This window comes from Thiomonas sp. FB-6 (genome assembly GCF_000377645.1).
Lineage (GTDB): Bacteria > Pseudomonadota > Gammaproteobacteria > Burkholderiales > Burkholderiaceae_C > Thiomonas_A.
Map to the genome: position 1 here is coordinate 552,811 of NZ_KB898471.1, position 52,023 is coordinate 604,833.

General features: G+C 70.5%; 64 protein-coding genes (2 of these 64 cut by a window edge). 24 read left to right on the forward strand and 40 right to left on the reverse strand.

From position 1 onward, the window contains the following. Positions 1-135: the start of an ATP-dependent zinc metalloprotease FtsH gene (gene ftsH, locus D466_RS0102530; RefSeq protein WP_018912126.1), read on the reverse strand. The gene continues 1,767 nt to the left of window position 1, outside the view; the window shows 135 of its 1,902 coding nt (coding positions 1-135); it begins with the start codon at positions 133-135; the stop codon falls past the left edge of the window. Between the two features lie 219 nt (positions 136-354). Then, the gene (locus D466_RS0102535; protein ID WP_018912127.1) at positions 355-1,002 is read right to left on the reverse strand and encodes an RlmE family RNA methyltransferase; all 648 of its coding nucleotides are present in this window, start codon (positions 1,000-1,002) and stop codon (positions 355-357) included. 66 nt (positions 1,003-1,068) lie between these two features. On the opposite strand from D466_RS0102535, the gene yhbY reads away from it, so the two are divergent. Beyond that, complete coding sequence (gene yhbY / locus D466_RS0102540) at positions 1,069-1,548, forward strand: ribosome assembly RNA-binding protein YhbY (protein ID WP_018912128.1); 480 nt, start codon at positions 1,069-1,071, stop codon at positions 1,546-1,548. Between the two features lie 2 nt (positions 1,549-1,550). On the opposite strand, the gene D466_RS0102545 is transcribed toward yhbY, so the two are convergent. The 5 genes from D466_RS0102545 to carA form a co-directional block, all read right to left on the reverse strand. Then, a complete protein-coding gene (locus D466_RS0102545) occupies positions 1,551-2,000 on the reverse strand; it encodes a DUF4149 domain-containing protein (protein WP_018912129.1) in 450 nt (149 codons plus the stop codon). A gap of 34 nt (positions 2,001-2,034) precedes the next feature. Then, positions 2,035-2,508, reverse strand: coding sequence for a transcription elongation factor GreA (gene greA, locus D466_RS0102550; RefSeq protein WP_026284808.1), 474 nt, complete (start codon positions 2,506-2,508; stop codon positions 2,035-2,037). Positions 2,509-2,581: 73 nt separating this feature from the next. After that, positions 2,582-5,815, reverse strand: coding sequence for a carbamoyl-phosphate synthase large subunit (carB, locus tag D466_RS0102555; protein WP_018912131.1), 3,234 nt, complete (start codon positions 5,813-5,815; stop codon positions 2,582-2,584). 57 nt (positions 5,816-5,872) lie between these two features. Next, positions 5,873-6,523, reverse strand: coding sequence for a leucine efflux protein LeuE (gene leuE / locus D466_RS0102560; protein ID WP_018912132.1), 651 nt, complete (start codon positions 6,521-6,523; stop codon positions 5,873-5,875). 11 nt (positions 6,524-6,534) lie between these two features. Further along, entirely contained in the window at positions 6,535-7,695 is a 1,161-nt protein-coding gene (gene carA, locus D466_RS0102565; protein WP_018912133.1) for a glutamine-hydrolyzing carbamoyl-phosphate synthase small subunit, read from the reverse strand. A 373-nt stretch (positions 7,696-8,068) separates the two neighbouring features. Between carA and D466_RS0102570 the strand changes: the two genes are divergently transcribed. Together D466_RS0102570 and D466_RS0102575 are read left to right on the forward strand one after the other, a co-directional pair. Beyond that, positions 8,069-8,779, forward strand: coding sequence for a Bax inhibitor-1/YccA family protein (locus D466_RS0102570; RefSeq protein WP_018912134.1), 711 nt, complete (start codon positions 8,069-8,071; stop codon positions 8,777-8,779). Positions 8,780-8,859: 80 nt separating this feature from the next. Then, positions 8,860-9,081, forward strand: a complete 222-nt coding sequence (locus D466_RS0102575; RefSeq protein WP_026284809.1) for a type II toxin-antitoxin system RelE/ParE family toxin — start codon at positions 8,860-8,862, stop codon at positions 9,079-9,081. Here the strand turns inward: D466_RS0102575 and rlmD are convergent. From rlmD to D466_RS0102610, 7 genes are read right to left on the reverse strand one after another with little or no spacing between them, the layout of a single operon-like run. Further along, a complete protein-coding gene (rlmD, locus tag D466_RS0102580) occupies positions 9,054-10,610 on the reverse strand; it encodes a 23S rRNA (uracil(1939)-C(5))-methyltransferase RlmD (protein WP_018912135.1) in 1,557 nt (518 codons plus the stop codon). The two genes, D466_RS0102575 and rlmD, sit on opposite strands and share 28 nt — an antisense overlap. Further along, positions 10,607-11,392 (reverse strand): 3'-5' exonuclease, encoded by a 786-nt coding sequence (locus D466_RS0102585; RefSeq protein WP_018912136.1) that lies wholly within the window; start codon positions 11,390-11,392, stop codon positions 10,607-10,609. The genes rlmD and D466_RS0102585 overlap by 4 nt, the downstream gene beginning before the upstream one ends. An 11-nt stretch (positions 11,393-11,403) precedes the next feature. Further along, on the reverse strand, positions 11,404-12,447 hold the full coding sequence (rpoS, locus tag D466_RS0102590) for an RNA polymerase sigma factor RpoS (RefSeq protein ID WP_018912137.1): 1,044 nt from the start codon (positions 12,445-12,447) through the stop codon (positions 11,404-11,406). A gap of 39 nt (positions 12,448-12,486) precedes the next feature. Beyond that, positions 12,487-13,416 (reverse strand): peptidoglycan DD-metalloendopeptidase family protein, encoded by a 930-nt coding sequence (locus tag D466_RS0102595; protein ID WP_018912138.1) that lies wholly within the window; start codon positions 13,414-13,416, stop codon positions 12,487-12,489. A 41-nt stretch (positions 13,417-13,457) separates the two neighbouring features. Continuing rightward, positions 13,458-14,249, reverse strand: coding sequence for a protein-L-isoaspartate(D-aspartate) O-methyltransferase (locus tag D466_RS0102600; RefSeq protein ID WP_018912139.1), 792 nt, complete (start codon positions 14,247-14,249; stop codon positions 13,458-13,460). Positions 14,250-14,259: 10 nt separating this feature from the next. After that, positions 14,260-15,006: a 5'/3'-nucleotidase SurE gene (surE, locus tag D466_RS0102605; protein WP_018912140.1), complete on the reverse strand. Its 747-nt coding sequence runs from the start codon at positions 15,004-15,006 to the stop codon at positions 14,260-14,262. Between the two features lie 34 nt (positions 15,007-15,040). Then, positions 15,041-15,982 (reverse strand): patatin-like phospholipase family protein, encoded by a 942-nt coding sequence (locus D466_RS0102610; RefSeq protein ID WP_018912141.1) that lies wholly within the window; start codon positions 15,980-15,982, stop codon positions 15,041-15,043. A gap of 115 nt (positions 15,983-16,097) precedes the next feature. Here D466_RS0102610 and D466_RS0102615 point away from each other — a divergent pair, with 115 nt between their 5' ends. Then, entirely contained in the window at positions 16,098-16,556 is a 459-nt protein-coding gene (locus tag D466_RS0102615; protein WP_018912142.1) for a PH domain-containing protein, read from the forward strand. Positions 16,557-16,576: 20 nt separating this feature from the next. Continuing rightward, positions 16,577-16,879 carry a hypothetical protein gene (locus tag D466_RS0102620; protein WP_018912143.1) on the forward strand — a complete coding sequence of 101 codons (303 nt, stop codon included), beginning with the start codon at positions 16,577-16,579 and terminating at the stop codon, positions 16,877-16,879. An 11-nt stretch (positions 16,880-16,890) separates the two neighbouring features. On the opposite strand, the gene D466_RS0102625 is transcribed toward D466_RS0102620, so the two are convergent. Genes D466_RS0102625 through mdcA form a run of 8 tightly spaced genes read right to left on the reverse strand, consistent with a single transcriptional unit; the run spans position 16,891 to position 24,366 of the window. Then, entirely contained in the window at positions 16,891-18,186 is a 1,296-nt protein-coding gene (locus tag D466_RS0102625; protein ID WP_018912144.1) for an MFS transporter, read from the reverse strand. A 51-nt stretch (positions 18,187-18,237) separates the two neighbouring features. After that, positions 18,238-19,182: an ACP S-malonyltransferase gene (locus D466_RS0102630; RefSeq protein ID WP_018912145.1), complete on the reverse strand. Its 945-nt coding sequence runs from the start codon at positions 19,180-19,182 to the stop codon at positions 18,238-18,240. Then, the gene (locus D466_RS0102635) at positions 19,182-19,826 is read right to left on the reverse strand and encodes a malonate decarboxylase holo-ACP synthase (protein ID WP_018912146.1); all 645 of its coding nucleotides are present in this window, start codon (positions 19,824-19,826) and stop codon (positions 19,182-19,184) included. The genes D466_RS0102630 and D466_RS0102635 overlap by 1 nt, the downstream gene beginning before the upstream one ends. Next, positions 19,814-20,632, reverse strand: coding sequence for a biotin-independent malonate decarboxylase subunit gamma (gene mdcE, locus D466_RS0102640; protein ID WP_038164770.1), 819 nt, complete (start codon positions 20,630-20,632; stop codon positions 19,814-19,816). Before mdcE ends, D466_RS0102635 begins: the two co-directional genes overlap by 13 nt. Positions 20,633-20,634: 2 nt before the next feature. Continuing rightward, positions 20,635-21,516 (reverse strand): biotin-independent malonate decarboxylase subunit beta, encoded by an 882-nt coding sequence (locus D466_RS0102645; RefSeq protein WP_018912148.1) that lies wholly within the window; start codon positions 21,514-21,516, stop codon positions 20,635-20,637. Then, positions 21,513-21,803, reverse strand: a complete 291-nt coding sequence (locus D466_RS0102650; protein ID WP_018912149.1) for a malonate decarboxylase subunit delta — start codon at positions 21,801-21,803, stop codon at positions 21,513-21,515. Before D466_RS0102650 ends, D466_RS0102645 begins: the two co-directional genes overlap by 4 nt. Positions 21,804-21,805: 2 nt before the next feature. Continuing rightward, positions 21,806-22,699: a triphosphoribosyl-dephospho-CoA synthase gene (locus D466_RS0102655; RefSeq protein ID WP_018912150.1), complete on the reverse strand. Its 894-nt coding sequence runs from the start codon at positions 22,697-22,699 to the stop codon at positions 21,806-21,808. Further along, positions 22,699-24,366, reverse strand: coding sequence for a malonate decarboxylase subunit alpha (mdcA, locus tag D466_RS0102660; RefSeq protein WP_026284812.1), 1,668 nt, complete (start codon positions 24,364-24,366; stop codon positions 22,699-22,701). The genes D466_RS0102655 and mdcA overlap by 1 nt, the downstream gene beginning before the upstream one ends. Before the next feature lie 139 nt (positions 24,367-24,505). On the opposite strand from mdcA, the gene D466_RS0102665 reads away from it, so the two are divergent. Further along, entirely contained in the window at positions 24,506-25,201 is a 696-nt protein-coding gene (locus tag D466_RS0102665) for a GntR family transcriptional regulator (protein WP_018912152.1), read from the forward strand. Beyond that, on the forward strand, positions 25,198-25,611 hold the full coding sequence (locus tag D466_RS23785) for a hypothetical protein (protein WP_018912153.1): 414 nt from the start codon (positions 25,198-25,200) through the stop codon (positions 25,609-25,611). Before D466_RS0102665 ends, D466_RS23785 begins: the two co-directional genes overlap by 4 nt. Here the strand turns inward: D466_RS23785 and D466_RS0102675 are convergent. Further along, on the reverse strand, positions 25,603-26,529 hold the full coding sequence (locus D466_RS0102675; protein ID WP_018912154.1) for a LysR family transcriptional regulator: 927 nt from the start codon (positions 26,527-26,529) through the stop codon (positions 25,603-25,605). The genes D466_RS23785 and D466_RS0102675 overlap by 9 nt on opposite strands. Before the next feature lie 128 nt (positions 26,530-26,657). On the opposite strand from D466_RS0102675, the gene D466_RS0102680 reads away from it, so the two are divergent. The 7 genes from D466_RS0102680 to D466_RS20330 are packed head-to-tail and all read left to right on the forward strand — an operon-like array spanning position 26,658 to position 32,213. Further along, positions 26,658-27,392, forward strand: a complete 735-nt coding sequence (locus D466_RS0102680) for a succinate dehydrogenase/fumarate reductase iron-sulfur subunit (RefSeq protein WP_051083654.1) — start codon at positions 26,658-26,660, stop codon at positions 27,390-27,392. After that, positions 27,389-27,769: a hypothetical protein gene (locus D466_RS0102685; RefSeq protein WP_018912156.1), complete on the forward strand. Its 381-nt coding sequence runs from the start codon at positions 27,389-27,391 to the stop codon at positions 27,767-27,769. The genes D466_RS0102680 and D466_RS0102685 overlap by 4 nt, the downstream gene beginning before the upstream one ends. Continuing rightward, on the forward strand, positions 27,760-28,143 hold the full coding sequence (sdhC, locus tag D466_RS0102690) for a succinate dehydrogenase, cytochrome b556 subunit (protein WP_018912157.1): 384 nt from the start codon (positions 27,760-27,762) through the stop codon (positions 28,141-28,143). Before D466_RS0102685 ends, sdhC begins: the two co-directional genes overlap by 10 nt. Before the next feature lie 24 nt (positions 28,144-28,167). After that, positions 28,168-29,043 (forward strand): fumarate hydratase, encoded by an 876-nt coding sequence (locus D466_RS0102695; protein ID WP_026284814.1) that lies wholly within the window; start codon positions 28,168-28,170, stop codon positions 29,041-29,043. Positions 29,044-29,048: 5 nt separating this feature from the next. Beyond that, positions 29,049-29,675, forward strand: coding sequence for a fumarate hydratase C-terminal domain-containing protein (locus tag D466_RS0102700; RefSeq protein WP_018912159.1), 627 nt, complete (start codon positions 29,049-29,051; stop codon positions 29,673-29,675). Next, complete coding sequence (locus D466_RS0102705) at positions 29,665-31,407, forward strand: L-aspartate oxidase (RefSeq protein WP_018912160.1); 1,743 nt, start codon at positions 29,665-29,667, stop codon at positions 31,405-31,407. The genes D466_RS0102700 and D466_RS0102705 overlap by 11 nt, the downstream gene beginning before the upstream one ends. Then, on the forward strand, positions 31,404-32,213 hold the full coding sequence (locus tag D466_RS20330) for an inositol monophosphatase family protein (protein WP_018912161.1): 810 nt from the start codon (positions 31,404-31,406) through the stop codon (positions 32,211-32,213). The genes D466_RS0102705 and D466_RS20330 overlap by 4 nt, the downstream gene beginning before the upstream one ends. On the opposite strand, the gene D466_RS0102715 is transcribed toward D466_RS20330, so the two are convergent. The 9 genes from D466_RS0102715 to D466_RS0102755 all read right to left on the reverse strand — a co-directional run bounded on the left by D466_RS0102715 (position 32,210) and on the right by D466_RS0102755 (position 39,990). Further along, the gene (locus D466_RS0102715) at positions 32,210-32,767 is read right to left on the reverse strand and encodes a hypothetical protein (protein ID WP_018912162.1); all 558 of its coding nucleotides are present in this window, start codon (positions 32,765-32,767) and stop codon (positions 32,210-32,212) included. The two genes, D466_RS20330 and D466_RS0102715, sit on opposite strands and share 4 nt — an antisense overlap. Positions 32,768-32,826: 59 nt before the next feature. Beyond that, positions 32,827-33,576: a sulfite exporter TauE/SafE family protein gene (locus D466_RS0102720; protein ID WP_038165077.1), complete on the reverse strand. Its 750-nt coding sequence runs from the start codon at positions 33,574-33,576 to the stop codon at positions 32,827-32,829. 16 nt (positions 33,577-33,592) lie between these two features. Then, positions 33,593-34,603 (reverse strand): Ldh family oxidoreductase, encoded by a 1,011-nt coding sequence (locus tag D466_RS0102725; RefSeq protein ID WP_018912164.1) that lies wholly within the window; start codon positions 34,601-34,603, stop codon positions 33,593-33,595. 60 nt (positions 34,604-34,663) lie between these two features. Further along, a complete protein-coding gene (locus D466_RS0102730; RefSeq protein ID WP_018912165.1) occupies positions 34,664-35,593 on the reverse strand; it encodes a hydroxyacid dehydrogenase in 930 nt (309 codons plus the stop codon). Next, a complete protein-coding gene (locus tag D466_RS0102735; protein ID WP_026284816.1) occupies positions 35,590-36,468 on the reverse strand; it encodes an ABC transporter permease in 879 nt (292 codons plus the stop codon). Before D466_RS0102735 ends, D466_RS0102730 begins: the two co-directional genes overlap by 4 nt. Beyond that, positions 36,461-37,276 carry an ATP-binding cassette domain-containing protein gene (locus D466_RS0102740; RefSeq protein WP_018912167.1) on the reverse strand — a complete coding sequence of 272 codons (816 nt, stop codon included), beginning with the start codon at positions 37,274-37,276 and terminating at the stop codon, positions 36,461-36,463. The genes D466_RS0102735 and D466_RS0102740 overlap by 8 nt, the downstream gene beginning before the upstream one ends. A gap of 86 nt (positions 37,277-37,362) precedes the next feature. Next, entirely contained in the window at positions 37,363-38,367 is a 1,005-nt protein-coding gene (locus D466_RS0102745) for an ABC transporter substrate-binding protein (protein WP_018912168.1), read from the reverse strand. A 131-nt stretch (positions 38,368-38,498) separates the two neighbouring features. Beyond that, the gene (locus D466_RS0102750; RefSeq protein WP_018912169.1) at positions 38,499-39,674 is read right to left on the reverse strand and encodes a UxaA family hydrolase; all 1,176 of its coding nucleotides are present in this window, start codon (positions 39,672-39,674) and stop codon (positions 38,499-38,501) included. A 34-nt stretch (positions 39,675-39,708) separates the two neighbouring features. Further along, on the reverse strand, positions 39,709-39,990 hold the full coding sequence (locus tag D466_RS0102755; RefSeq protein WP_018912170.1) for a UxaA family hydrolase: 282 nt from the start codon (positions 39,988-39,990) through the stop codon (positions 39,709-39,711). A 207-nt stretch (positions 39,991-40,197) separates the two neighbouring features. On the opposite strand from D466_RS0102755, the gene D466_RS0102760 reads away from it, so the two are divergent. Further along, on the forward strand, positions 40,198-40,950 hold the full coding sequence (locus D466_RS0102760; protein WP_018912171.1) for a GntR family transcriptional regulator: 753 nt from the start codon (positions 40,198-40,200) through the stop codon (positions 40,948-40,950). A gap of 20 nt (positions 40,951-40,970) precedes the next feature. Here the strand turns inward: D466_RS0102760 and D466_RS0102765 are convergent, their stop codons facing one another. Continuing rightward, positions 40,971-41,918, reverse strand: a complete 948-nt coding sequence (locus D466_RS0102765) for a TauD/TfdA family dioxygenase (RefSeq protein WP_156003917.1) — start codon at positions 41,916-41,918, stop codon at positions 40,971-40,973. Positions 41,919-42,231: 313 nt separating this feature from the next. On the opposite strand from D466_RS0102765, the gene D466_RS0102770 reads away from it, so the two are divergent. Then, entirely contained in the window at positions 42,232-42,627 is a 396-nt protein-coding gene (locus D466_RS0102770) for a DUF1493 family protein (RefSeq protein WP_018912173.1), read from the forward strand. A 54-nt stretch (positions 42,628-42,681) separates the two neighbouring features. On the opposite strand, the gene D466_RS0102775 is transcribed toward D466_RS0102770, so the two are convergent. Further along, complete coding sequence (locus D466_RS0102775) at positions 42,682-43,356, reverse strand: hypothetical protein (protein ID WP_156003919.1); 675 nt, start codon at positions 43,354-43,356, stop codon at positions 42,682-42,684. A 446-nt stretch (positions 43,357-43,802) separates the two neighbouring features. Here D466_RS0102775 and D466_RS0102780 point away from each other — a divergent pair, with 446 nt between their 5' ends. Beyond that, complete coding sequence (locus tag D466_RS0102780; RefSeq protein WP_018912175.1) at positions 43,803-44,084, forward strand: hypothetical protein; 282 nt, start codon at positions 43,803-43,805, stop codon at positions 44,082-44,084. 159 nt (positions 44,085-44,243) lie between these two features. On the opposite strand, the gene D466_RS0102785 is transcribed toward D466_RS0102780, so the two are convergent. The 5 genes from D466_RS0102785 to D466_RS0102805 form a co-directional block, all read right to left on the reverse strand. Next, positions 44,244-45,023, reverse strand: coding sequence for an SDR family oxidoreductase (locus D466_RS0102785; protein ID WP_018912176.1), 780 nt, complete (start codon positions 45,021-45,023; stop codon positions 44,244-44,246). Between the two features lie 132 nt (positions 45,024-45,155). Next, positions 45,156-45,872: a pseudouridine synthase gene (locus tag D466_RS0102790; RefSeq protein ID WP_018912177.1), complete on the reverse strand. Its 717-nt coding sequence runs from the start codon at positions 45,870-45,872 to the stop codon at positions 45,156-45,158. 31 nt (positions 45,873-45,903) lie between these two features. Next, positions 45,904-46,038: a hypothetical protein gene (locus D466_RS24935; protein WP_018912178.1), complete on the reverse strand. Its 135-nt coding sequence runs from the start codon at positions 46,036-46,038 to the stop codon at positions 45,904-45,906. 113 nt (positions 46,039-46,151) lie between these two features. Continuing rightward, complete coding sequence (locus tag D466_RS24655; RefSeq protein WP_018912179.1) at positions 46,152-46,538, reverse strand: hypothetical protein; 387 nt, start codon at positions 46,536-46,538, stop codon at positions 46,152-46,154. Between the two features lie 94 nt (positions 46,539-46,632). Continuing rightward, the gene (locus D466_RS0102805) at positions 46,633-46,845 is read right to left on the reverse strand and encodes a cold-shock protein (protein WP_018912180.1); all 213 of its coding nucleotides are present in this window, start codon (positions 46,843-46,845) and stop codon (positions 46,633-46,635) included. 303 nt (positions 46,846-47,148) lie between these two features. Here D466_RS0102805 and D466_RS0102810 point away from each other — a divergent pair, with 303 nt between their 5' ends. Next, entirely contained in the window at positions 47,149-47,589 is a 441-nt protein-coding gene (locus D466_RS0102810) for a TraR/DksA C4-type zinc finger protein (protein WP_018912181.1), read from the forward strand. A gap of 66 nt (positions 47,590-47,655) precedes the next feature. Then, a complete protein-coding gene (locus D466_RS0102815; protein WP_038165083.1) occupies positions 47,656-48,003 on the forward strand; it encodes a hypothetical protein in 348 nt (115 codons plus the stop codon). A 79-nt stretch (positions 48,004-48,082) separates the two neighbouring features. Here D466_RS0102815 and D466_RS0102820 read toward each other — a convergent pair whose 3' ends face one another. Next, positions 48,083-49,258 carry an FAD-dependent oxidoreductase gene (locus D466_RS0102820; protein ID WP_018912183.1) on the reverse strand — a complete coding sequence of 392 codons (1,176 nt, stop codon included), beginning with the start codon at positions 49,256-49,258 and terminating at the stop codon, positions 48,083-48,085. Positions 49,259-49,789: 531 nt separating this feature from the next. Between D466_RS0102820 and D466_RS0102825 the strand changes: the two genes are divergently transcribed. The 5 genes from D466_RS0102825 to D466_RS0102845 form a co-directional block, all read left to right on the forward strand. Continuing rightward, positions 49,790-50,002: a cold-shock protein gene (locus D466_RS0102825; protein WP_018912184.1), complete on the forward strand. Its 213-nt coding sequence runs from the start codon at positions 49,790-49,792 to the stop codon at positions 50,000-50,002. Between the two features lie 301 nt (positions 50,003-50,303). After that, positions 50,304-50,642, forward strand: coding sequence for a hypothetical protein (locus tag D466_RS0102830; RefSeq protein WP_018912185.1), 339 nt, complete (start codon positions 50,304-50,306; stop codon positions 50,640-50,642). Between the two features lie 504 nt (positions 50,643-51,146). Next, positions 51,147-51,395, forward strand: a complete 249-nt coding sequence (locus D466_RS0102835; protein ID WP_018912186.1) for a DUF6364 family protein — start codon at positions 51,147-51,149, stop codon at positions 51,393-51,395. Then, positions 51,385-51,819, forward strand: a complete 435-nt coding sequence (locus D466_RS0102840) for a TA system VapC family ribonuclease toxin (protein ID WP_018912187.1) — start codon at positions 51,385-51,387, stop codon at positions 51,817-51,819. Before D466_RS0102835 ends, D466_RS0102840 begins: the two co-directional genes overlap by 11 nt. A gap of 126 nt (positions 51,820-51,945) precedes the next feature. Continuing rightward, on the forward strand, positions 51,946-52,023 hold the 5' end (the start) of the coding sequence (locus D466_RS0102845) for an Arc family DNA-binding protein (protein WP_018912188.1). It continues 180 nt past the right edge of the window; only the first 78 of its 258 coding nucleotides appear in the window; it begins with the start codon at positions 51,946-51,948; the stop codon falls past the right edge of the window.

Here is a 52,023-nt window from a genome sequence, read left to right on the forward strand (position 1 = left end):
CTTGGCCTCGTGCATGAACTGGGTGTAGCTCACCGTGTCGGCCGGCGCGCTGCGGTCGAACTGCTTGAACACGGTGAACAGCACCAGGCCGATGACCAGCCAGATTGCGACCTTGGAAAACCATTGGTTGTTCAAGACAGACTCCTCAAGCCCCGCAGGGACGGACGCTGCGCGCCATTCCCTTCAATGTGTTGCCGATTCTAGGCGAATCAAGCCCCCGCGCCCTGATTCTGCTCAGTCGACGCGCGGGTCCTTCGCAAATCCGGTAATTCCCTTGAAAGCCGCAAGGTCAAATACCGGTCCTTGGTTTATGCCTGTTTTCTATCAATTCATATCTCATGATAGCTTCGATTTTCAGTTCGCGCCGGGCTTGGGGTGCATGGCCAGCACGAACACCTCGGCCGAGCGCTCGCGCGAGGCCTTGGGCTTGAGGGTCTTGACGCTTTGAAAGCGCTGCTTGTAGCGCGCGACGATCTGGCTGAAGTAGCCGCTGTGGAAGGTCTTGATCAGCAGCGAGCCGTCCTCGGCCAGCCAGTTGCCGGCGAACTCCAGCGCCAGGTCGGCCAGGTGCTCCACGCGCGCGGCGTCCGCCGAGGCGATGCCCGAGAGGTTCGGCGCCATGTCCGACAGCACCAGGTCGACGCGCCGGCCGGCCAGCATCTCCTCGATGCGCCGCAGCATCTCGGCTTCGCGGAAGTCCCCCTGGACGAACTCCACCCCCTCCACCGGCTCCATGGGCAGCAGGTCCAGCGCAACCACGCGCCCCTTCAGCGCGCCCGCGGCGTCGCTGCCCAGGCGGCGCGCCAGGTACTGCGACCAGGCCCCGGGAGCGCTGCCGAGTTCGACGATCAGCTGCCCCGGGCGCACCAGCCGGTGGTCCTCGTCGATCTCCTGCAGCTTGTAGACGGCGCGCGAGCGGTAGTTGTCCTTCTGCGCCCGTTTCACGAAGGGATCGTGCAGGTGCTCGTTGAGCCATTTCTTGCTGAATCGGTTCTTCTTCATGCGCTTGCCGCGGAATTTTGCAGGCCGCGCGCGGAGTGCCGCGGCGGGAAGACGGATAATGCACCCATGAGCGCCCTACTACTGACCCCGGCCGAGCGCAGCGCGATGCGCGCACTGGCCCATCCCCTCAAGCCCAGCGTGCTGATCGGCGACGCCGGACTGAGCGAGGCCGTGCTGGCCGAGATCGACCGTGCGCTGAATGCCCACGACCTGATCAAGGTCCGCGTGGCCGGCGACGACCGCGACGAACGCGCGCGCATGCTCGAGGCCATCTGCGAGCGCCTGGGCGCCGCGCCGGTGCAGAGCATCGGGCGCATGCTGGTGCTGTTCAGGCCCCTGCCGCCGAAGGAGCCCGAGGCCGCCGAGCGTGTCGGCCGCGGAGCCGCTCCGCGCAGGGTCAAGGTGGTCGTGCCCTCGAGCAGCCCCACCCACCGGCCGAAGGTCAAGCGCCTGACCGTGCTGGGCAACCAGCGCGTCACGCCGACGGGAAAGGTCAAGCGCGCCAAGCCGCGACGCTCCAGTGTGAAAAAGGTGCGCCTGGGCTGAGTTCAGGCACTCGGGCGCGGCAGGTCGCGCCCGAGCTGCGAGGGCAGCAGCCAGGCATAGGCCAGCACGCACAGCGCCTGCGCGAGGTACACGGTGCTTGCCGCCACGTGCCAGCCGGCGGCCGCCGGCGCCCCGGCCGCGGCCGCCGTCAGCAGGTTGGGCACGACCACGAATTCGCCCAGCACGTCGAAGAACAGCCCGCCCATGACCAGCAGCAGCGGCGTGCCCATGCCCGAGCTGCGCTGGCGCTCGACCACCAGCAGCACGGCGCCGAGGATCACGCCGGCCAGCGCCATCAGGTAGAACATGCGGCTGGCCACCGCGGCCGCGCTCATCCTGGGCTCCACCAGCGCGAAGGCGGTGGGCGCGCCGATCAGGCCCACGGCGGCGAGGCCGCCCAGCCACAGCCCCACGAGCAGGATCTGCAGGCGGAGTCTGCGTAGAGGGGCCATGGCGGATGCGCTCCGGGCTGGGTGCGTGGGAGATTCAGGCGTAGAAGACCTTGACGATGCTGTAGCTGCGCGTCCCGGCCGGCGCCAGCACCTTCACCAGGTCGCCTTCCTCCTTGCCGATCAGCGCGCGCGCGATGGGCGAACTCACCGAGATCATGCCCTGCTTCAGGTCGGCCTCGTCGTCGCCGACGATCTGGTAGGAGACCTCGTCGCCGCTGTCCTCGTCGCACAGTTCCACGGTGGCGCCGAACACCACGCGCCCGTCGGCGTCGAGCGCGGACGGGTCGATGACCTGCGCCGAAGACAACTTGCCCTCGATTTCGGCGATGCGTCCCTCGATGAAGCCCTGGCGGTCCTTGGCCGCCTCGTATTCAGCGTTCTCCGACAGGTCGCCCTGCGCGCGGGCCTCGGCGATGGCCTGGATCACCGCGTGGCGCTCGACCGTCTTCAGACGCTGCAACTCGGCGCGCAGTTTTTCCGCGCCGCGGCGGGTCATGGGGGTAGGCATGGGAACGAAGAATCCTCTGGACAAACGAAACAAAAAAGAAAAGTGCCGGAAGCTTTCGCGTCCGGCCAAACTTTCAGTGTGCCAAAGCCAGGCTCTGGTGTAAAGCCTGCAGGGGGTAGACCTCCAGGCTGCGCAGGCACTTCATGCCTTCGACGGCCGCCTCGGCGCCGGCGATGGTGGTGAAGGTGGCCACGCGCGCGGCCAGCGCGCTGGTGCGGATGGCGCGCGAATCGACGATCGCGTTGCGGCGCTCCTCGACCGTGTTGACCACCAGCGCGATCTCGCCGTTCTTCATCATGTCGACCACGTTGGGGCGGCCCTCGGTGACCTTGTTCACCACCTCCACCTGCAGCCCGGCCTGGCTCAGCGCCTGCGCGGTGCCGCGCGTGGCGCTGAGCGCGAAGCCCATGGCCGCGAGTTCGCGCGCCACCTCGACCATGCGCGGCTTGTCGCTGTTCTTCACCGACAGAAACACCTTGCCCGAGCCCGGCTCCGGCAGGCGGGTGCCGGCGCCGATCTGGCTTTTCACGTAGGCCTCGCCGAAGCTGCGGCCCACGCCCATGACCTCGCCGGTGGACTTCATCTCCGGGCCGAGGATCGGGTCCACCCCGGGGAACTTGACGAAGGGGAACACGGCCTCCTTCACGCTGAAGTAGCCGGGCACCACCTGCTCGGGCACGCGCTGGTCGCGCAGGCTGCGCCCGACCATGCAGCGCGCCGCGATCTTCGCCAGCTGCAGCCCGGTGGCCTTGGACACGAAGGGCACGGTGCGCGAGGCGCGCGGGTTGACCTCCAGCACGAAGATGCGGTCCTCCTCGCCGTCCTGCTGGATGGCGAACTGCACGTTCATCAGGCCCACCACCTTCAGCCCGTGGGCCATGGCCACGGTCTGGCGCTTGAGCTCGGCCACGGTCTGCGCCTTCAGCGAGTACGGCGGCAGCGAGCAGGCCGAGTCGCCCGAGTGCACGCCCGCCTGCTCGATGTGCTCCATGACCCCGGCCACGAACACCTGTTCGCCGTCGCACACGGCATCCACGTCGCATTCGATGGCGTCGTTCAGGAAGCGGTCGAGCAGCACCGGCGAGTCGTTGGACACCTTCACGGCCTCGCGCATGTAGCGCTCCAGGTCGCGCTGCTCGTGCACGATCTCCATCGCACGCCCGCCCAGCACGTAGCTGGGCCGCACCACCAGCGGGTAGCCGATCTCCTCGGCGCGCGCGATCGCCTCGCCCTCGGAACGGGCCGTGCGGTTGGGCGGCTGCAGCAGGCCCAGCTTCTGGATCAGCTGCTGGAAACGCTCGCGGTCCTCGGCGGCGTCGATCATGTCGGGGCTGGTGCCGATGATCGGCACCCCGGCATCGCCCAGGGCCAGCGCCAGCTTCAGCGGCGTCTGGCCGCCGTATTGCACGATCACGCCGGCGGGCTGTTCCTTGGCGACGATCTCCAGCACGTCCTCGAGGGTCAGGGGCTCGAAGTACAGGCGGTCGGAGGTATCGTAGTCGGTCGACACGGTCTCCGGGTTGCAGTTGACCATGATGGTCTCGTAGCCGTCCTCGCGCATGGCCAGCGCGGCGTGCACGCAGCAGTAGTCGAACTCGATACCCTGGCCGATGCGGTTGGGCCCGCCGCCCAGCACCATGATCTTCTTGCGCGTGGTCGGCTCGGCCTCGCACTCGTCCTCGTAGGTGGAGTACAGGTAGGCGGTCTGCGTGCCGAACTCGGCGGCACAGGTGTCCACGCGCTTGTACACCGGGCGCACCTTCAGCTCGTGGCGGCGCTTGCGCACGGCCGACTCGGTGCTGTGCATGAGGTAGGCCATGCGCCGGTCGGAAAAGCCCTTGCGCTTGAGCCAGCGCAGCGTGGCGGCGTCCAGGTCCTCCAGGCGCTTGTGCTCGAGCTGCAGCTCCACGTCGACGATGTCCTTGATCTGCGCCAGGAACCACGGGTCGATGCGCGTGAGCTGGTGCACGTCCTCCAGCGAGAAGCCCTGCGCGAAGGCGTCGCCCAGGTACCAGATGCGTTCGGGACCGGGTTCGCCCAGCTCGCGCTCGAGGGTCTCGCGGTCGGTGGTCTTCTGGTCCAGGCCGTCCACGCCGACTTCCAGGCCGCGCAGCGCCTTCTGGAAGCTTTCCTGGAAACTGCGCCCGATGGCCATGACCTCGCCCACGGACTTCATCTGCGTGGTCAGGCGCGAGTCGGCCTGCGGGAACTTCTCGAAGGCGAAACGCGGCACCTTGGTGACCACGTAGTCGATGGTGGGCTCGAAGGAGGCCGGCGTGGCGCCGCCGGTGATCTCGTTGCGCAGCTCGTCCAGCGTGTAGCCCACGGCCAGCTTGGCCGCCACCTTGGCGATGGGAAAGCCCGTGGCCTTGGAGGCCAGCGCCGACGAACGCGACACCCGCGGGTTCATCTCGATCACGATCATGCGCCCGTCGCGCGGGTTGATCGCGAACTGCACGTTGGAGCCGCCCGTGTCGACGCCGATCTCGCGCAGCACCGCGATGCTGGCGTCGCGCATGATCTGGTATTCCTTGTCCGTCAGGGTCTGCGCCGGCGCGACGGTGATGGAGTCCCCGGTGTGCACCCCCATCGGATCCAGGTTCTCGATGGAGCACACGATGATGCAGTTGTCGGCGCGGTCCCGCACCACCTCCATCTCGAATTCCTTCCAGCCGATCAGGGACTCCTCGATCAGCAGCTCGCTGGTCGGCGAGGCCTCCAGGCCGCGCTTGCAGATCGTCTCGAACTCCTCGGGGTTGTAGGCGATGCCGCCGCCGGTGCCGCCGAGCGTGAAGCTGGGGCGGATGATGGTCGGGAAACCGATGGTCTTCTGCACCGCCCAGGCTTCCTCCATCGAGTGCGCCACGCCGGAGCGGGCCGACTCCAGGCCGATGGAGGTCATCGCCTGCTTGAACAATTTGCGGTCCTCGGCCTTCTCGATGGCCTGCGGGCGCGCGCCGATGAGTTCGCAGCCGTATTTGGCCAGCACGCCGTTGCGGTGCAGGTCCAGCGCGCAGTTCAGCGCCGTCTGCCCGCCCATGGTCGGCAGCACCGCGTCCGGGCGCTCGCGCTCGATGATGCGCTCGAGCACCTGCCAGGTGATCGGCTCGATGTAGGTGACGTCGGCCGTCTCCGGGTCGGTCATGATGGTCGCCGGATTGCTGTTGACCAGCACCACGCGGTAGCCCTCTTCGCGCAGGGCCTTGCAGGCCTGCGCCCCGGAATAGTCGAATTCGCAGGCCTGGCCGATGACGATCGGGCCGGCGCCGATGATCAGGATGGTTTGGATGTCTGTGCGCTTGGGCATGGGACTTCGGAGTTCAGGTGTTGGCGGGGTTCGTGCGGGCTCGGGCGGTCGCGGCGCTCAATGCGGCGAGGCGGTGGCCAGGCGCACGCTGAAGGCCATGAAGGCGCCGCCCAGCGCGCCGGTCAGCCCGGCCGCGACGCGGCGCCTGCGGCGGAACGCGTCGGCCAGGCGCGAGCCGGCGAAGATCAGCGTGGACAGGTACAGCAGGCTGAAGAACTGCACGATCGCGCCCAGGATCAGGAAGGACAGCGCCGGGTGGGCGTAGCCCGGCTGCACGAACTGGATGAAAAAGGAGATGAAAAACAGGATGGCCTTCGGGTTGAGCAGGCTGATCAGCAGCGCCTTGCCCAGCGGATGCGAGGCATCCACCTTCGCTGGGTGCACCGCCGCGGCCTCGGCGCGGCGCCAGTTGCGCAGTCCGGCCCGCAGCATGCCCAGGCCGATCCACGCCAGGTACGCGGCGCCGGCGAACTTCACCAGCATGAACAGCCAGGCCACCGTCGCCAGCAGGCTGGCCAGCCCGGCCGCCGCCAGCACCATCAGCACGCTGTCGCCGAGGAAGATGCCGAGAGCGCCGAGGTAGCCGGCGCGCACGCCGCGCTGCGCCGCCAGCCCCAGCACGTACAGCGAGTTCGGACCCGGCAGCAGCACGATGAACACCACGCCGAGCACGTACAGCGGGAGGTCGGTGATGCCGAAAGGATGCATGCCGGGGCCTCTCAGGCGGCGCTGGCGCGCTGCATCATGGCCGCGAAGCGGTCGAAGAGCTCGCCGATGTCGTGCGGCCCGGGGCTGGCCTCGGGGTGGCCCTGGAAGCCCATGGCCGGGCGGTCGGTGTAGGCGAAGCCCTGCAGCGTGCCGTCGAACAGCGACACGTGGGTGGCGCGCAGGTTCGCCGGCAGGCTGTCCGGGTCCACCGCGAAGCCGTGGTTCTGGCTGGTGATGCTGACCCGGCCGGTGTCCAGGTCGCGCACCGGATGGTTGGCGCCGTGGTGGCCGAATTTCATCTTGAAGGTCCGCGCACCCGCGGCCAGCGCCAGGATCTGGTGCCCCAGGCAGATGCCGAACACGGGCACGCCGCACTGCATCAGTTCGCGCGCCGCGGCGATGGCGTAGTCGCAAGGTTCCGGATCGCCCGGCCCGTTGGACAGCAGCACGCCGTCGGGACGCAGGGCCAGCACTTCGGCCGCGGCGGTCTGCGCCGGCACCACGCTGACGCGGCAGCCGCGCTCGGCGAGCAGGCGCAGGATGTTGTGCTTCACGCCGAAGTCGTAGACCACCACGTGCGGCCCGTCGGCCTGGCGCTGCACGTAGCCGCGGCCCAGCGCCCAGGCCGAGCCGGTCCAGGCGTAGGCCTCGGCGGTGCTGACCACCTTGGCCAGATCCATGCCGGCCAGGCTCGGCGTGGCCCGTGCCCGAGCCACCGCGCGCTCGCGCAGTTCCGCGCTCACCGCCTCGCCGGCCGGCAGCGCGACGATGCAGCCATTCTGGGCGCCATGGGTGCGCAGCAGCCGGGTCAGGCGGCGCGTGTCGATGTCGGCGATGGCCACGGTGCCGTGGCGCTGCAGGTACTGCGCCAGGCCCTCGGCGCGGCGGAAGTTGGAGTCCAGCAGGGGAAGGTCGCGGATCACCAGCCCGGCGGCGTGGATTCGCGTGGATTCGGCATCCTCCGGGTTGGCTCCGACGTTTCCGATGTGCGGATAGGTCAGCGTGACGATCTGGTGGCTGTAGCTGGGGTCGGTCAGGATTTCCTGGTAGCCGGTGATGGCGGTGTTGAACACCACCTCCCCGGCGCTCTCCCCGGCGGCACCGATCGACACCCCCTCGAAGACCGACCCGTCGGCCAGGGCCAGGATCGCCTTCGCTTGCAACGGCAGCATGGATGTTCTCTCCGCTCGAGCACCGCGCCGTGGGGCTGCTCGCTGACCGTGCGGCGCGTGCCGGCTCGGGCGTGCTGGGACGCCAGGCTGGCAGGGCGGGAGCGGTTCGGCGAAGGGCGCCTCGGCTGCGGCGTTATGGGTTGGGCGCCGGCCGCGCAGGCCGCACGCAAACCTTGGTATTGTACATTTTTTCGGCCCCTTCGCCTCGCATGCGGCAGCGCAACACGCACGGATTCCGCCCGGATTCCCATGCTGCGGGGGGTTTGATTCCGGCACTTCAGCCCCATTTCAGGCATAGGCCCTACACTGGGTCCGAATTGGCGCCGTGGGCGGTCTTGCGTCCGCCGCCACATCTCGTATCGGGAGAACCTAGATGAACGATCGCTTCCAACCGCAAATCCCGTCGTATGCCTCGGGGGGCTACGCCGTCGAGCGCAACCGCGTGCTGCGCAACACCTATACGCTGCTGGCGATCTCCCTGGTGCCCACGGTGGCGGGCGCCTGGGCCGGCCTGGCCACGGGCCTGGGCCAGTGGATGCTCCTGAACCCCGGAATGGGCATGATCCTGTTCCTGGCCGGAGCCTTCGGGCTGATGTTCGCGGTGCAGCGCAACCGCGAGTCCGGCCTGGGCGTGGCCTTCCTGTTGGGCTTCACCTTCTTCATGGGGCTGATGCTGTCGCAGATGCTCAGCGTGGTGCTGGGCCTGGCCAACGGCGTGCAGCTGATCAGCATGGCCTTCGGCGGCACCGCGATCATCTTCGCGGCGATGGCCTCGCTGGCCACGGTGGTCAAGCGCGATCTCAGCGGCCTGGCCAAGTTCCTGTTCGTCGGCGTGATCATGCTGATGATCGCCGGCATCGCCAACATCTGGCTGCAGATGCCCGCGCTGATGATCGCCTTCTCGGTGGCCGCGGTGGGCATCTTCTCGGCCTTCATGCTGATCGACGTGCGGCGTGTGCTCGACGGCGGCGAGACCAACTACATCTCGGCCACGCTGGCGATCTACCTCGACCTGTACAACGTGTTCGTGAACCTGCTGGCGCTGCTGAGCATCTTCGGCGGCGGCGGCGGCAGCCGGCGCTGATTCCGGCACGATCCGCGGGGACAGTCCCCGCCCCCGTCAAGCCCGGCCTCGGCCGGGCTTTTTGTTGGGCTGGCGCCGTTATGGTCGCAGCAGGCGCGCGCCGGCTGCGTGACTGCATCGTGAGCGCGGTGGCCACAACGGGCGATCATCCCTACCTGTACAGGCCCGGCCGGATCGCGGGAACGCGCGAGCTCATAGCCCATCCGAACTACATCGTTGTCGACAAGGTCGGCGAACGCGTCGACGTGCTGGGCGTGTTGCACTCCCGCCAGCGCTACCCGCTGGATGATCGAGTCCGGTAGATGGCGGCTTGGGCTGGTCGTTCGAACACCGCGATCGACTCCACGTGGGAGGTGTGGGGGAACATGTTGACCACCCCCGCCGCCTTGAGCACGTAGCCACCCTGGTGCACCAGCACGCCGGCGTCGCGCGCCAGCGTGGCCGGGTTGCAGGACACGTAGACGATGCGGCGCGGCGGCACGAAGCCGGTCAAGGCCGCCTCCCCTCCCGACGGCTCGATGGCCGACGCTTCGACTCCCGGCGCTTCGACTTCCGGCGGCTCGACTCCCGGTGCATGCTCGGCGCCTGCGAGCGCCTCGTCCGCGGCGCCGCGTCCCATCGCCCGCACCAGCGCCTTGCACAGGGCCAGCGCCCCCTCGCGCGGCGGGTCCACCAGCCATTTGTCGAAGTCCCCGCAATCCCGCAGGAAAGCGACATCGGCCTCGAACAGGTTCGCGGCGCGGAAGGCCAGGCGCTCGGCCAGACCGCTGGCGCGCGCGTTGTCCATCGCGCGGGCCAGCAGGGATTCGCTGCCCTCGACCCCGAGCACGAAGGCGGCGCGCGTGGCCAGTGGCAGCGTGAAATTGCCCAGGCCGCAGAACCAGTCGGCCACGCGCTCGCCCGGCGCCAGCCGCAGCAGGCGCAGCGCACGCGAGACCAGCGCGCGGTTGACGCTGTGGTTGACCTGGGTGAAATCGGTGGGCCGGAAGGGCATGCGAAGGCCGAACTCGGGCAGCGTGTAGGACGGCAGCGCCTGCCCGGGCTCCAGCGGCTCGGCGGTCTGCGGACCACCCGGCTGCAGCCACCATTGCACCCCGTGCTCGGCGCCGAAAGCGCGCAGGCGGTGCAGGTCCTGCTCGTCCAGGGGCACCAGGTTGCGCAGCACGAGCACGATGCTGTCGTCGCCCATGGCCAGTTCGATCTGGGGCAGCCGGTCCGGGCAGGACAGTGAGCCGACCAGCGCGCGCAGCGGCAGCAGCAGCGCCGAGACCTGCGGCGGCAGCACCTGGCAGGAGCGCATGTCGGCCACGTAGCTGGAGCCGCGCTCGTGGAAACCCACCAGCACCCCGCCCTTCTTGGGCACCAGGCGCACCGTCAGGCGCGCGCGCCGGCGGTAGCCCCAGTCGGGCCCGGCCAGCGGGCGCAGCATCAGCTCGGGGCGAAGCTGCGCCAGATGCTGCAGGTCGTCCTCCAGCGTGCGCTGCTTGAAGGCCAGTTGCGCGCGCAGTTCGATGTGCTGCATGCTGCAGCCGCCGCAGGTGCCGAAATGCTCGCAGCGCGGCTTCACGCGCGTGGACGCGTCGCCGCGGCGCTGCAGCACCTCGGCCTGTTCCCACTTGGGCTTGCCGCGCAGCACCCGCACCCGCACGTGTTCGCCGGGCAGCGCGTCGTGGATGAACACCACCTTGCCGTCCGCGCGATGGGCGACGCCGCGAGCCTCCAGATCCAGGGATTCGACCTTCAGCCACTCCTGTTCGGCTTCGGCGGCCGCCGGGCTGGCGGCGCGCTTCGCGGCGGGGTCGGCCCCCCGGCGGCTGCTGCGCCGGTTCATGCCCAGGCCTGCATGTACTCGGCCCAGTGCGGCTCGGCCGCGGCCCATTCACCCACGGTGCGCCGCACCAGATCGATTTCGTCCGCGTGCTCCTGCGGGGCGAGCCCGCCGCGCATGAGCAGGAAGCGGCAATACAGCAGGTAGGTGTTGAGCACGTCGGTCTCGCAGTAGCGGCGGATCGCCTCGAGCTCGCCGCGCTGCCAGGCCGCGTAGACCTGCGAACCGTCCATGCCGAGCTTGCCCGGCAGGCCGCACAGCTGCGCCAGGGTGTCCATGCCGGCATTCGCGCGCGCCTGGTACAGCGCCAGCAGATCCATCAGGTCCAGGTGCCGGCTGTGGTAGCGCGAGATGTAGTTGTTCCACTTGTACTCGCGGTCGTCCTCGCCCATGTCCCAGTACTTGGGCGCCTGCACGCCGTGCACCAGGCCGCGGTAGTGCAGCACCGGCAGGTCGAAGCCGCCGCCGTTCCACGACACCAGCTGCGGCTCGTGACGGTCGATGAGCCGGAAGAAGCCCTGCACCACGGCCGCCTCCTGGCCGCCGCGGTCGACGAAGGAATGCACCTTCAGGCCCTTGCTGGCCTCGCGGAAGATGCAGGAGATGACCACCACGCGCTGGCAGACGATGGGCAGGAAGTCGCTGCCCGTGGCCTCCAGCCGGCGCTGGCGGGCCTGTTCGATGGCGGCGGCGTCGTCCAGCCCGGCCTCGGCCAGGCCGGCCGCGCGCACGGCCTGCGCGTCGGGAATGGTCTCGATGTCGAACACGACGATCGGTGCGGCCATCGGCTTGCCCTTCAAAGTACGGAGGATTTGTCGACGCCACCGCCGGACAGGCGGCGCTTGAGCTTGGCCAGCGCTTCCTGCTGGATCTGGCGCACCCGCTCGCGCGTGAGCTCGAGGCGGCGCGCCAGGCTTTCCAGGGTCTCGAGTTCGCGCCCGTGCAGGCCGAAGCGCGCCTCGATGACCTCGCGCTCTCGATCGCCCAGCGTGCCTAGCCAGCCCTCGAGCAGGCGCTCGAGCTCGTGCGCCTGCGCGGTGTCGTCCGGCGCCGGCGCCTGCTGGTCCGGGAATTGCTCGACGAAGCTTTCGCCGCCGGCGTTCTCGCGGATCAGGTCCAGCGAGACCGGCAGTTCGCCCAGGGTCAGCAGGTCCGACACCTCGTCGGCGCTGCGCCCGGTCAGGCTGGCGATGTCCTCCACGTTGGCGTTGCCGTCGGGGCTGGAGTCCTCCAGGTGGCGGCGCGCGCGCAGCACCTGGTTGAGCTCGCGGATCACGTGCACGGGCAGCCGGATGGTGCGTGCCTGCTGCATGATCGCGCGCTCCACGTTCTGCCGGATCCACCAGCTGGCGTAGGTGGAGAAGCGGAAACCGCGCTCGGGCTCGAATTTCTCGATCGCGTGCATCAGGCCGAGGTTGCCTTCCTCGATCAGGTCGGCCAGCGCGACCCCGCGCCCGCCGTAGCCCTTGGCGATCGACACCACCAGGCGCAGGTTGTGCTCGACCATCGCCTGGCGCGCCTCGAAGTCGCCCTGGCGCGCGCGCACCGCGGTGTCGAATTCCTGCTGGGCGCTCAGCAAGGGCTTGCCGCGGATGCGGTTCAGGTAGGCCTGCAGCACGCTCTGGCTGGCGCTGTCGGTGTCGGCCTCGAACTCCTGGCCCGTCGCCGTGGCCGGGGCATGGTCCACGCCGTCGCGCGCGTCCTGAGCGTCCGGTGCGTCCTGCGCTTCGCGCGCGTCCTCTTGCGGCGCGGATCCGTCGCGCGCGGGCCGGGCGCGAGCGGCGGAGCGCGCGGGCCGCGTGGCGTCGGAGCCGGAAGCCTTGCGCGGACGTGTGGGCATGGAGGGGCGCGGGGAGCGGGGCCGAGGGGACGGGGCCGCTCAGCGCGGCGGCAGCACCTGCGTCGGGTCGATCGGCTTGCCGCGCAGGCGGACCTCGAAATGCAGTTCCACGCGCGGCGCGTCGGTCGAGCCCATCAGCGCGACGGTCTGGCCGCGCCGCACCTCCTCGCCTTCGTGCACCAGCAGCTTCTGGTTGTGCGCGTACACGGAGATGTAGTCGGCGTTGTGCTTGACGATCACCAGGTTGCCGAAACCGCGCAGTTCATTGCCGGCGTAGACCACCTTGCCGGCGGCCGCTGCGCGTACCGGCTCGCCCGCCTTGCCGGCGATGTCCAGGCCCTTGCTGGTGCCGCCGTTGTAGCCTTGCGCGATACGCCCCTGCGCGGGCCAGGACCAGCTCAGGCCTGCGGCCACCGCATGCGCGCCCGCCGACGGCGTGGCCGGCCCGCTGGGCGCGGGCGCCGGCCGGGCGGCCGCGGGCGCGGCGGCACTAGCCGCCTCGCGGCGCGCGCCGCTGGCCGCGGCGGCGGCCCGGGCAGGCGGCTGCGCCGCGCTGCCGGCGGGCGCCAGCGCCACCACCTGCGGTGCCGACGGCGCCGCCGCGGGCGCCGCCACCGCAGCGCCGCTGGCCGCGGCCAGCGGCGGCGCGGATGGCGACACGCGCAGCACCTGGCCGACCTCGATGACGTTGGGGTTGCTCAGCTGGTTCATGGCCGCGAGCTGCTGCCAGCTCTGGCCGTTGCTGCGCGCGATCGAGCGCAGCGTGTCGCCGCGCTGCACGCGGTAGTAACCGGGCGGCAGGGGCACGCTCGCGAGGGCCGAGGCGGCGGACGCGCCGGGCACGGGCTGCGCCGCCGAAGCCACGGGCGTGGCGGTGCGGCTGACCACCGGCGCCGGATTGAGCGCCACGGTGGAACAGCCGGCCAGGGTTGCGCAGAACAGCAGGATGGCAGCGGGCAGCAGACGCATGGTGGAGTGCGGGCAGGAGCCTGTTACAGGGTCTCGCGAGTTCACAGGACGCCTGATTTTAGGGGGACGAAGCGCGCATCCTCGACACTCCAGCTCTCCACCCTGCCGCCGCCGAGCTTGCGCATGGCGGTCAGGCGCTGGGGCTGGCCCAGCGGGGCCAGCAGCACGCCGCCCGGGCGCAGTTGTTCCAGCCAGGCGGGCGGGGCCTGCTCGCCGGCGGCGGCGCTGATCACCGCGTCGAAGGGGGCGCCACCGGGCGCGCCGAGCATGCCGTCGCCCAGCAGCAGGCGCAGGTTGGGAAGGCGCAGCGCGCGCAGGTTGCGTCGCGCCAGTTCGTGCAGCGCGCGGATGCGCTCGATGCTGTAGACCTCACCGGCCACGCCGGCCAGCACGGCCGCCTGATAGCCGCAGCCGGTGCCGATCTCCAGCAGCCTGGCCGGGCGCGCGCCCAGCGCCTGCAGCAGCACAGAGGCCGCGCGCGCCACCACAGAGGGCTTGGAGATGGTCTGGCCGTGGCCGATGGGCAGTGCGTTGTCCAGGTAGGCCTGCGCCGCCAGCCCCGGTTCCAGGAACAGGTGCCGGGGCACGCGCAGCATGGACTCCAGGACCGCCGGCTCCATGCCGCCGAGCGCGCGCAGGCGCTCGACCATCGCGTCGCGCACCGCCTGGGAGTCCATGCCCGCACCGCTGGGCAGCGGCGGCACGGCTGCGCGAAGCACGGCGGCCCCGCCCGGGCGCACGGCCGCGCGAGGCCCCGCGGCGGGCGGCGTGAAGCCCGCGCCAGGCAGGCGCGCCGGGAAATTCGCGCGTTTCGGAGGCGTGCCGGTCGCCATGCGCTGGGCCTCAGAGATCCGCGAATCGCTCGCGGCTGGACTCCAGCAGGCGATGGTGGGTGAGATCGAGCTGCAGGGGCGTCAACGCGGCGAAGCCCTGCGCAATGGCATGGAAATCGGTGCCGGGCTGATCGTCCAGCGCGTCGCCGGCCGAGCCGATCCAGTACACCGGCTCGTTGCGCGGATTGCGTTGCATCACCACGGGCTGGCTGGGGTGCCGCTTGCCCAGGCGCGCGACCTGCACGCCGCGCAATTGCGCATGTGGCAGGTTCGGCACGTTCAGGTTGTACAGCACCGCCGGCGAGCCGGCCTCGCGCATCATGCGCTCGACCACGCGCACCGCCACCTCGACGGCGGTGTCCACATGCTCCCAGCCCTTGTGCACCAGCGAAACCGCCAGCGCCGGCAATCCGAACAGGAAGCCCTCGGTCGCCGCGGCCACGGTTCCGGAGTAGATGGTGTCGTCGCCCAGGTTGGCGCCGTTGTTGACCCCGCTGACCACCAGGTCCGGGCGGAAGTCCAGCAGGCCGGTGAGCGCGATGTGCACGCAATCCGAGGGCGTGCCGTTGACGTAGAGAAAGCCGTTGTCGGCCCGGAACACCGAAAGGGGGCGGCTCAGCGTCAGGGCGTTGGAGGCGGCGCTGGCGTTCTGTTCCGGCGCCACCACCGTGACCTCGCCCAGGCGCCGCAGCCCAGCGTACAAGGCATGCAGGCCGGGGGCCAGGTAGCCGTCGTCGTTGGCGAGCAGGATGCGCATGCCCGCAGTGTATCGGGCCGGCGCGGGGCGGGCCTCAGGCGAGCAGTTCGCGCAGCAGGGGCAAGGCGTGCTCGGCGGCGCGCAGGCCCTCGGCCATGGCCAGCTCGCCGCGGTGGAAATCCAGCGGCCCGATGCCCGAGACGCGGGGGCGGATCACCACGTCGGCCGGCTCGCCGGCCATGCGGCTGTTGGTGATGCGCACCTGCATGATGTTCAGGCTGGCGGTGAGCACGCCCAGCATCGAGGGCATGGGCAGCGCCGGCGGTCCGTCGCTGGCGGGCCACAGGCGGCGCCACAGCGCATCCAGGCCGCGGCGGCGCCCCGGCTCCTGCGCCGCGGCTTCGGCCTCGGCCTCGGCTTCGGGCGACTCTGTCGGCTCGGCGTACAGCGAAGGGGACGGGCGCGAGCGCCGGCCCACCAGGTCCCAGTTGAGGTCGACCGCGATCACCACGTCGGCCCCCATGGCGCGGCACAGCGACACCGGCACCGGGTTGACCAGGCCGCCGTCGACCAGCAGGCGGCCGTCGCGCTGCGCCGGCGTGAACAACCCCGGCATCGCGATGGACGCGCGCACGGCATCGATCACCGGGCCGTCGCGCAGCCAGACCTCGCGCCCCGTGTCCAGCTCGGTGGCCACGCAGGCATAGGGCCGCGCCAGGGCCTCGATGCCGGCGTCCTCGAAATGGGCGCGGAAATAGTCCACCAGCTTGCGCCCCTCGATCATGCCGGCCGAGAGTTTCAGGTCGATCAGGCTCATCACGCCCTGGCGGGTCAGGGAAGCGACCCAGCGTTCCATGCGGTCGATCTGCCCGGCGGCGTAGGCGGCCCCGACCAGCGCGCCGATGGAACTTCCGCATACCAGGTCCGGCTCGATGCCGGCGCGCAGCAGCGCGCGGATCACCCCCACGTGCGACCAGCCGCGCGCGGAGCCGCTGCCCAGCGCCAGCCCGATGCGAATCCTGCGATGTGGGTCCAAAGCCTGTCCTCCGCCCTGGCCCGGACCATAACAGTTCGCGCCGCTGCGCTCGGACCCTGGAGGCGACTACAGTTGACCCTTTTCCCCTGGGTGTCTCCCCGCGCCGGCTCCGCCGATGAGTTATGTCGATCGCCACCTGCTGAGCAGCGAGCGCGTGCTGTACCGCGCACGCCTGAGCCGCACCGTATTCGCGCTGCCGCTGGCCATGCTGGCGGCGGCGGCTGCGCTGCCCCTGGTGGGCGGCGCCGCCGTCGGCCTGGGCGCCCTGCTGGCGCTGTTCGCGCTGGGCTACGGCCTGCGCGCGTGGATGCGGTACGCCGGGGCCGAGTTCGCGGTCACCGACCGTCGGGTGATCATGAAACTGGGCCTGCTGAGCCGCGTGTCGCTGGAAATCATGCTCGACCGGGTGGAAAGCCTGATCGTCGAACAGGGTCTGCTCGGACGCTTGTTCGACTTCGGCTCGGTATCCATCGTCGGCACCGGAGGCACCAAGGACCCTTTCCCGCTGATCGCCGACCCGCTGGGCTTCCGGCGCGCCGTGCAGGAACAGCTGGCGCGGCCGGCGCGCGGCTGAACCCCGCCATCCGAGGCACCATGGACGAGGAATCGCAGATCCAGGTCCCCCCCTCCTTCATCGCCCTGTTCGTCGAGCCGGGGCGCATCAAGCCGAGGGCCTCGCGTGCGTACATCACCGAACGCTACGAGTACTGCGAGGACCTGGCCCAGCTGCTGGCCCAGCGCGCCACCGAGATCCGCGCCGACCTGGGAATCACCGGGGCCGACGTGCTCGAGCGCATGGGCCGCGGCCTGTCCGAGGCCGCGGCCGGTGTGGACCCGGCCGAGGCGCGCTGGGTGGCCACGCGCCTGGCCGAGATCCTGGGCTGGGCTCCCGACTGAAATCCCCTTTTTCAGGAGGGCAGGACTTCGCCGCGGGTCTCCAGCGCGAAGGGGATCACCAGCAGGCCGGCCACGAAGACCACGGCGGTCCAGGCCACGGGCGTGCCCAGCGTGCCCATGTGGCTGACCGCGGCGGCCAGGATGAAGTTCACCACCGCGCCGAGAAAGCGGCCGATCGAGGTGTTGAAGGCGAAGGCCGTGGCACGCACCCGGGTCTCGTACTGCTCGGGCAGCCACAGGCTGAACATGGCGAAATTGCCCCCGAAGAAGCCCAGGAAGAACAAGGTGGCGATGAACACGCTCAGGCCGTCGGGCACGTAGAAGGCCCAGCCGAAGCTCAGCACGATGCACACGGCCATGCCCAGGAAGTACAGCGACAGGGTGCTCTTGCGCCCGAAGCGCTCGGCCAGCGGCGGCAGCGCCAGGCAGCCCAGGATGGTGCCGATGGACAGGATGCCGGTGCCGATCGAGGCCATGTGCACGGCCTGCAGGTGGCTCATGCCCTGCTTGAGCGCGAGCTGGATGATGGCCGCCGGCTCGTACACCGCGCCGGCCCACAGGCCGATGATGGCCACCGTCAGCAGGGTCGCGTTGACCAGGGTACGGCGTCGGTACCGGGCATTGAAGATCTCCGACAGCGGGCTGCGGCGGGTGGGCTTGCCGGCATGCTGCCACTTGTCGGGCTCGCCGACCTTGAGCATGGTGTAGATGGACACCACCACCGGGAACAGGCCGCACAGGAACATGGCGCGCCAGCCGAAACGCGCGCCCACCGTGAAGTTCAGCGCGGCGGCGATGAAAAAGCCCGCGTAGTAGCCGGTCTGCAAATAGCCGGCGCCCATCTTGCGCCGGTCCTCGGGCCAGGACTCGGCCACGAAGGTTCCGGCCAGCGCCCACTCCCCTCCGATGCCGATGCCGGCCAGCAGGCGGAACAGCGCGAGTTCCCACACGTTCTGCGACAAGGCGGCCAGGCCGGTGAACAGGGCATAGCCGAAGATGGTCGCGGCCAGCACGCGGGTGCGTCCGAAGCGGTCGGCGATCGGGCCCCAGATGAAGGACAGACCCCAGCCGACCAGGAACAGGGCGAACAGGATCGAGCCGGCCAGCCCGACGTGCGCGGGCGTGGGCGTGATGCCCGACCTGGGCAGCAGTTCGGTCAGCGCCGGCACCAGCACCAGTGCGTAGATGATGGAGTCCATGCCGTCCAGGGTCCAGCCGAACCATGCGGCCCAGAAGCCGCGGATCTGCTGGGCGTTCAACGGCGTTCGAACGGGCGGCACGGCAGCGCCCAGGGTGTTCTGATTCATCGTTGTCTCCTCCATGCGGGTGCATCCCGCTTATGCCAAGGGTCTTGCCTGCTATTGCCGGGATCGCGCCCGCTGCGCCCGCACGACCAGCGAGCGCAGGCTCGACTCCTCGCTGACCAGCACTTCCACGCGGCAGCTGAGCTGCCGCACCATGCGCCCCAGCGTCTGCCCGGGCGGCATCTCGATCACGCACTGCACGCCCAGCTCGAGCAGCAGCCGGTTGGCGTCGTTCCAGCGCACCGGTCGCATCACGCCTTCGGCCAGGTCCCGCGCGATGTCGCCGGCCGCGCGCAGCGCGCGCGCCGTGGTGTTGGCCACGTACGGCAGCCGCGCGTCGCGCAGCCGCAGGCCGCGCAGCGAATCGGCCAGCTCCCCGGCGCAGTGCGCCAGCAGCGGGCAATGCGAGGGCACGGCCACGGCCAGCCGCTCCACCTGGCGCGCCCCGGCGGCGCGCGCCGCGCCGAGGAGCTCCTCGAGCTGCGGCTCCGCGCCGGCCACGACGAATTGCGCGTCGCCGTTGAGGTTGGCCAGGTACGCCCGCTCGCGTGGATCCTCGCGCCCCGCGTTGACCTGCTCCAGCAAGGCTTCCAGCGGGCTCTGGCGCAGGCCCGAGACGGCCAGCATGCCGTAGCCCCGCGGAAAATCGTCCTCCATGCAGCGGGCGCGCAGGCGCACCAGGCGCAGCGCGTCGGCGAACTCCAGGGCACCGCAGGCCACGGCCGCGCCGAAAGCTCCCACGGAAAGCCCGGCCGCGGCATCGGGCAGCACGCCCTCGGCCTCCAGCGCGCGCGCCTGCGCCACGCCGGCCACCAGCAGGCCCAGTTGCACGCCCACGGTGGACTGCAGGGCCGGCCCGCGGTCGTAGCTCTCCACCGCTTCGCCGAGCAGATCGGACGCTTCCTGCAAGGTCTCGCGCACACGCGCATGCTCGGGCAGGCGCCGCAGATAGCCCTCGCTTTGCGCGCCCTGCCCCGGGAACAGGAAGGCCAGTTGCATCAGGCTCTCCGCGCTGCCGGGCGCAGCAGCGCACCGCTGGGCCCGCGCAGCAGGTAGGCCCCTCCGGCGGCGAATTCGGCCAGCGCCGCGCCGCCGGCCGGCCATTCCAGCAGCACGTCGATGCGCGCCGCGCTACTTCGCGGCAAGGCCTCGAGCCAGGCGCGCGCCCGCGCGCGGGCCGGAGCGCGCGCGCAACGCACCACGATGTCCAGATCGCTGCCCGGGCGGGTGCAGGCCCAGCCGCTGGCGAGTTCGAAGCCGACGCTTCCCGCGGGCCCCCAGTCGCGCGGGCCCGCCTGTGCCCAGGCCAGCTCCAGCTGCGCCAGCGCGCGAAAGGCATCCAGCGCCGAGCGCGCCGGATCGAGGCCGGCTGCCCGAGCGCGCAGCTCGGCCGGGCGCAGCTGCTCGCCCACGTCCACCGCATCCAGCCAGGCGGCCGCGCGCTGCGTGCGCTGCGCGCCGCGCACGCCGACGGCGATGCGCCCGGCGCGCGCGGCCGCGCGCCGCGTGACCACCCAGGGGGCCGCCGCCAGCGCGGCCTGGGCCCAGGCCTGCGGAGCCTGCTCCCAGTGCAGCGCGCGCGGCGAGCGCAGGCGCAGCAGATCGTGCACCTGCACCCGCCGGTCCGGGCTCAGCGCGTCCATTGCTCGGCCATGCGCCGGCGCACCTCGGCGGAAGCGGCGCGCCCGCTGCGTGCGCGCTCCGAGTTCCAGCGCACCGACAGGTCGCGCTCCGCGGGCCCGATGTCGCGCAGCGCCTCGACCAGGGCCGCGCGCACCGCATCCACCTGCGCGGGGCTCGGCGCCTGCGCGTCCACCCCGCCGATCAGCCGGTGCAGCAAGCCCAGCCCGGCGTAGTCGGCGATGCGGTAGGACATCGGCGGCTGCGCGGCGGCGATCTCGTCGAGTTCGGCCAGGCTGCGCCGGGTGACCCGCGCCGCCGCCTCCCGTCCCATCGCATGCACGCTCACGCCGGCGTCGTCCAGCGCGAGCAGGCGATGCGCCTGGTAGCCGTGCGCCAGGAAGGCGCCCGACATCGCGGCACCCACCAGCAGTGCGAGCACCTTGTGCCCGGCCTGGCGCGCGCTGGCATAGGCGTCCACCGCGGCCGCGCAGGCCAGGTGGATGCCCAGCATCTCCTCGCGGCGCCCGTAGGCCTGGCCCCGCACGTCGACCACCGCGACCAGCGCGCGGCGCGCGCCGTCGCGCTCCTGGTCCTGCCGGCAGGCCTCGCGCACCGCCGCGGCCAGGCCCCAGGCCTCGCGCAGCCCGACCTCGCCGTGGCGGGCCCTGGCGAAGGGGCTGGCCGGGTCGGGCACCACCGCCAGGAAACGCGCCGGTGCACCGTCCAGCGTGCCGTCGGCGGCCAGCACCGAGGGCGGCAGGCCGTCCACGCGGGTGGCGTCCGCGGCCAGCTGCTCGAACCAGATCCTGCCGCGCGTGAGGGGCATGTTCAAGGTTGGTCTCCCTGCGCCGAAAGCGGCGCCTTCCAGGCCGCGCGCAGTTCCCGCGGCCCCAGATCCTCGCAGGCCGCCAGGGCTTCGATACGCGCGCGCCAGGCGGCCACCTGGCTGCTGCGCGCCGGGCCCGGCGCCTGCGACACGAAGGACAGCCATTGCCCGCGCAGTTGCGCAGCATCGTCCTCCACCAGCGCGTCGGCCAGGCCGGTGGCCACGCGCTGCTCGCCGCCGATCAGGCTCCACACCAGGCGGCGGTCGCCGGCGTCGAGTTCCTCCGCGCCGGCTTCCTGCTCGATCACCTCGGGCCCGTTCATGCCCAGCCGGGCCTGGCGCGTGACGATGATGTGCGAGCACAGACCGGCCACCAGCGACATGCCGCCGAAGCAGCCGACCAGGCCGGCGACGATCGCCACCACCGGCACGTGCCGGCGCAAGGCGACCACCGCCGACTGGATCTCGGCGATCACCGCCAGCCCCAGGTTGGCCTCCTGCAGGCGCACCCCTCCGGTCTCCAGCAACAGCACCGGCAGCACGAGGCGTCCAGCCTCGCAGTCGCGCAGCGCCAGCTCCAGCGCCGCGGCGATCTTCGCGCCGCAGACCTCGCCGATGCTGCCTCCCTGGAAACGCCCTTCGAGCGCGGCGACCACCGCCTCGCGCCCGCCCAGGCTTCCCCGCAACACGACGACGCCGTCGTCGGACTGCGGCACGATGCCCTGGCGCGGCAGCCAGGGAGACTGCAGGCCGTCGAAGGGGCCGAGCAGCTCGCGCTGGCCCTGCGGGTCGAGCAGCGCGCGCGCGCGTTCGCGCGCTCCCATCTCGATGAAACTCTGGCGCGCCAGCACCTCGGGCTGGGGCGCGTGGGCTTGGGCGTTCATGGACGCGAGGCCTCCAGGGCTTGTTCCAGACGCAGCGCGACGACTCCCGGCGTGGCGCCGAAGTCGTTGATCCGCAGCGAGGCCGCGACCGGATGACGTTCGAAAAAGCGCTGCAGCACGCGGCGCCAGATCTCGCCGTAGCCGTCGACGCTGGTGCATACGCGTACCCGCGCGCGGTCCGCGGCGGGTTCGAGGAGGATTTCCAGGTCTCCCGAGCCGACCACCCCCACGTGCGCCCTTTGCGCCACGGGGCGCTCGGCCCGGAATTCGAATTCGAGGTTTTCCATGTTCAACCCTGGGTCGATGAAGAGGTGCCCGCGCTCACCGTCTGCAGGAACAGCGCGGCCGCCAGCAGGTCCGCGCTGCCGCCCGGCGAGGCATTGCGCGCCAGCAGTTCGGCGTCCAGGCGCAGCAGTCGCGCATGCCCGGCCTCGCTGGCGGCGCCGCCCAGCTGCAGCGCGTGCCGGGCACCGTGCTGCGCCAGCGCCAGCGCCTCGCGGCCTCCGCGGTGCAGCAGGCAGGTATCGTCGAGTTCGGCCATGATCGCCAGCAGCGCGTCCAGGCGTGCATGCTCGGGGCGCGCGCCCTCGGCCAGGCGCCGGCGCAACATCGGCAAGCCGGCGCCCAGCACCTGCGGGAAACCGGCGCAGGCCTGCCCGCGCGCGCCCGCCACGCCGAAACGCTGCATCGCCCGCGCGCCGTGGCTTGGGGTGCGCGGGGCCTGGGCGGCGTCGTCGTGCGCGGCGATGCGCGCGGCGGTGCGGCACAGATGCGCCGCGGCGGCGCCCGCCCCCAGCAGCGCGCGCGCGCCCAGCAGCAGGCCCAGCGCCCAGATGGCGCCGCGGTGCGCATTGCTGCCCTGCGTGGCCAGCAGCATGCGCTGTTCGGCCACGCGCCCGATGGCGGCCAGGCGCGTGCGCAGCGCGGCGTCGGGTCGCGCCTCGAAGGCCGCCAGCGCCATGTCGGCGAAGGGCCCGCGCAGGGAAGCCGCCGAGCGCAGCATGCGCGCCAGGTCCAGGTCTCGATGCGCCCCGCTGCCGCGCGTGTCGACCAGCGCCGGCTTCGGACTGAGCAGCGCCTCGTCGCGCAAGGCCTGCACCGCGCATTCCGCCAGGAAGGCGGCCTGCGCGCGCGAGCCGGTGCGCGCATCGGTCCGGATCTGCCGCGCCGCGAGCATCGCCATCACCAGCTGCGGAACCGCGCCGGGGGCTCGTACAGCCCACCCGACCAGGCCACCAGGTCCTCGATGCTGCGCGCGGCCAGCATCGAGCGGTTGGCCTGCAGCGGACTCACCCCCAGGTCGGAGGCGAAGGCGACCAGGCCGCGCTGCCGCAGCTGCTCGACCCGCTGCGCGTCGACGCGCTGGCCGATGGGCGTCACGCCGGCCACCGCGGCCAGCGCGTCGCGCCGCTCCTGCTGGCCCTGCGCCTTGTACAGGTAGGCGATGCCCTCCTCGGTGACCACGTGCGTGACGTCGTCGCCGTAGATCATCACGGGCGCGATCGGCATGCCGCTGCGGCGCCCCACTTCCACCGCGTCCAGCGATTCCACCAGCGCCGGCACGCCCCCGCTCTGGAAGGTCTCGAGAAGCTGCACCACCAGCTTGCGCCCGCGCACCACCGGGCTGTCGGCCGTGATCAGCTGCAGCCAGGCCGGCGTGGCGTGGCGCCGGCCCCGCGGGTCGTGCCCCATGTTGGGCGCGCCGCCGAAACCCGTCAGGCGACCCAGCGTGACGGTGGAGGAATTGGCGTCGCCGTCCATCTGCAGCGTGGAGCCGATGAACATGTCCACGCCGTACTGCCCGGCCAGCTGGCACAGCACCCGGTTGGAGCGCAGGCTGCCGTCGCGGCCGACGAAAAAGATGTCCGGGCGCGCCTCGATGTAGCGCTCCATGCCGACCTCGCTGCCGAAGCAGTGCACGCTTTCCACCCAGCCGCTTTCGATGGCCGGAATCAGCGTGGGATGCGGGTTGAGCGCCCAGTTGCGGCAGATCTTGCCCTTCAGGCCCAGGGATTCGCCGTAGGTGGGCAGCAGCAGCTCGATGGCCGCGGTGTCGAAGCCGATGCCATGGTTCAGCGAGCTGACGCCGTAGCGCTCGTAGATGCCCCGGATGGCCATCATGCCCATCAGCACCTGCAGGTCGGTGATGTGCCGCGGGTCGCGCGTGAACAGGGGCTCGATGGCGAAGGGCCGGTCGGCGACCACCACGAAGTCCACCCACGAACCCGGGATGTCCACGCGAGGCAGCTCGTCGCAGAGCTCGTTGACCTGCGCGATGACCACGCCCTGGCGGAAGGCGGTGGCCTCGACGATGGTGGGCGTGTCCTCGGTGTTCGGTCCCGTGTACAGGTTGCCCTGCGCGTCGGCCTTGTCGGCGCACACCAGCGCCACGTCGGGCTGCAGGTCGATGAGCATGCGCGCGTACAGCTCGACGTAGGTGTGGATGGCGCCGACCTCCAGGCGTCCGTCCTCGATGAGCTGGGCCACGCGCAGGCTCTGCGGCCCGGCGAAGGAAAAGTCCAGGCGCCGCGCGATGCCGCGCTCGAACAGGTCCAGGTGCTCGGGGCGGCTGATGCTGGAGATCAGCAGATGCAGGTCGTGCACCCGCGCCGGATCGAGGCGGGCCAGGCTGCGCGACAGGAAGTCGGCCTGCTTCTGGTTGTTGCCCTCCAGGGCCACGCGGTCGCCGGGACGCAGCAGCGCGCCCAGCGCCTGCTCCAGGCTGCGAGTCGGCAGCACGCAGCCCTGCGCCAGCGGCGCCACGGCGGCCAGGCGCTCGGCCTTCGCCGCAGCACGTCGTGCCCACCGCGGGGCCTGGCCGGCAGCTGGGGCAAGGGATTCGCTGGGCATGGTCGGTCCGGCTCCAAAAATACAAAACGTCGATTTCTGTATTTTTCCAGGAAGCTTGTGTATGGGTACTACAGGGTTTTCCTGTACATAACGGCGTAAACAGATGCAAAGCACGGCTCGAACCCCTAGCATCTGGGCCATGGACAAGAATGCTTCCCTGGCCGACCAGCTGCGCGAAAGCATCGAGGAATCGATCGCCACCGGGACCCTGGCTCCCGGTGCGCCGCTGGACGAAGTCGAACTGGCCCGCCAGTACAAGGTCTCGCGCACCCCCGTGCGCGAAGCCCTGCTGCAGCTCGCGGCTACCGGCATGGTCGACATGCGCCACCGGCGCGGCGCCGCGGTGGCCGAGCTCGGCGCGCGGCGTCTGATCGAGATGTTCGAGGTGATGGCCGAACTGGAGGCCATGTGCGGCCGCCACGCCTCGCGGCGCATGAGCGACGAGGAGCGTGTGGCCCTGCTGGCCGCGCATCGCGCCTGCGAGGCCGCGCGCGGCGATGGCGACGCCGACCGCTACTACCACCTCAACGAACATTTCCACCACCTGATCTACGCCGGCAGCCACAGCGAATTCCTGCGCGAGCAGGCGCTGGCGCTGAGCCGCCGGCTGCGGCCCTACCGGCGCCTGCAACTGCGCGTGAAGGGCCGCCTCGGCGCCTCCTATTCCGAGCACCAGGCCGTGGTGGACGCGATCATCGCCGGCGAGGGCGACGTGGCCGCGCAGGCGCTGCGCGCCCACGTGGTCGTGCAGGGCGAACGCTTCGCCGACCTCATGGCCGCGCTGGCCCACTGGCAGGCCAGCCAGCCGGCGCTGACGGAGCCGGCCGGCGCATGAGCGCCGCGCCCGGCGGCCTGGGCCGCGGGCACGCGCTGGGCGCCGCCTTGCTAGGGGCGGCGCTGTGCGCCTGGCCGCCCGCGGTGCCGGCGGCCCCCGGCAGGCCTTCCCCCGCCGCCGTAGGCCCGGCGCCTGCCGCGGCCTCCGCGGAACCCGGCGCGCAACCCCCGCAGAGTTGCGCCAGCGGCCCGCAGCGCGACACCTACGTGAGCCTGCGCGCGGTCAAGCCCTCCGAGCTGGCCGCGCTGGTGGCCGCATGCGAGCGCCTGGGCTACCGGCGCATCGGCGGCGTGGCGCACGCGGTGGTGGCCAACCCCGGCGCGCCCTCGGACCAGTTGTACTTCCAGGTCATGATCGTGCCGGCGGGCGCCGCCAGCGCGCCCTCGCCCGGCGCCTCCAGCTCAGGCTGAACGGGTGCGCCGCGGCGGCACGCTTCGGGCCGCCGCGTCCACGGGCATGAAGGGGTGGCGCTTGATGGCGTCGGTGAACCCCATGCGCGCGTGACTGGCCCGCTCGATCAGGCCGACCCGGCGCTGCACGCTCGCGCCGGGCAGCTCCAGCACGCGCAGCGCACGGTCCGTGCTCCAGCTCACGTTGGCCAGCCGAGGCACGATGGACACGCCGAATCCCTGGCGCACGATCTCGATGATCGCCTCCACCGAGTTGAGTTCCATCTCGTCGCGCGTGCGCGCGCCGCCGCTGCGCAACACCTCGTCCACCAGCAATCCGGTCCAGGTGTGGCGGTCGAAGCGGATGAACGGCGCCTGCTGCAGCGCCGGCAAGGCCTGCGCGGGCAGTTCGAACTGCGGCCGGCGCGGCACGATCAGCACCATCGGCTCGGTGTACAGCTCGGTCCAGCGCAGTCCCGGACGCAGGCCCTGCGGCGGCCGCGTGACCACCGCGGCGTCGAGCTCGCCGCGCTCCACGCGGGCCACGAAATCGCTGGACAGCCCGGCGAAAATCTTCACCTGCAGGCGCGGGTGGTCGCGCTTGACGGCGCGCAGCGCGTCGGCGAAGGCCCCCATCAGCGCCGACACCAGCGCGCCCACCACCACGGTGCCCGAAAGCCGGCCGTCGTCCTCCTGCCCGGCCAGCGCCTCGTAGTCCCGCACGATCTGCTCGACACGTCCGGCCATGGCGCGCCCGGCGGGATTGAGCAGCACCGAGCGGGCGCCGCGCTCGAACAGCACCTGGCCCAGCTCCTGCTCCAGCGCGCGCATGCGCAGGCCCACGGCGGCCGCGGTCAGGCCCACCTCGGCGCCCGCGGCGGCGAAGGAACCCAGGCGTGCGACGGCCAGGAAGGTGCGCAGGCTGCGGATCGAGGACATGGAGAGGCCGGCGGGGGATCTGCACCCATGCTAAAGATTTTCTTGGCCTCGTACAAACAAACATTCGCTTTTGTTTTTCCTCACGTCCCCCCACAATCCTCAGGCACTCCCTTCCGACGCCTTCGCCGATGCCCGCCGCCCCCGTTCCCGAATCTCCCCCGGCCGTCTTGCGCGTGTCTGTCTGGCGCGGCAAGGACCGCGGCGATTTCGTGCGCTACGAAGTACCCCGCCTGCCCAGCCAGACGGTGCTCGACGTGGTCACCCACATCCAGCGCCGCATCGACCCCGACCTGAGCTACCGCTACGCCTGCCGCGTGGGCATGTGCGGCTCCTGCGCCATGCAGGTCAACGGCGTGGCGCGCTGGACCTGCCGCACCCACGTGGCGCGCGTGGCCACGGCCGACGGGGAACTCGAGATCGCGCCCCTGCCCAACCTGCCGGTGATCAAGGACCTGGCCGTGGACATGCGCGAGTTCTTCGACAAATGGGCCGGCGCCATGGGGCGATTCCACGGCAGCCGGACCCGCCACGAGGAATTCGCCCGCGTCGACCCGGCCGGCGCACCGCGCCGCGCAGCCGACGCCGGCATCGAATGCATCGGCTGCGGCGTGTGCTACGGCTCCTGCGACGTGGTCTCGTGGCGCCCCGAATTCCTCGGCCCGGCCGCGCTGAACCGCGCCTGGACCCTGGTCAACGACGAACGCGACGTGCAGCGCCAGGCGCGGCTGGAGGCCGTGTCGGGCAACCGCGGCTGCCACGCCTGCCACACCCAGGGCTCCTGCACCGAGCGCTGCCCCAAGGGCATCGCGCCCACCGCGGCCATCGCCGGGCTCAAACGCCTGAACGCGGGGTTCGGACGATGAGCACGCCCGCCGCCGCCTCCCCCGCGTCCGCCGCGTCCGCCGCGCGCCTGCAACTGCGCCTGTGGCTGCTGCAGCGCGCCAGCGCCGCCTTGCTGGCACCGCTGGTGCTGGCGCACCTGGTGATCATCGTCTACGCCGTGCGCCAGGGGCTGAGCGCCCAGGCGATCCTGGCTCGCCTGCACCACAGCCTGGCTTTCGGCGTCTTCTACGCCCTGTTCGTGCTGGCCTGCGCGGCGCACGTTCCGGTGGGCATGGCCCGCGTCGCCGAGGAATGGCTGGGGTGGAGCGAACGCGCCTCGCTCGTGCTGGGGGCCTTGTTCTCGCTGCTGCTGCTGGCCGGCGGCCTGCGTGCCGTCTGGGGGCTGACATGGGCCTGAGCACGAACGCCCCCGGCCTGCGTCGGCGCAACGACCTGCGCGCCCACCGCCACCCCGCCTGGTGGGCCTTCTGGCTGCACCGGGTATCGGGGCTGCTGCTCGCCGTGTTCCTGCCGCTGCACTTCTGGGCCCTCGGCCAGGCGCTGCGGGGTGCCGCCGGACTGCAGGGCTTCCTGCGCTGGGCCGACCAGCCGCTGGTGCACGTGGCCGAGTGGGGGCTGGTCAGCCTGCTGGCCCTGCACATGACCGGGGGCATCCGGCTGCTGCTGATCGAGTTCGGCGACTGGTCGGGACTGCGCAAGGACTGGATCGCCGTTTCGCTGGGGGTCGCGCTGGCCGCCGGCATGGCCTACGCGCTGGCGCTGCTGGCCTGAGCGCACCGCATGGAACCCAAGGACATGGACCTGCAACCCGAGATCATCGAGGACGTCGCGCGCGAGCTGTACATACGCGCGCTGAAGCTGCTTCCGCCCGACATCAAGCAGGGCTTCGCGCGCCTGGAGTCCACCGAGACCTCGGCGCGCGCGCAGTCGGTGCTGCGCACCATGGTGACCAACATCGAGGTGGCCGAGCGCACCGACAACCTGCTGTGCCAGGACACCGGCGTGCCCATCTACAACCTGCGCATCGGCAGCGGACTGCGCTTCGACGGGCACGCGCTGAAGGCCGCGGTGCGCCGCGGCTGCGAGCGCGCCACGCGCGAGTATCCGCTGCGCTCCTCGGTCGTGCATCCGCTGACCCGGCGCAACGAACACACATCCTGCGGCATCGAGGTGCCGGTGATCCACATCGACTTCATCGACACCCCGGGGGTGCTGGAACTGCAGATGATCCCCAAGGGCAGCGGCTCGGAGAACAACTCCTTCCTGAAAATGGCGATCCCCGCCGAGGGCATCGACGCCATCAAGACCTTCGTCGTCGACTGTGTGATCGCGGCCGGCGGCAAGACCTGCCCGCCCACCATCGTGGGCGTGGGCATCGGCGGCACTTCCGACCTGTGCGTGGCGCTGGCCAAGCGGGCGGCCACGCGCGCGCTGGGCACGCGCTGCGCCGACCCCGACGGCGCGGCGCTGGAGCAGCAGCTGTCGCAGGCCGTCAATGCCCTGGGCGTGGGCCCGCAGGGCCTGGGCGGCGATTCCACCTCCTTCGCCGTGCACATCGAGCTGGCCGCCACCCACATCACGATGAATCCGGTGGCCGTGAACATGCAATGCCACTCGGCCCGCCGCGCCAGCGCGCGCCTGAGCGCGGCCGGCGTGCAATGGGGATACTGAACGCCATGGCCCACCACGACATCGCCACTCCCGCCACCGAAGCCCAGGTGCGCGCGCTGCGCGTGGGCGACACGGTCACGCTGCAGCACACCCTGTTCGGCATCCGCGACGCCACCCAGATCCACATGTTCGACCGCGGGCGCAGCACGCGCTTCGACCTGCGCGGGCACGCGGTGATCCACACCGCCCCCAACGTGCGCAAGGTTGCGGTGGACTCCGAGCACCCGGCGGGCTACGCGCCGGTATGCATCGGCACCACCACCTCGGACCGCATGGAGCGCTTCACGCGGCCGTTGATGCAGCAGTACGGCGTGCGCATGATCGTGGGCAAGGGAGGCCTGCGGGAGGACTCGCTGCGCGCCTTCGGCGAACTCGGCGGTGTCTACCTGGCGATCGTCGGCGGCACGGCGGCGCTGGAGAGCACCTGGATCGAACAGATCGAGGACGTCGACCTCGACGACCTCAACCCCGAGTCGCTGTGGAAATTCCGGATCCGCGATTTCGGCCCGCTGCTGGTGGGCATGGACAGCCACGGCGCCAGCCTGTACGACGACGTGCGCGCCCAGGTGCGCGACCGCCGTGCCGGCGTGCTGGCGGCCCTCGGCGTGGCGGAGGCCGGCCATGCGCGCTGAAGCTCCCGGCTTGCGCCGGCTGGACACCGACATCCTGATCCTCGGCTCGGGCGGCGCCGGCCTGTTCGCGGCGCTGCACGCGCACCAGGCGGCGCCCGGGCTGTCGATCACCGTGGCCGTCAAGGGCCTGCTGGGCAAATGCGGCTGCACCCGCATGGTGCAGGGCGGCTACAACGTGGCGCTGGCCCCCGGCGACTCGGTGGAGCGCCACTTCATGGACACCATCGAGGGCAGCAAGTGGCTGGCGCGCCAGGACCTGGCGTGGACCCTGGTGACCAAGGCGGTCGAGCGCATCCACGAGCTGGAGAACGAGCTCGGCTGCTTTTTCGACCGCAACCCCGACGGCAGCGTGCACCAGAAGGCCTTCGCCGGCCAGACCTTCGACCGCACCGTGCACAAGGGAGACCTGACCGGCATCGAGATCATCAACCGCCTGGCCGAGCAGGTCTGGGCGCGCGGCATCGGCCGCCTGGAGGAGCACCGCGCGGTGGAGCTGATCCCCGCCGCCGACGGCAGCGGCCTCGCCGGGGTGCTGATGATCGACATGCGCAGCGGGGAATTCGTGCTGGTGCGCGCCGGCGCCGTGCTGCTGGCCACCGGCGGCGGCCCCACCATGTACCGCTTCCACACTCCCTCGGGCGACAAGAGCTGCGACGGCCTGGCCATGGCGCTGCGCGCCGGCCTGCACCTGCGCGACATGGAGATGGTGCAGTTCCACCCCACCGGGCTGCTGGCCGGCGAACACACGCGCATGACCGGCACCGTGCTCGAGGAAGGGCTGCGAGGCGCGGGAGGCTGGCTGCTCAACGGCGCGGGTGAGCGCTTCATGCAGGGCTACGACCCGCGCGGCGAACGCGCCACGCGCGACGTGGTGTCGCGCTCGATCTACGCGGAGATGCGCGCCGGACGCACGACGCCGTCGGGCGGCGTGTACATCCAGATGTCCCACCTGGGCCCCGACAAGGTGCGCAGCCAGTTCAAGGGCATGGTCGAGCGCTGCGCCGACTGCGGCTTCGACCTGGCCGGCGGACGGGTGGAGGTGGTTCCGACCGCGCATTACATGATGGGCGGCGTGGAGTTCGAGGCCGATTGCAGCACCGCCATGCACGGCCTGTTCGCGGCCGGCGAGGATACCGGCGGGGTACACGGCGCCAACCGCCTGGGGGGCAACGGAGTGGCCAACTCCACCGTGTTCGGCGGCATCGCCGGCGAGACCATGGCCGCCTGGCTGCAGCGCAACCCGGGGCGGCGCGAACCCGACCTCGACGCCGTGGCACGGGCCGTGGCCGAGCACGAAGCTCCGCTGCACCAGCCGCCGGCCGACCTGGAGTCCATCCGCGAGCAGCTCCACGCCTGCATGTGGGACGACGTGGGCATCCTGCGCGACGCCGCCGGCCTGGCGCGCGCCGAGGCGCGCCTGCGCGAGCTGCAGCAGCGTCTGCTGGCCTCCGGCGTGAGCGCGGCCGACCGCGCCTTCAACCTGAGCTGGCACGACTGGATGAACCTGCGCAACCTGATCCAGGTCAGCCGCGCCATCACGGCGGCGGCGCTGCAGCGCGAGAACTCGCGCGGCGCCCACTTCCGCGAGGACCATCCCGAGGCCGGCGATCTGCTGGCCTCGACCTACACGGTAGTGCGTGAAGTCGACGGCGACCCCGTGGTGCGCCACCAGCCGGTGGAGTTCTCCAAGGTGCGACCCGGCCACAGCCTGCTCGACGAGGCGGCGGCGTGAACGAGGGCGCGACCGCGCTCGCCCTGCCCACCGGCGCCCTGCCCGCCGCGCTGAGCGCCGCGCGCAGCGCCGGCCGGCAACTGCGCGAGGCGCTGGCGCAGCGCGGCAGCTGGCAGGTGCATTCCAAGGGCGCCGGGGACGTGGTCACCGACGTCGACCGCCGCGCCGAGGCCTGCATCCGTGCCGAGTTGCTGCGGGCCTTCCCGCAGCACGCGGTACTCGGCGAGGAGGGCGGGCTGGACGGCGACGCGGCGGCCGAGTACACCTGGATCGTCGACCCCATCGACGGCACGATGAACTTCGCCCACGGCTTGCCGCATTTCTGCGTGTCCATCGCGCTGGCGCGCGCGAATGAGCCCGTCTGCGCGGTGGCCTACGACCCCATGCGCGACGAGATGTTCCACGCCGCGCTGGGCGAAGGCGCCTGGCTGGGAGAGCAGCGGCTGCGGGTGAGCGGCTGCGCGCGCCTCGAGCAGGCGCTGCTCGCCGCGGTGTTCCCCAAGCCCGACTCGAAGTGGCTGGAGCGCTTCCAGCCCACGCTGCTGCGCGCGCTGCGCGAATGCGCCGGGCTGCGCCGCAGCGGCTCGATGGTGCTCGACCTGGCCTGGGTCGCCGCGGGGCGGCTGGACGGTTTCTGGCAATGGGGCATGCAGCCCTGGGACATCGCCGCAGGCAGCCTGCTGGTGCGCGAGGCCGGCGGGCATGTCGCGCCGATCGACCCTGCCGCTTCGCTGTTGCAGGCGCACAGCCTGCTGGCCTGCGCACCGGAGCTGCGCGAAGCCCTCGCGGCGATGTGCGGGCACTAGCCGGGTGTTGACGTAGCAGGAAGTGCCACGCCGGTGCAGCGCCGGACGGAGAACCGGGTGGCCCCGTACGGCCACCGCAACAGCCAGGCCAGTCCGAGCATCGAAAGGACCACGCCCACGGACGAGAGGGTCCTGTCCAGCCAGCCGTCTTCCGCCGGTTCGAGGTCCAGGCCGAAGAGCGCCACGGCGAGCGGCAGCATGACCACGGCCATCAGCACCAGGCTGCGCCAGGTCATGCCCCACCACAGCGCCCAGCCGATACCGGCGGCCAGCGGGTGCGGCTCGGGCCCGCCGTCGCGCTCGACGCACAGTTCCACCGCGCCCTCGGGGGAGCGAAAGGGCTTGTGAAACACCCAGCGCTGAAAAATGAGCACCTGCGCGACCGCCATCAGCGCCATGACTGCGGGTCCCACGAACCGCAACATGGGCCAGCGGGCGGGGGCGAAGGTCAGCGTGAGGCCGAGCAGCACGAAAACCAGCAGCCCCGCCAGCAGGCTGCGCAACGTCAGGCGCCCCCAGGCCTGGAGTGCGACGAGCAAGATCAGCGTATTCATGCGCCATTGTGAGCCGCGCTCGATACCTGGGTGACCCGGGGGGACAAGCGCTTCGAGCGCTACAGATTGCGCAGCAGCAGGCTGGTACCCGCCGCCAGCAGCACCCCCCACACCGCCTGCACCACGCGGTGCGCGGGCAGGCGCCGGTTCAGGTGCGTGCCCAGCCACAGCCCCGCGAGCATGCAGGGAAACAGCAGCAGCGCCCGCGGCAGCACGCTCGGCTGGTGATACAGCCCGGCCGAGGAGAACAGCAGCAGGCGCACCAGCCCGCTGCCGAAGACCAGGGTGCTGATGGTCGCGCGCAAGGCCTGCGGCTGCTCGATGCGCCGCGCCAGGTAGATCACGTACACCGGCCCGCCGGTGCCGAACATGGCCGTGAACAGGCCGCCGGCGAAGGCCAGGGGCATCGCCCAGGCCGCGCGCAGCGGACGCACGGGCGGACGCAGCACCAGGGTCCACAGCGCGTAGGCGAAGATGAAGCCCCCCAGCGCCAGCAGCAGCGTCCTTTGCGGCGCGTACAGCAGCAGGCTCAGCCCCAGCACCATGCCCGCGGCCATGAACGGGGCCATGCGCCCGATTTCGCGCCACTGCACCTGGCTGCGGTTGCGCAGCCCCACCAGGATGCCCCCGGTGAGGTCGAACAGCAGCATCATCGGCACCACCTCGCGCAAGGGCAGGAATTGCGTGAGCAGGGGGACCGCGGTGATGGACGATCCGAATCCGGTGAGCCCGTAGACCGTGTAGGCGAGCAGGATGACCGCGCCGGCGGCGGCCAGCGCGGCATCGGGCGCCGGCCAGGCGATCAGCATCGCCGGCGGGCGCGCGTCATGCGCCGGTCCCGGCGAGTTCGCGCAGCTGGCGCTCCAGCGCATCCGGCACGTTCAGGCCGTCGCGCTGCGCGCGGGCGGCCAGGTCGAAGCGGCGCCGGCCCGGCAGGCGCACGCCCTCGTCCGCGCACATCGCAGCCAGCAGGGTCTCGATGCGCTCGTGGAACACGTCGGCTCCCGCCAGCGCTCCGGGGTCGATGGCCAGGAAGGCCTGGCCGATGCGCGGCCGGTTGCCCTCGTCGACGAAAAAGGAATCGGCCTCGAAACCGAAGGAAGCCCCGGTCAGCGCGCAGCACAGCAGCTCGACGATCAGCGCGAGCATGGCGCCCTTGACGCCTCCCGCCGGCAGCATCGAGCCTTCCAGCCCGGCCTGCGGGTCGGTGGTCGGCCGGCCCTCGCGGTCCACCGCCCAACCCAGCGGAATGCTGCGCCCCTCCTTGGCCGCCACCATCAGCTTGCCGCGCGCCACCTCCGACAGCGACAGGTCGATGACCAGCGGCTGGGCGTCGCGACGCGGAAATACCGCGGCGATGGGATTGGTCCCGAACAGCGCGCGCTTGCCCCCCCAGGCCGGCATGGCTGCGGGCGAATTGCCGAAACCCAGGCCCACCATGCCGGCCTCGGCCAGGGGCATCAGGTGGTGCGCGGCGGCCCCGAAGTGATGGCTGCGGGTCACCGCGGCGAAGGCGCTGCCGCACTCCAGGGCCCGGCGCCGCGCCTCGCCCACCGCCAGCTCGCAGGCGGGGAAGGCCAGCCCGTCGTCGGCGTCGACCAGGCAGGCCGCCGCGCGGGCGTGGATGACCCGTGCCTGCGCGGCCCCGTTGACCCGCCCCAGGCGCAGATGGGCGGCGTACTGGGGCACGCGCGACAGGCCGTGCGAGGCCAGGCCCTGCGCCTCGGCGGCGACCAGCGCCTGCGCGGTCGACTGCGCCATCGCGGCGCCGGCACCGGCGCCGCGCAAGGCGGCCGCGGCGAGTTCGGTGGCTTGGGAAAGACTCAGGACGGACATGGAAGGAAGGCCAGGAAATCGAGGGGAATCGAGGAAAGGCTCGGGCATTTCCGACGCGGCTCAGCCGCGCAGGAAGGCCCCCACCTGTTCGGCAATCAGGCTGCTCACGCGCAGGTTGGACTCGCGCGTGAGCCCGGCGATGTGCGGGGTCAGCAGCAGCCTGGGCACGCCGGCCAGCGCCGAGCCGGCGGGCAGCGGCTCGTGCTCGAACACATCCAGCGCGGCGCCGCCGAGCCGCCCCGCGCGCAGCGCGTCGGCCAGCGCGGCCTCGTCGACCACGCCACCGCGCGCGGTGTTGATCAGCACCGCGCCCTCGCGCATGCGCGCCAGGCGCGGCGCGTCCAGCAGGCCGCGGGTGGACTCGGTCAGGGGTACGTGCAGGCTGAGCACGTCGCATTCCCGCAGCAGCGCATCCAGCTCCCGGCGCTGCACGCCGGTTTCGCGCCACACCGGCGCGTGCGCCGCCACCACGGGGTCGTAGGCCAGCACCTGCATGCCCAGCGCCTGCCCCAGCCGGGCGGTGCGCCGGCCGATGTCGCCGAAGCCGAGCAGCCCCAGGGTCTTGCCGCCGATTTCGCGCCCCTCGGACAAGGCCGGACGCGGCCAGGCCCCGCCGGCCACCTGCGCGCTGCTCGCGTAGGCCCCGCGCAGCAGCAGCATGGCGGTGGCGATCACGTATTCGGCCACGGCCTGCGCGTTGGCCCCCAGCGCCGGGATCACGCGGATGCCGCGCCGCGCGCACAAGTCCATGTCGATGTTGTCCAGGCCCACGCCCAGGCGCCCCACCACCCGCAGCCCGGGCGCATGGTCCAGCAGCTCGGCGCGTACCTGGGTGCGGTTGCGCACGATCAGCGCCTGCGCGCCGGCCAGCGCCTGGCGCAGCGCCGGGGCGTCGTCCACCAGCCCGGGTTCGTAGCGCAGGTCGAACCGGGCCCGCAGGTCCTCTACCGCCTGCGCATCCATGAATTCGCTGATGACGATGCTGCTCACGCCTGCATCCCCCACTTGCGAACGGTGTGGCGCTCGATGGTGTGGAAGATCAGGTTCTCCACGATCAGCCCGATGATGATGATGGTGAGCAGCCCGGCGAATACCTTCGAGATCTCCAGCAGATTCTTGCTTTCGTAGATGTACCAGCCCAGGCCGCCGGAACCCGAGCTGACCCCGAACACCAGCTCGGAGGCGATCAGGGTGCGCCAGGCGAAGGCCCAGCCCACCTTGAGCCCGGTGAGGATGCTGGGGAAGGCCGCGGGAATGAGGATCTTGCCGATGTACGGCAGGCCGCGCAGTCCGTAGTTGCGCCCGACCATGCGCATGGTGTTGGACACCGCCATGAAACCCGACTGGGTGTTCAGCGACACCGCCCACACCACCGAGTGCACCAGCACGAACACCAGGCTGCCGTCGCCCAGCCCGAACCAGATCAGCGCGATGGGCAGCAGCGCGATGGCCGGCAGCGGGTTGAACATGGCCGTCAGGGTCTCCAGCAGGTCGGCGCCCACGCGCGTGGCCACACCGAAGCCGGTGAGCACGGCGGCCAGCGCCACCCCCACGCCGTAGCCCAGCAGCAGCACCTTCAGCGACACCCAGATCTTGCCCAGCAACTCGCCGCTCCACAACCCGCGCACCAGCTCCACCACGGTGGAGGAGAAGGTCGGCAGCAGCAGGTCGTTGTGCAGGGCGCGCGCGCCGATCTCCCAGGCCAGCGCGAGCAGCACGATGATCACGGTCTTGCGCAGCGCCACGCTGTTGAAACAGGTCTCCAGGCGCGACAGGGGCTTTTCCACCACGCCGAACTGGCTGGAATCGGTGGGTTCCCGATGGATCTCGGGACGCTGCAGGTTCATGCTCGTTCCCTCAGCCATGCTGGCCCTCCTGGTGCAGGCTCTCGCCCTCGAACAGCAAGTGGTTGATGCGCGCCTCGAGCGCCTCGGCGGCGGCGCGGTCATGGTGCCCGCGCGGCAGGCCCTCGAGCTCGGCGCGGACCTGGCCCGGATGCGGGGACAGCAGCAGGATGCGGTTGCCCAGCTTGATCGCCTCGGGGATCGAGTGGGTCACGAAAATCACCGTGAATCGCGTGTCGTCCCACAGCTGCAGCAGTTCGTCCTGCATCTTGCGCCGCGTCAGCGCGTCCAGCGCCGCGTAGGGCTCGTCCATCAGCAGCACGTCCGGCTCCATGGCCATGCCGCGCGCGATGGCCACGCGCTGCTTCATGCCTCCGGACAGCATGTGGGGATGGTGGTCGGCGAACTTGGTCAGGCCGACCTTGTCCAGGTAGTACATCGCCTTGGCCGCGGCCTCGGCGCCGCGCACCTTGCCGGAGGACACCAGCGGGAACATCACGTTGCCCTTCACGGTCTTCCAGGGCAGCAGCTGGTCGAATTCCTGGAACACCATCATGCGGTCGCTGCCCGGCTTGCTCACCCGCCGGTCCTTCAGCCGGATCTCGCCCTCGGTGGGGGTGAGGAAGCCGCCGATGGCCTTGAGCAGCGTGGACTTGCCGCAGCCCGAGGGGCCGAGCAGGATGTAGCGGTCGGAGCGGCACACCTGGAAGTCCACCCGGTAGGTGGCGGTGACCAGGTGGTCCGTCGTCTTGTATTGCAGGGTCACGCCGCGCACGTCCACCAGGACCTGCGCGGCAGCTTCGGATTGCGGGACACTCACAGCGTTCATCGTCACCACGCGAGTCGTTGGGACGCCGGCGCTCGCCGGCCCAAGGGCCGCGGCGATCCCTGCCGCGGCCCGCCTGCCAGGACGGCTCAGCTGCCGGCCAGCTTGTCCACGTTGGGGAAGAACAGTTCCTTCCACGACTTCGGCAGCACCTTGATGGTGCCCACCTCGTGCATGAAGCGCACGTACTTCATCACGTGCTGCGGCGTGGTGGTGTAGACCAGTTGCGGATCGTCGAGCATCTTCAGGATGAAGTCGACCGAGTCCTTCTTGTCGTGGGTGTCCTTCAGGTACTGCTCGGCGGCGGCCTTCTTGTCGTGGTTGATCTCCTCGATCGCCTGGTCCAGCGCGGCGACGAAGGCCGCGTACACCTTCGGGTTGTCCTTGTAGAACTTGCTCGTGGTCCACACCAGGTTGAAGCTGGCCGGGCCGCCGAGCACGTCATAGGAGTTCAGCACCGTGTGCACGCCCGGCATCTGCAGTTCCTGGTACTCGAAGGGCGGAGCGCCGAAGTGCGCCGTGATGGCATGCGAGGCCAGCGCGGCCATCGCGTCGGGGTGGCTCATGGTCACGGTCAGCGGGTCCAGCTTGTGCTCCTGGCCGGGGCCGAAGGCCTTTTCCGCCGCCATCTGCAGGGTCACCGCCTGGATCGACACCTTCACCGCCGGCAGCCCGATCCTGTCCTTCGAGGTGAAGTCCTTGATGGTCTTGACGTCGGGGTTGTCGGTGTTCAGGAGCAGCGGCATGGCGTTCAGCGCCGCCACCCCCTTGATGCCGTAGTTTTCCCGCGTGCGCGCCCAGGCGATGACCATCGGCGCCACGCCTCCGGAGGCGAACTGCAGGCTGCCCGAAAGCAGCGCCTCGTTCATGACGTTGCCGCCGGCGAACTTGATCCATTCGACCTTCAGGTCCTTGACCCCGAGGGCGGCGGCCTGTTTCTCGATCAGGTGGTGGTCCTGCATGATCATCAGCGGCAGATAGCTGATGCCGTATTCGCGCGCCACCGCGATCTTGCTCACTTCGGCGTGCGCGGCAGCAGCCGCGCCCAGGCTCAGGCCGGCGCACAGGGCGGCGGCGATCAGGCGATGCTTCATGTTGTCTCCTCATCCGTGAAAGGCGAAGATAGGGACGGCGTGGTCGCCGCCTCCTGGTACATGCCGGGCCGTTTCGCCGGCGGCCCCCGCGCCGGCCCACGGGGGCCGGCGCAACGCAATCATGGCGCCGATCAGGCGCTTTCGTACAGCCGGGTCAACACGAATTCGCGGTGGCCCAGAGCCTCGGCCGAACTCAGGCGGCCGTTGGCGGTGCGCAGCATGCTTTCCAGCAGCTTGTCGCCGGCCTGGTCCAGGTTGATCTCGCGCTGCAGCAGCCCGCTGACGTCCACGTCGATGTGCTCGCTCATCAGGCGCACGGTACGCGGGTTGGCACAGATCTTGATCACCGGCAGGATCGGGTTGCCGATCACGTTGCCCTGCCCGGTCGGGAAGAAGTGCACCACGTAGCCCGAGGCCGCGCACAGCGTGACCATCTCGGCCGCGGCGGAGGAGGAATCCATGAACCACAGGCCAGGGTGGGTGGGCGCCTCCGCCTTGTCCAGCACGCCGTCGACCACGCACTTCTTGCCGATCTTCTGGATGTTGCCCAGCGCCTTTTCCTCGATGGTGGTCAGGCCCCCGGCGATGTTGCCCTTGGTCGGCTGGCTCTCCGACAGGTCGGTGGTCTTGTGCCGGTTGATCATGTCCTGGTAACGGTTGAACATGAACATGAAGCGTTCGCGCACCGCGTCGTTGGCGCAGCGCGCCGCCACGATGCTCTCGCCGCCGGTGATCTCGGAGGTCTCGCCGAACACCAGCGTGCTGCCCAGGCCGTAGAGCTTGTCGAAGGCGTTGCCCACGCTGGGGTTGGAGCCGCAGCCCGAGGTGGTGTCGCTCTCGCCGCACTTGGTCGACACCCACAGCTCGTGGATCGGGCAGGCCTCGCGCTGCTTCTCGCTGGCCCACTGCACGAATTCCTTGGCCGCCTTGCTGGCGCGCTGGATGGTGTCGTGGTCGCCGTGGCCCTCGATGCCGAAACCCACCACCGGCTTGCCGGTGGCCTGGATGCCCTGGACCACCTTCTGGGTCCAGCCGTCCTCGATGCCGATCACCACCACCGCCGCGACGTTGGGGTTGCAGCCGGTGCCGATGAGGGTGCGGAAGTGCAGTTCGAGGTCCTCGCCGAATTGCAGCCGCCCGTAGGGGTGCGGGATGGCCAGCGCGCCCTTGATGTTGTGGGCCACGGCCTCGGCCGCCGCGTTGGACAGGTCGTCCAGCGGCAGGATGATGACGTGATTGCGTACCCCGACGCGGCCGTTCTCGCGGCGATAGCCGAGGAAAGTGGTGTCTTTGGAAATGACGGACATGGAAGGTCTCCGGGACGTTTGCGAAGCAGGCGGCTTACCAGCGCTTGGTCTTGATGTTCTGCACGTGGGCGTGCTCGCCGGCGCGGATCGGCGCGACCACCTTGCCGATGTCCACCGCGTATTTCCAGACCGTGTCGCCGGGCGCCATGTCCTTGAGCGCGACCTTGTGGCCGATCGGGATGTCCTGAACGGCCTTCACGCTGGTCATGCGATCCTCGTCCATGATCCAGCCACTGAGTTCCATGCCCGCCTTGACGCCCTCGACGACGACGACGGCCACGGAATCCTTTGCATCGTGCAGCACGAAGTGAATCATTTTTGTCCTCCGGGTGGGATCAACCGCGGCGTGCTCGTGCCGATCCGCGGTCGTCAGGTCGCAGCATAGGCATCCAGATCATCTAGGTCAACTAGATGACATGGATGACTTCCCGGGTAGAATGCGAAGCATGGATTTCGGGACGCCCGCTCGGGCCCCCGGCGCTGTGCCACCCCTTCGCGAGCTGCCTGCCTCCTTCTGCCCGTCATGAGCGACACCCTCTCCGCTGGTCAGGCCCTCGGCAACCACCTGTACAAGGAGGTCAAGCACAAGATGCTCGAGTCGCTGCGCACCGGCGAGTGGAAGCCCGGGGAGGTGATCCCCTCCGAGAAGAAGCTCGGCGAACGCTTCGCCGTGAGCATCGGCACGGTGCGCAAGGCGGTCGACGAGCTCAGCGCCGAGAACGTGCTGATCCGCCAGCAGGGGCGCGGAACCTTCGTCGCCTCGCACGGGCGCGGGAAGTACTTCTTTTCCTTTTTCCACATCGTGCGCCAGGACGGGCTGCGCGAATTTCCCAGCGTGGAGCTCATCGATTTCACGCGCGCCCAGGCCGACGCGCCCACCGCGGCCGCGCTGGAAATCGACCCCGGCGACAAGGTGTGGCGCTATACCAATCGGCTGAGTCTGCAGGACCACGCGGTGATCCTGGACGAGATCACCGTGCCGGTGGAGCTGTTCCCGCGCCTGAGCGAACGCGTGCTGCGCGAACGCCGAAGCACGGTCTACCAGCTATACCAGGAACACGCGGGGGTCAACGTGATCCACACCCGCGAACGCGTGCGCGCGACCAAGGCGGACGCGGCCCGCGCACGCCTGCTGCAGGTATCCCCGGGGCACCCGCTGCTGCTGCTCGTGCGCATCGCGCGCTCCTTCAAGGAGCGCGCCGTGGAACTGCGCCACTCCTACGTCAACACCGACCGCCACGAATACGCGGTCGACCTGCTGGGCGACGGCGGCTAGAAGCCCAGGAGCGCACGCGCCTAGCGTCCGGGCGGACGCAGCGCGCGCTCGGCGCTGAACATGCCCGGCGCCGGGCTGCCGGCGAAATTGCCCAGCGCAATCAGCGACTGGCGCCAGTACACGCGCAAGGCTCGCCATGCCCCCTGGGGGGCGCGCCAGGCATGCAGCACGCGGTGGTTGCGCAGGAACAGCACGTCGCCGGGCTGCAGCTGCAGCCACACCGCACGGCGGCGCGCGGCCGCGTCGATCTCCTGCAGCACCCGCAGGGCCGCGGCGTCGCCGGCACGCGCGGGACGCGTGCCGGCGAGATCCACGGCGGCCAGCACCCCGTCGTCCAGCTTGCGCACCAGGCTGCGCGCCTCGCTGCTGAGCGCGCAGGACGGCCCCAGCGACGCGCCCACGTCGTGGCAAAAGCGCTCCTGTTGCGCGCACTCGCGCAATGCCGGAGGCAGCGCGTCGAACAGTTCAGCAGCGTCGACCACGCCGACGCCGCCGCGCACGCGGTTCGCGCAACAGCTCAGCGACACGAGTTCCGGCTGGAAGGCCGGACGAAACGCGGCCAGCTCCGTGTGGAAGCTGCCCTCTCCCGCGCCCTGCGCGCCGGCCCCCGCGCGGCCTCCAGGCTCCACCGGCTGGAACACCCCCGGGCCCTGCTCGAGCAGGCCGTAGGCCTGGCCGGCGCCCAGCCAGTGCGCGGCCACGCTGGTCAGCACGCAACGATGGAACTCCAGGGCCGGCCAGGCGTCCGGATCGAAGCGCACCAGGCAGGCGCGCTGCGCGAGTTCGGGACGCGGCGCCACCGCCAGTTCGCGGACCGCCTCGCGCGCGGCCTGCTGCACGGCGCGCAGCGGCACCGGATGCGCGGCCAGCGCTTGCGGTGCGACACGCGCGGCGTCCAGGGCGCGACGCAGCAATTCGGCACCCACTTCCAACGTGGGAACGCTCAACGAGCAGGACACGGAAGACATCGCCACCTCGGGACCGGATCAGGGAAAAAGAGCAATATTCGCACTCCCAACCAACCATTTTCAAAAAATGGTAATACAGCCCATTCGGCAAAACCTGTTAATCGCCCATGATTCTCGATCGCTTCGCAGCCACTCGTGTGAATCGAAGCACTGCCCGGCCCTGCATTTGCTCGCACCAGAAGGTCGGAAGCCCTGGTCAACAAAGGACTTTTCCAAGAATTTCGGAAATTTCCGAGGATTCCACAATAACTCTCGGGTCAAGGTTTTCTACTAAGCTGCAAATCCTGACGACCGGGCCCATGCGAGACTTCCGATGCACGACTCCCTGTGGAATGAGATTGCCGCGTTCCTGTGCCGCCATGTGGTGATTCCGCGCGGCCACCAGCTCGGCCCCGACTCCCGGCTGCTGCGGGATCTGCGCCTGAGCAGCGCGGAGGCGCGCGAGCTGATGGAGCGCTATTTCGCCTTCTTCCGCGTACGCGCCGAAGGCTTCGACCCCGCGCGCGCCCTGCCGCGGCCCAGGCGCCGCTGGCCCTGGGCGAAGCGCCCCGCGGCGGCCGACGCCGACGTCAGCGCCTCGATGCTGCTGAGCGCGGCACGCCAGGGCCGCTGGCCCGCCCCGCAGGCCCGTCGGGCCGAAGCGGCTCGCTCCGTGTCGGCGCCGGCGCCAGGGCGGCAGGCGCGCCCCCACGGCTCGCACGGAGCCTGAGGGCCCGCCTGGGCCCGCGATCACGCCATCGAGGCTGGCTGCGCCACCGAAGGCTCAGCGCAGGGGCGGTGTCCACCGCAGAAGCTGCCGGCCGGCCACGGTGCTCGAGCTCGCCTGCGGCATCATCCGGCGCAAGCCCGCGGCCAGCGCGGCGCTCTCGGCATCGCTCACCAGCAGCCCGCGCGCCGCCGCGGCGATCTGCCGCAACCGGGCATCGCTCCAGGGCCCCGGGGGGATCTGGCGCACCTGCCAGCCGGTCAGGAACTGCACCATCATCGGCCGCTGGCACAACACCACGCCCTCCACCGCGGGTACGCTGACCGGGCGGATGTTCTGATAGACCAGCAGCGTATTCATGGGCCAGTCCGGTGACCTGGATTGACGCCAGGCATGCCAGGCTGCGTCCCCCTTCCCGACGGCTCTCCCCAGGGAGAGCACCAACAGGACCACGAACGGCACGGCCAGTACGGTGCGCTCCAAGGCACCGTGGCGCGGCGAGCGCACATTCGCCACGAGTGCCGCGCAGATGGCCACGCCGAGCAGGAACACCGCCGGGCTCATCAGGCGCGTATCCAGTCGATCGAAATGCACCAGCGTGCGCAGCACCACCATGCCCGCCGCGTAGACCAACGCCAGCACCAGCGCCAGGCGCGCCAGCCAGGCGGCCGGATCGGCGCGCTCGCCGGCGTCCGCGCGGGGCGCGCCGCGCACGCGACCTAGAAGCGCCACGCCCCCCCACGACCAGCGCCGCCACCACGGCCAGCACGAACACCGCCGTCCATGGCGATGCCACGGCGAAGGCCGAGGCCGCGGCCAGCACCGCGTCGCTCAGGTTGGCCGCCAGGCCGCGGCCCGACATCGCGCGCGCCGCGCCGGTGAGCTGCTGGCTCTGCGACAGGTTGTGCAGCAACAGCGGCGCGAACAGCACCGCGACGGCCAGGGGCGTGAGCAGCGCCAGGCTCCGGCGGCGTGCGCGGGACTCCAGCGGCGCCATCCACAGCGCGAGCATCAGGCCCGGAACCAGCAGGGCCATGGCGTAGCGCGCATAGATCGCCAGCGCGCACGACACCACGCCCAGTCCCCAGCGCCGCCAGGCGTTGGATGCGTCGATTCCCGCCAGCGACCACAACATCGAGGCCGCCAGCGCCAGCGCCAGCACCTCGCTCCACACATAGGTGGCGTCCACCAGCAGGGGCAGCGACAAGGCGCAGGCCCATGCGAGCAGCACCGCGGCCAGCGCGTTCACGCGCAGCGTGGTGGCGAACATCAGGAACACCACCGCCCCCAGCGTGCCCAGCGCGGCGGCCTGGATCCAGATCGGCGACAGGCCCGTGGCCAGCAGCAGCGGGAACAAGGGCGGCCAGGTCGTGAAGGAAGCGCTCGCCTTCCCGAACAAGGCGAAGGTGGGCATGCTCAGGCCCTTGCCGGCGGCGATCTGGCCGGCCACCGTCAGGTAGGCGATCGAGTCCGGGGAGATGGCCAGCCGGCCCGCGGCGGGCAGGCTCAGCACGATCACCGCCGGCAGCAGCAGCGCCAGCGCGGCGCCCAGGATCATGGAATCGATCGAAGCAGCTCGGGGCGTTGCGCGCATGCGTGGGCCTGGCGTGGGGGAAAGCTCAGAGCGTACCGGGAAAGGCCCCGCCGTCCAGCAGGAGGTTCTGGCCCGTCACGAAACCCGCAGTGGATGCGCACAGGAAGGCGCAGGCCGCCCCGAATTCCCGCGGATCGCCGAAGCGCCCGGCGGGGTTCTCGGCGGCCCGCCGCGCCAGCACCTCCTCGACCGGGATTCCCTGCGACGCGGCCTGCCCCCTGGCGGTCGCGGCCAGGCGGTCGGTCGCGAAGGGCCCGGGGAGCAGGTTGTTGATGGTGACGTTGCGGCGCACGGTCTTGCGCGCCAGCCCGGCCACGAAACCCGTCAGGCCGCTGCGGGCCCCGTTGGACAGGCCCAGGATGTCGATGGGCGCCTTCACCGCGGCCGAGGTGATGTTGACGACGCGCCCGAAGCCGCGCTCCATCATGCCGTCCACCGTCGCCTTGATCAGCTCGATCGGCGTGAGCATGTTCGCGTCCAGCGCCCGGATCCAGTCCTCCCGGCTCCAGTCCCGGAAGTCGCCCGGCGGCGGGCCGCCGGCATTGTTGACCAGGATGTCGACGGGCCCGGCCGCGGCCAGCGCGGCCTGCCTGCCCTGCGGCGTGGTGATGTCGCCCACCACCTCCCGCACCTCCACGCCGTAGGTGCCGCGGATGTGCGCCGCGGTCTCGGCCAGCGCCTGCGCGCCGCGAGCCGTCACCGTCAGATGCACCCCTTCCGCGGCCAGCGCCAGTGCGCAGGCACGGCCCAGCCCCTTGCTCGATGCGCACACCAGCGCCCTGCGCCCGGCGATCCCCAGATCCATGAACGTTTCCTCGCGAGTCGGCCCGAAGCCGCGAAGGCGAGCGGGCAGGATGGAACAGCACCAGGCCGATAGTACGGATTCCCGCGCCCGGAAGCCGGGCAGCGCGCCGCGCCGGCCCTGCCCTGAGCCGGCTCAGGCGGGCCGGAGCAGCGCGAGCTCGGCCTCGCCCAGGTAGCACCAGCTTCCCTCGGCCAGGCCCAGCGCCTCGAGGCGCAGACCGCCGATGGCCACGCGGCGCAGCGCGGCGCAATGGCTGCCGGCGGCAGCCAGCATGCGCTTGACCTGGTGGTATTTGCCTTGCTCGAGCACGATGGCCAGTTCCCGGGGCGCAAGCTGTTCGCAGCGCAGCGCGGCCAGCGGCTCCGGCTCGTCGTGCAGTCGCACCCCCTGCAGCAGGCTCGCGACCAGGGCGGGCGTGACCGCCTCCTGCGTCGTGGCCACGTACAGCTTGGGCACCTTGCGCCGGGGCGAGGATTGGGCATGGATGAAGGCGCCGTCGTCGGACAGCAGCAGCAGCCCGGTGGTGTCGTGGTCCAGGCGCCCGACCGCCTGCACCCCGCGCAGCCGCAGCGCCTCGGGCAGCAGGCTCAGGACGCCGGGATGGTGGCTGGGCCGGCGCGAGCACTCGTAGTTCGGCGGCTTGTTCAAGGCCAGGTACACATGCTCGCGATACAGCCAGGACTGGCCCGACACCTCGAAACGCAGGCCCGCCGTGTCCACCGGCATGGCCGGGTCGTCCACCAGCGTGCCGGCCACGCGCAGATGGCCGCCCTCGATCAGCTGCCGGCACTGCCTGCGGGTTCCGAAACCCTGCGACTGCAGCACCCGCTCCAGCGCGAGACGGCTCATGGCCCGCGCGGCGAGACGGCTCGACGGGCCGTCAAGACGTCTGGGGAGGAGTGGACTCCGGCGCGGCCGGCGCGGGTTGAAGCTTGCGCTGGGCTTTTTCCGCCTTCTTCTGCTTCTTCTGCTGCTCGCGCTGGCGCTTTTCGAACTGGTAATTGGGCTTGGCCATGGGGCTTCCTTTCCGAGGGTCGGGATCTCACCTGAGCACCGGGAGCGAGGGACTCCTGGGCGGCGAGAACTCGTGTGTGAGGGTGGGCAGGACGACCGCGCACCAGGCGCGGGTCAGTCCCGGGGATTCATCGCGCGGGTTGCCGCCGCGACTGCGCGTGCACATGCCCGTCGAATGTACACCCACCGGCGATTCGTGGTGATCAGCGGCGTGCCGGCCGCGGCCGGCACGGCCCCGGCCGCTCCGGGCGCGGCGAGCCCCAGAAACAAGGCCCGGTTGCGCGCGACATCCCGCTCGAAGGACGCCAGCACGAGGTCCGAGATGTCGGCGTACAACATGGCCGTGCGCGCCGCTTCGGCGTGCTCGTCGAACGAGACCAGCCATTTCGCGCGAGACGCCGCGGACAGGCCTTCGATCAGCGCGGGCACGAGTGCCTCGAGCGCGATCTGGCTGCCCTTGAGTTCGCAGATGCGCTCGGTGGCTTCCTGCAGATTCTTCATGCGAGCGTCCCTCGGCAAAAAAGAAAGCGCGGCAGTGCCGCGCTTTCTTCGGGAGAGGTCGGGGCAAGCCCGACATCCGGCGGTGCGATCTGGATCAGTCCAGGGCTCGAATGTTCGACGCCTGCGGGCCCTTTTGGCCCTGGGTCACCTCGAACTGCACGCGCTGGTTCTCGGTCAGCGTCTTGAAGCCGCTGCCCTGGATTTCCTTGAAATGCGCGAACAGGTCCTTGCCGCCGCCATCAGGAGCGATGAAGCCAAAGCCCTTGCCTTCGTTGAACCACTTCACGGTACCGGTTTCGGTCGTCATGTCGAATTCCTTTCAAAGTTTTCGGATGCAAAAGCGCACCCAGCGAAGAGACGCCAAGAAGATCTTCAAAAGGGTATTCAACTCGGCCGCCGGCAGAACCGGAGCGGGTAGAAAGACCTAAAGGCGAACGGTCTTGTGCATATCAGCCACTCCATGCTACACGAAAACGGCCGCGCGTGCAGCGCTCGGCGAAAACGCATCTCCGGCGCACCGCCTCGGCCCCGCCGCTCCTGACGCTATCGCTGCCTTCAAAAGTAGCGCATGATGAAGGAAGGGAACCCCCCGTTTCCACGGAGATGTGCCATGAATGGAACCTGGGAATCAGCGCTGCCGGTTGGCGCGCTGACGATCGGCATGCCGGTCAGGGAGTACATGTGCGAGGACCAGCTTGCGTTCTTCCGCGGAATCCTCGAGCGCGAACGCGAGGTGCTGCTGAACGCGGCGCAGTCCACCGCCTCGGAACTCAAGGAAATCGAGGCAACGCCGGACCCCTCGGACCGTGCTTCGCTGGAAGAGGACCACGCGCTGGAGTTGCGCATTCGCGGCCGTGAACTGGGGCAATTGCACGCCATCGAGCAAGCCCTGCTGCGCATCCGCGACGGAAGCTATGGCTGGTGCGCGGAGAGCGGCGATCCGATCGGCCTCGCCCGCCTCGTCGCGCGACCCACCGCGACCCTGTCCGTTGCAGCCCAGCAGCGCCACGAATCCCAGGACCGGTTCAAACGCGGGGCCCGGCTTCGCTGAACCCGGATGGCCGCCGCGCGCGGCGTGCACAATGGGCTTGCTGTCCCGGTTTTCACCTCCAAGACCATGACGACCCCGATGCACACCGCCCTGCAGGCCTGGGGCCGGGCCGAATTCGCGCCGCTGCTGCGCGACGCCCTGCTGGCCGAGGACGCCCTGTTCGGTCCGCTGCAGAAGGCGATGGCCCACGGCAGCTGCGCGCTGGTCGACCAGGCCACCTTGATGCTGCTGCGCGGGCATGAGACCGCCGAGGCCCTCGAGGTCGAGCTCGGCGTCGGCTATGCCAGCATCATCCCGGGCTGCGCCTGCGAGGGGGACCCGACGCCGATGAGCGAACTGCCGGAGTACGCGAGGCTGCGGGTGCGCATCGACCGCGCCAGCGGCAGCGCCACGGTCACGCCGGTGCCCGATTGAGCTTCGGGCGCTGCCCGCGCAGCGCCCGGACATGCGCATCGCCGGCGGCGCTCGACGAACTCGATCTGGCCCGGGCGGCTCAGCTGCAGGGCTCGGTAGCGGGGCTTCCTGGCGCGGCCTCCGCGACAGGCCCCAGGGCGGCCGCCGCCTCCAGCGCGCCGCGGGCGGCGGCGTCCACCGCACCCGCGAGATAGCCCGGAAACGCCCGCGACCATTCGCTGCCGATGCCCCTCAGGCACGCGCTCCAAGGGCCGCTGGCCGGGCGGCATGGCGGAGCTTCGGCGTGGTGGCCGCCGGCGTCCTGGTCCTCGGCGGTGGCGGTCAGCGGATCGGCGGCCCAGTCCTTCAGCGCATCCGCCACCACCGACGCGGCGCGTTCGCCGAACAGGCGCGCGAGCTGCGCACGGCAATGCGCGCGCAGCAGCTCCTCGGGCACACCTCGCCGCACCCGCGCGGGCACGCCGAGGAAGCCGAACAATGCGGCGTGTCCGCCGGGCATGGAGACGTCGTGGATTTCCACCATCGGCCCATGCGCGCTTTGCGCGGCGCCGGACAGGCCCTGCTCGCGCCAGAACGGGGTTTCGTAGACGGCCACGTACTTGGCGTGCGGCGCCATCCAGGTCGGCGTGGCGAGCCAGCTGCGCGCGAGTTCCGGGGGCAGCGCAGGCTGGAACTCCAAGCGGGCCGCCGCCAGGCGCGGCGGCAGGGCCAACAGCACCTGCGCGGCACGCCAGGTCATGGTGCGTCCGTCGGCGTGTTCGATGTCGAGTTCGACCTGCGAGCCCGCGTGACGCAGTCGACGCACCGTGTGGGCCGGCAGAACGCGCCCGGGGTCGAGCCGGCCGCGCAGCGCCGCGATCAGGGCGCCGGTACCTCCGAGCAGGCGCATGGACGCAGGCGAACTGGCGTATCCCCGCATGCGCCGCGGCGCCTCGTGGGGCGAGCGCTCCACCAGCATGTCGCCGGCTTCGAAGGACTCGAAGCGCCGCAGGGCGAGTGCGTCCACCAGTTGGTCGAGCTGGGGCTGGTAGTCGGGCCAGAACCAGGTCGGGCCCAGGTCGAAGCGGTCGAGCGCGGGGACGCTGTCGTCCGCCACGCAGCCGCCTGCATCCACCGACTGGATGCGCCCGCCGAGTACGTCGCGCGCCTCGAACAACACGAAGTCATCCACCCCCTGCTGCTGCAGCAGCCGCGCCGCCACGAGTCCGCTGAGGCCGCCGCCGACAATGGCGACGCGGATGCTTGGAAGGGGCATGGGCAGGTCGTCGGGGACAGGGGTAGCCGGGTATCGTAGACGCCGAAACAGCCTGACCAAGCCGCCGGCCCCGTCAGCGGGGACATGGCGGCGCCACCGTGCTACTTCTTCTTGCGTCGGTCCGGCACGAGCGGAGCAGGCGGGCGCACGACAGCATCGCTCCCAGTTCCCGGGGCTTTGGGCGCCGAATGATCCTTCTTCGGCTTCTTGGCTTCTCGGTTGCCGCGTTGCATTCCCTTGGGCATGGTGCTGCGCCTCCAGTCAATGTCTGCGAGGGGCAGCCACTTTGCCGAGTGTACGCCTGCAGCGGTGGTGGGGATGGCGAACGCCCGAACGACGCGCCTGTGCGTGTTCCGCGCAATTCGCTTACACTCGGACGGCTGACATGCACAAGACCATCCGCTCCTAGGTCTTTCTTCCCGCTCCAGCAGCATGCTGGCGGTCGAGTCGAATCCCCTTCTGAAGATCTTCTTTGCGTCTCTTCGCCAGGCGCGCTCTTGCGCCCGGCAACTTCTAAAGGAATTCGATAATATGACGACCGAAACCGGTACCGTGAAATGGTTCAACGAAGGCAAGGGCTTTGGCTTCATCGCGCCTGATGGCGGTGGCAAGGACCTCTTCGCCCACTTCAAGGAAATTCAGGGCAGCGGCTTCAAGACCTTGGCCGAGAACCAGCGCGTTGAATTCGAGGTGGCCCAAGGCCAGAAGGGCCCGCAGGCTACCAGGATCCGGACTCTGGGCTGATTCGCCGTAGAAATGGCGGTGGCCGGGCTCGCCCTGCCATCCGTCGATCAAAGCGCGGCCTTGCCGCGCTTTTTTTCTACTGGGGGCCCCGACCGTGCGGAGCCTGCAAGAACCAGTTCGACAAAGCGCCACCACGAACATCGGAACACGCAAACGTGCGCGCGTCGACTTGAAAACAGCGTAGTCTGACGCTGTTTCCTTCGCCCAGGCAGAGGCAGGGCGAAGAATTCGCAGTATTGCGTGACCAGGCCGGCGCTCCGAGAGGGAATGGACCGCATGCCGCGCGACCAGGGGAACTGCCGTGAGCGTGTATGCAAGCAATCCGCACTACCTCAGCGAAGCCTCCACGAGGCTAATCGGGCTTCTTCCGCGCAAGGGCAAGTTGCCGGATTGGTTCACTCGGTCGATCGACGTCCAGCGCTACGCGCGCGGTGGTGACGGGCGCATCTACGCGCTTCTGAACATCGAGCTGACTCGCTCATGGGCGGACGTGGTCACGGGCACGCTGTTTCGCGCCACGGATGGTGGAAGCTGGTCCAGCATGAGGACCCTCGACCTCGACACCATGGTCAACGTGACCCCTGAAGACGTCGCGCAATGGTCTCTGGCGGCCTTCGAGCGCGGTCGCCGGCGGCATTGAACTCCGGCCCTTGGGCCGCCGAGTACGTCGCGCGACTCGAACAGCACGAAGTCGTGAACGCACGGCAGTAGCAGCAGGGCCGCCACGAGTCCGCTGAGGCCGCCGCCGGCCATGGCGACGGCCGTCGCGACAATGGCGCGATTGGAGAGTTCCTCGGCAGCTCCGCAGGGCACGCGCGTGGGCACCTGAGCCCGGGCGCCCGTTCGATCGTTGTCCGAGGCACGGTGCGATCCTGCACCGCGGACCACGGCGCCACATGGAGCGCCGCGCAAAGGGGTCTGGCCACGCATGTGGCGATGCCATGCGTGATCATTCGGAACCCTCGCATGCTCGCTTTTGTTCAGGAATGCTTGGGGTGCGGTGCGCGACGAAGATGCGAACTGGACAGCCACGCTGCTGCCTTGATCGATCTCGGCGCACTCTGCCGCATTTACCCGGCACACGGCTCAGGACGATGCGATGCGATGGGATGCGATTTCATACAGAAATCTGTACACTGAGCACATGAAGACCACCCTCGACCTCAACGACCAATTGCTGGCCAGCGCAAAGGCACTTGCGGCGCAGCAGCGGACCAGCCTGACCCGCGTGATCGAGGAGGGATTGCAGTTGCGGCTGCGAGCCAGGCCCCCTGGAGAGGCCGGCACCCGCCGCAGGCGCCTGCCGGTCTTCGACGGGCATGGCGGGCTTGTGCCGGGGGTCGAACCGACCAGCAACAAGGCTCTCCTGGCAGCACTCGGCGATGACGCCTGACGTCAACGTTCTGGTTGCAGCCTCGCGCAGCGACCATCCGCATCACCAGGCCGCGCGCGCCTGGCTGGAGCAAGCGCTCGTTTCGGCCGAGAACGGTGGCACACTCACCCTGATGCCCATGGTGCTTGCCAGCTTGTTGCGTCTGGTCACCAGCGCGAGGATCTTCGTGCGACCAACACCGACGGCCGATGCCGTGGCCTTCGTGGACGCGCTGCTTGCATTCCCGGGCGTCGAACTGGCATCGCTGGGACCCGAGTGGGCCAGGTTGCGCCAGTTGTGCCTGGACAAGCAACTCGTCGGCAACGACCTTCCCGACGCCTGGCTGGCGGCTGCGGTGGAGCAACTGGGAGAGCACCTGGTGAGCTTCGACCGCGACTTCAGGAAGCTGTTGTCACGCTCGCGCTTCACACACCTGAAGACCTGAGCGCCAGCGTGGTGCTTTGAAAAACGCCCTGGCCCCGGGAAGGGCGGCCGCCTGCAGCGCCCGCACAGATGACTGCACGGATGTAAAATGCAGTCATTGTTTTTCTGGCAAGGAAAAGTTCAAGCCATGCCGATCCTCACGGTCCGGAACCTCCCGGAAGACGTGCATCGAGCCTTGCGGGCTCGCGCAGCCCAGCACGGACGC

Bases quoted from the DNA above. Each gene is read 5' to 3' on its own strand.
- D466_RS0102620 (WP_018912143.1), top strand. From the start codon at position 16,577: ATGGACGAGGAATCGCAGATCCAGGTCCCCCCCTCCTTCATCGCCCTG.
- D466_RS0102750 (WP_018912169.1), bottom strand. From the start codon at position 39,674: ATGTCCGTCATTTCCAAAGACACCACTTTCCTCGGCTATCGCCGCGAG.
- D466_RS0102685 (WP_018912156.1), top strand. From the start codon at position 27,389: ATGAGCACGCCCGCCGCCGCCTCCCCCGCGTCCGCCGCGTCCGCCGCG.
- sdhC (WP_018912157.1), top strand. From the start codon at position 27,760: ATGGGCCTGAGCACGAACGCCCCCGGCCTGCGTCGGCGCAACGACCTG.
- D466_RS23785 (WP_018912153.1), top strand. From the start codon at position 25,198: ATGAGCGCCGCGCCCGGCGGCCTGGGCCGCGGGCACGCGCTGGGCGCC.
- D466_RS0102665 (WP_018912152.1), top strand. From the start codon at position 24,506: ATGGACAAGAATGCTTCCCTGGCCGACCAGCTGCGCGAAAGCATCGAG.
- D466_RS0102725 (WP_018912164.1), bottom strand. From the start codon at position 34,603: ATGTCCGTCCTGAGTCTTTCCCAAGCCACCGAACTCGCCGCGGCCGCC.
- D466_RS0102545 (WP_018912129.1), bottom strand. From the start codon at position 2,000: ATGGCCCCTCTACGCAGACTCCGCCTGCAGATCCTGCTCGTGGGGCTG.
- greA (WP_026284808.1), bottom strand. From the start codon at position 2,508: ATGCCTACCCCCATGACCCGCCGCGGCGCGGAAAAACTGCGCGCCGAG.
- D466_RS0102570 (WP_018912134.1), top strand. From the start codon at position 8,069: ATGAACGATCGCTTCCAACCGCAAATCCCGTCGTATGCCTCGGGGGGC.
- rpoS (WP_018912137.1), bottom strand. From the start codon at position 12,447: ATGCCCACACGTCCGCGCAAGGCTTCCGGCTCCGACGCCACGCGGCCC.
- carB (WP_018912131.1), bottom strand. From the start codon at position 5,815: ATGCCCAAGCGCACAGACATCCAAACCATCCTGATCATCGGCGCCGGC.
- D466_RS0102785 (WP_018912176.1), bottom strand. From the start codon at position 45,023: ATGGATCTGGGGATCGCCGGGCGCAGGGCGCTGGTGTGCGCATCGAGC.
- D466_RS24655 (WP_018912179.1), bottom strand. From the start codon at position 46,538: ATGAAGAATCTGCAGGAAGCCACCGAGCGCATCTGCGAACTCAAGGGC.
- D466_RS0102535 (WP_018912127.1), bottom strand. From the start codon at position 1,002: ATGAAGAAGAACCGATTCAGCAAGAAATGGCTCAACGAGCACCTGCAC.
- D466_RS0102645 (WP_018912148.1), bottom strand. From the start codon at position 21,516: ATGAACGCCCAAGCCCACGCGCCCCAGCCCGAGGTGCTGGCGCGCCAG.
- D466_RS0102575 (WP_026284809.1), top strand. From the start codon at position 8,860: ATGGTCGCAGCAGGCGCGCGCCGGCTGCGTGACTGCATCGTGAGCGCG.
- D466_RS24935 (WP_018912178.1), bottom strand. From the start codon at position 46,038: ATGGCCAAGCCCAATTACCAGTTCGAAAAGCGCCAGCGCGAGCAGCAG.
- D466_RS0102810 (WP_018912181.1), top strand. From the start codon at position 47,149: ATGAATGGAACCTGGGAATCAGCGCTGCCGGTTGGCGCGCTGACGATC.
- D466_RS0102595 (WP_018912138.1), bottom strand. From the start codon at position 13,416: ATGCGTCTGCTGCCCGCTGCCATCCTGCTGTTCTGCGCAACCCTGGCC.
- leuE (WP_018912132.1), bottom strand. From the start codon at position 6,523: ATGCATCCTTTCGGCATCACCGACCTCCCGCTGTACGTGCTCGGCGTG.
- yhbY (WP_018912128.1), top strand. From the start codon at position 1,069: ATGAGCGCCCTACTACTGACCCCGGCCGAGCGCAGCGCGATGCGCGCA.
- mdcA (WP_026284812.1), bottom strand. From the start codon at position 24,366: ATGCCCAGCGAATCCCTTGCCCCAGCTGCCGGCCAGGCCCCGCGGTGG.
- D466_RS0102815 (WP_038165083.1), top strand. From the start codon at position 47,656: ATGACGACCCCGATGCACACCGCCCTGCAGGCCTGGGGCCGGGCCGAA.
- D466_RS0102650 (WP_018912149.1), bottom strand. From the start codon at position 21,803: ATGGAAAACCTCGAATTCGAATTCCGGGCCGAGCGCCCCGTGGCGCAA.
- D466_RS0102705 (WP_018912160.1), top strand. From the start codon at position 29,665: ATGCGCGCTGAAGCTCCCGGCTTGCGCCGGCTGGACACCGACATCCTG.
- D466_RS0102715 (WP_018912162.1), bottom strand. From the start codon at position 32,767: ATGAATACGCTGATCTTGCTCGTCGCACTCCAGGCCTGGGGGCGCCTG.
- D466_RS0102720 (WP_038165077.1), bottom strand. From the start codon at position 33,576: ATGCTGATCGCCTGGCCGGCGCCCGATGCCGCGCTGGCCGCCGCCGGC.
- D466_RS0102680 (WP_051083654.1), top strand. From the start codon at position 26,658: ATGCCCGCCGCCCCCGTTCCCGAATCTCCCCCGGCCGTCTTGCGCGTG.
- D466_RS0102675 (WP_018912154.1), bottom strand. From the start codon at position 26,529: ATGTCCTCGATCCGCAGCCTGCGCACCTTCCTGGCCGTCGCACGCCTG.
- D466_RS0102755 (WP_018912170.1), bottom strand. From the start codon at position 39,990: ATGATTCACTTCGTGCTGCACGATGCAAAGGATTCCGTGGCCGTCGTC.
- D466_RS0102695 (WP_026284814.1), top strand. From the start codon at position 28,168: ATGGACCTGCAACCCGAGATCATCGAGGACGTCGCGCGCGAGCTGTAC.
- surE (WP_018912140.1), bottom strand. From the start codon at position 15,006: ATGCGCATCCTGCTCGCCAACGACGACGGCTACCTGGCCCCCGGCCTG.
- D466_RS0102630 (WP_018912145.1), bottom strand. From the start codon at position 19,182: ATGCAACTGGCCTTCCTGTTCCCGGGGCAGGGCGCGCAAAGCGAGGGC.
- D466_RS0102615 (WP_018912142.1), top strand. From the start codon at position 16,098: ATGAGTTATGTCGATCGCCACCTGCTGAGCAGCGAGCGCGTGCTGTAC.
- D466_RS0102700 (WP_018912159.1), top strand. From the start codon at position 29,049: ATGGCCCACCACGACATCGCCACTCCCGCCACCGAAGCCCAGGTGCGC.
- D466_RS0102585 (WP_018912136.1), bottom strand. From the start codon at position 11,392: ATGGCCGCACCGATCGTCGTGTTCGACATCGAGACCATTCCCGACGCG.
- rlmD (WP_018912135.1), bottom strand. From the start codon at position 10,610: ATGAACCGGCGCAGCAGCCGCCGGGGGGCCGACCCCGCCGCGAAGCGC.
- carA (WP_018912133.1), bottom strand. From the start codon at position 7,695: ATGCTGCCGTTGCAAGCGAAGGCGATCCTGGCCCTGGCCGACGGGTCG.
- D466_RS0102760 (WP_018912171.1), top strand. From the start codon at position 40,198: ATGAGCGACACCCTCTCCGCTGGTCAGGCCCTCGGCAACCACCTGTAC.
- mdcE (WP_038164770.1), bottom strand. From the start codon at position 20,632: ATGCCCCTCACGCGCGGCAGGATCTGGTTCGAGCAGCTGGCCGCGGAC.
- D466_RS0102745 (WP_018912168.1), bottom strand. From the start codon at position 38,367: ATGAAGCATCGCCTGATCGCCGCCGCCCTGTGCGCCGGCCTGAGCCTG.
- D466_RS0102635 (WP_018912146.1), bottom strand. From the start codon at position 19,826: ATGGACGCGCTGAGCCCGGACCGGCGGGTGCAGGTGCACGATCTGCTG.
- D466_RS0102600 (WP_018912139.1), bottom strand. From the start codon at position 14,249: ATGGCGACCGGCACGCCTCCGAAACGCGCGAATTTCCCGGCGCGCCTG.
- D466_RS0102770 (WP_018912173.1), top strand. From the start codon at position 42,232: ATGCACGACTCCCTGTGGAATGAGATTGCCGCGTTCCTGTGCCGCCAT.
- D466_RS0102790 (WP_018912177.1), bottom strand. From the start codon at position 45,872: ATGAGCCGTCTCGCGCTGGAGCGGGTGCTGCAGTCGCAGGGTTTCGGA.
- D466_RS0102765 (WP_156003917.1), bottom strand. From the start codon at position 41,918: ATGTCTTCCGTGTCCTGCTCGTTGAGCGTTCCCACGTTGGAAGTGGGT.
- D466_RS0102840 (WP_018912187.1), top strand. From the start codon at position 51,385: ATGACGCCTGACGTCAACGTTCTGGTTGCAGCCTCGCGCAGCGACCAT.
- D466_RS0102655 (WP_018912150.1), bottom strand. From the start codon at position 22,699: ATGGCGATGCTCGCGGCGCGGCAGATCCGGACCGATGCGCGCACCGGC.
- D466_RS0102820 (WP_018912183.1), bottom strand. From the start codon at position 49,258: ATGCCCCTTCCAAGCATCCGCGTCGCCATTGTCGGCGGCGGCCTCAGC.
- D466_RS0102825 (WP_018912184.1), top strand. From the start codon at position 49,790: ATGACGACCGAAACCGGTACCGTGAAATGGTTCAACGAAGGCAAGGGC.
- D466_RS0102625 (WP_018912144.1), bottom strand. From the start codon at position 18,186: ATGAATCAGAACACCCTGGGCGCTGCCGTGCCGCCCGTTCGAACGCCG.
- D466_RS0102805 (WP_018912180.1), bottom strand. From the start codon at position 46,845: ATGACGACCGAAACCGGTACCGTGAAGTGGTTCAACGAAGGCAAGGGC.
- D466_RS0102735 (WP_026284816.1), bottom strand. From the start codon at position 36,468: ATGGCTGAGGGAACGAGCATGAACCTGCAGCGTCCCGAGATCCATCGG.
- D466_RS0102835 (WP_018912186.1), top strand. From the start codon at position 51,147: ATGAAGACCACCCTCGACCTCAACGACCAATTGCTGGCCAGCGCAAAG.
- D466_RS0102740 (WP_018912167.1), bottom strand. From the start codon at position 37,276: ATGAACGCTGTGAGTGTCCCGCAATCCGAAGCTGCCGCGCAGGTCCTG.